This window comes from Teichococcus aestuarii (assembly GCF_003116135.1).
Taxonomy (GTDB): domain Bacteria; phylum Pseudomonadota; class Alphaproteobacteria; order Acetobacterales; family Acetobacteraceae; genus Pseudoroseomonas; species Pseudoroseomonas aestuarii.
Window position 1 is genome coordinate 277,414 of record NZ_PDOA01000001.1, and the last position, 53,961, is coordinate 331,374.

Annotated in this window: 55 protein-coding genes and 1 tRNA gene (1 of these 56 only partly in view); 30 read left to right on the plus strand and 26 right to left on the minus strand. The window is 72.9% G+C overall.

Going from position 1 to position 53,961, the window contains the following annotated elements; all coding sequences use genetic code 11:
- Positions 1 to 259: the 5' portion of a M20 metallopeptidase family protein gene (locus tag CR165_RS01345; protein ID WP_109515150.1), read on the minus strand. Its footprint begins 941 nt before the window's first position; 259 of the gene's 1,200 nt are visible here — the first part of the coding sequence; the start codon lies at positions 257 to 259; its stop codon lies beyond the left edge, outside the window.
- A gap of 414 nt (positions 260 to 673) precedes the next feature.
- Here CR165_RS01345 and CR165_RS01350 point away from each other — a divergent pair, with 414 nt between their 5' ends.
- The 3 genes from CR165_RS01350 to CR165_RS01360 all read left to right on the plus strand — a co-directional run bounded on the left by CR165_RS01350 (position 674) and on the right by CR165_RS01360 (position 4,332).
- Positions 674 to 1,267 carry a hypothetical protein gene (locus tag CR165_RS01350; protein ID WP_109515151.1) on the plus strand — a complete coding sequence of 198 codons (594 nt, stop codon included), beginning with the start codon at positions 674 to 676 and terminating at the stop codon, positions 1,265 to 1,267.
- A gap of 15 nt (positions 1,268 to 1,282) precedes the next feature.
- A complete protein-coding gene (locus CR165_RS01355) occupies positions 1,283 to 2,785 on the plus strand; it encodes a tripartite tricarboxylate transporter permease (RefSeq protein ID WP_109515152.1) in 1,503 nt (500 codons plus the stop codon).
- A gap of 113 nt (positions 2,786 to 2,898) precedes the next feature.
- A complete protein-coding gene (locus CR165_RS01360; RefSeq protein WP_109515153.1) occupies positions 2,899 to 4,332 on the plus strand; it encodes a mannose-1-phosphate guanylyltransferase/mannose-6-phosphate isomerase in 1,434 nt (477 codons plus the stop codon).
- 28 nt (positions 4,333 to 4,360) lie between these two features.
- Here CR165_RS01360 and gluQRS read toward each other — a convergent pair whose 3' ends face one another.
- The gene (gluQRS, locus tag CR165_RS01365; RefSeq protein ID WP_109515463.1) at positions 4,361 to 5,230 is read right to left on the minus strand and encodes a tRNA glutamyl-Q(34) synthetase GluQRS; all 870 of its coding nucleotides are present in this window, start codon (positions 5,228 to 5,230) and stop codon (positions 4,361 to 4,363) included.
- Between the two features lie 50 nt (positions 5,231 to 5,280).
- Between gluQRS and CR165_RS01370 the strand changes: the two genes are divergently transcribed.
- Positions 5,281 to 5,949, plus strand: coding sequence for an alpha/beta hydrolase (locus CR165_RS01370; RefSeq protein ID WP_109515154.1), 669 nt, complete (start codon positions 5,281 to 5,283; stop codon positions 5,947 to 5,949).
- A gap of 162 nt (positions 5,950 to 6,111) precedes the next feature.
- Entirely contained in the window at positions 6,112 to 6,687 is a 576-nt protein-coding gene (locus tag CR165_RS01375) for an HNH endonuclease (protein ID WP_109515155.1), read from the plus strand.
- A gap of 10 nt (positions 6,688 to 6,697) precedes the next feature.
- Here the strand turns inward: CR165_RS01375 and CR165_RS01380 are convergent, their stop codons facing one another.
- The 3 genes from CR165_RS01380 to cysE are packed head-to-tail and all read right to left on the minus strand — an operon-like array spanning position 6,698 to position 8,741.
- Positions 6,698 to 7,378, minus strand: coding sequence for a hypothetical protein (locus tag CR165_RS01380; RefSeq protein WP_109515156.1), 681 nt, complete (start codon positions 7,376 to 7,378; stop codon positions 6,698 to 6,700).
- Between the two features lie 53 nt (positions 7,379 to 7,431).
- Positions 7,432 to 7,908 carry a disulfide bond formation protein B gene (locus CR165_RS01385; RefSeq protein WP_109515157.1) on the minus strand — a complete coding sequence of 159 codons (477 nt, stop codon included), beginning with the start codon at positions 7,906 to 7,908 and terminating at the stop codon, positions 7,432 to 7,434.
- Positions 7,908 to 8,741 carry a serine O-acetyltransferase gene (cysE, locus tag CR165_RS01390; protein ID WP_109515158.1) on the minus strand — a complete coding sequence of 278 codons (834 nt, stop codon included), beginning with the start codon at positions 8,739 to 8,741 and terminating at the stop codon, positions 7,908 to 7,910. Before cysE ends, CR165_RS01385 begins: the two co-directional genes overlap by 1 nt.
- Before the next feature lie 182 nt (positions 8,742 to 8,923).
- On the opposite strand from cysE, the gene CR165_RS01395 reads away from it, so the two are divergent.
- Positions 8,924 to 9,550: a glutathione S-transferase family protein gene (locus CR165_RS01395; protein ID WP_109515159.1), complete on the plus strand. Its 627-nt coding sequence runs from the start codon at positions 8,924 to 8,926 to the stop codon at positions 9,548 to 9,550.
- 83 nt (positions 9,551 to 9,633) lie between these two features.
- A tRNA-Leu gene (locus CR165_RS01400) sits at positions 9,634 to 9,715 on the plus strand.
- Positions 9,716 to 9,747: 32 nt separating this feature from the next.
- Here CR165_RS01400 and CR165_RS01405 read toward each other — a convergent pair.
- From CR165_RS01405 to CR165_RS01430, 6 genes are all read right to left on the minus strand, one after another.
- Positions 9,748 to 11,592: a peptidoglycan -binding protein gene (locus tag CR165_RS01405; protein ID WP_245906042.1), complete on the minus strand. Its 1,845-nt coding sequence runs from the start codon at positions 11,590 to 11,592 to the stop codon at positions 9,748 to 9,750.
- Between the two features lie 33 nt (positions 11,593 to 11,625).
- Positions 11,626 to 12,789, minus strand: a complete 1,164-nt coding sequence (locus CR165_RS01410; protein WP_109515160.1) for a MotA/TolQ/ExbB proton channel family protein — start codon at positions 12,787 to 12,789, stop codon at positions 11,626 to 11,628.
- Complete coding sequence (locus CR165_RS01415; RefSeq protein ID WP_146201807.1) at positions 12,786 to 13,367, minus strand: hypothetical protein; 582 nt, start codon at positions 13,365 to 13,367, stop codon at positions 12,786 to 12,788. The genes CR165_RS01410 and CR165_RS01415 overlap by 4 nt, the downstream gene beginning before the upstream one ends.
- A 163-nt stretch (positions 13,368 to 13,530) precedes the next feature.
- Complete coding sequence (locus tag CR165_RS01420) at positions 13,531 to 14,376, minus strand: inositol monophosphatase family protein (protein WP_109515162.1); 846 nt, start codon at positions 14,374 to 14,376, stop codon at positions 13,531 to 13,533.
- A 139-nt stretch (positions 14,377 to 14,515) separates the two neighbouring features.
- The gene (gene efp, locus CR165_RS01425; protein WP_109515163.1) at positions 14,516 to 15,082 is read right to left on the minus strand and encodes an elongation factor P; all 567 of its coding nucleotides are present in this window, start codon (positions 15,080 to 15,082) and stop codon (positions 14,516 to 14,518) included.
- A 139-nt stretch (positions 15,083 to 15,221) separates the two neighbouring features.
- Entirely contained in the window at positions 15,222 to 15,461 is a 240-nt protein-coding gene (locus CR165_RS01430; protein WP_109515164.1) for a hypothetical protein, read from the minus strand.
- Positions 15,462 to 15,904: 443 nt separating this feature from the next.
- Between CR165_RS01430 and CR165_RS24810 the strand changes: the two genes are divergently transcribed.
- A complete protein-coding gene (locus CR165_RS24810) occupies positions 15,905 to 16,081 on the plus strand; it encodes a hypothetical protein (protein ID WP_181377958.1) in 177 nt (58 codons plus the stop codon).
- Between the two features lie 11 nt (positions 16,082 to 16,092).
- Here CR165_RS24810 and CR165_RS01435 read toward each other — a convergent pair whose 3' ends face one another.
- Entirely contained in the window at positions 16,093 to 17,406 is a 1,314-nt protein-coding gene (locus CR165_RS01435; RefSeq protein WP_109515165.1) for a DUF445 domain-containing protein, read from the minus strand.
- Between the two features lie 130 nt (positions 17,407 to 17,536).
- Between CR165_RS01435 and CR165_RS25920 the strand changes: the two genes are divergently transcribed.
- From CR165_RS25920 to CR165_RS01445, 3 genes are read left to right on the plus strand one after another with little or no spacing between them, the layout of a single operon-like run.
- Positions 17,537 to 17,662: a hypothetical protein gene (locus tag CR165_RS25920; protein ID WP_281262088.1), complete on the plus strand. Its 126-nt coding sequence runs from the start codon at positions 17,537 to 17,539 to the stop codon at positions 17,660 to 17,662.
- Entirely contained in the window at positions 17,659 to 18,420 is a 762-nt protein-coding gene (locus CR165_RS01440) for a metal ABC transporter ATP-binding protein (protein WP_109515166.1), read from the plus strand. The genes CR165_RS25920 and CR165_RS01440 overlap by 4 nt, the downstream gene beginning before the upstream one ends.
- The gene (locus CR165_RS01445; RefSeq protein ID WP_109515167.1) at positions 18,420 to 19,316 is read left to right on the plus strand and encodes a metal ABC transporter permease; all 897 of its coding nucleotides are present in this window, start codon (positions 18,420 to 18,422) and stop codon (positions 19,314 to 19,316) included. The genes CR165_RS01440 and CR165_RS01445 overlap by 1 nt, the downstream gene beginning before the upstream one ends.
- Before the next feature lie 9 nt (positions 19,317 to 19,325).
- On the opposite strand, the gene CR165_RS01450 is transcribed toward CR165_RS01445, so the two are convergent.
- Positions 19,326 to 20,042 (minus strand): exopolysaccharide biosynthesis protein, encoded by a 717-nt coding sequence (locus CR165_RS01450; RefSeq protein ID WP_109515168.1) that lies wholly within the window; start codon positions 20,040 to 20,042, stop codon positions 19,326 to 19,328.
- Between the two features lie 39 nt (positions 20,043 to 20,081).
- Between CR165_RS01450 and CR165_RS01455 the strand changes: the two genes are divergently transcribed.
- The 5 genes from CR165_RS01455 to CR165_RS01475 all read left to right on the plus strand — a co-directional run bounded on the left by CR165_RS01455 (position 20,082) and on the right by CR165_RS01475 (position 26,278).
- Positions 20,082 to 20,450 carry a RidA family protein gene (locus tag CR165_RS01455; protein WP_109515169.1) on the plus strand — a complete coding sequence of 123 codons (369 nt, stop codon included), beginning with the start codon at positions 20,082 to 20,084 and terminating at the stop codon, positions 20,448 to 20,450.
- A gap of 258 nt (positions 20,451 to 20,708) precedes the next feature.
- A complete protein-coding gene (locus tag CR165_RS01460) occupies positions 20,709 to 21,659 on the plus strand; it encodes an NAD-dependent epimerase/dehydratase family protein (RefSeq protein WP_456316308.1) in 951 nt (316 codons plus the stop codon).
- Between the two features lie 30 nt (positions 21,660 to 21,689).
- A complete protein-coding gene (locus CR165_RS01465) occupies positions 21,690 to 22,826 on the plus strand; it encodes a DegT/DnrJ/EryC1/StrS family aminotransferase (RefSeq protein WP_109515171.1) in 1,137 nt (378 codons plus the stop codon).
- Between the two features lie 109 nt (positions 22,827 to 22,935).
- Complete coding sequence (locus CR165_RS01470; protein WP_109515172.1) at positions 22,936 to 24,573, plus strand: NAD(P)/FAD-dependent oxidoreductase; 1,638 nt, start codon at positions 22,936 to 22,938, stop codon at positions 24,571 to 24,573.
- Positions 24,574 to 24,703: 130 nt separating this feature from the next.
- Entirely contained in the window at positions 24,704 to 26,278 is a 1,575-nt protein-coding gene (locus tag CR165_RS01475) for a hypothetical protein (protein ID WP_109515173.1), read from the plus strand.
- A gap of 45 nt (positions 26,279 to 26,323) precedes the next feature.
- On the opposite strand, the gene CR165_RS01480 is transcribed toward CR165_RS01475, so the two are convergent.
- The gene (locus tag CR165_RS01480) at positions 26,324 to 27,508 is read right to left on the minus strand and encodes a M20 family metallopeptidase (RefSeq protein ID WP_109515174.1); all 1,185 of its coding nucleotides are present in this window, start codon (positions 27,506 to 27,508) and stop codon (positions 26,324 to 26,326) included.
- A gap of 377 nt (positions 27,509 to 27,885) precedes the next feature.
- Here CR165_RS01480 and CR165_RS01485 point away from each other — a divergent pair, with 377 nt between their 5' ends.
- The gene (locus CR165_RS01485; RefSeq protein ID WP_181377959.1) at positions 27,886 to 28,356 is read left to right on the plus strand and encodes a response regulator; all 471 of its coding nucleotides are present in this window, start codon (positions 27,886 to 27,888) and stop codon (positions 28,354 to 28,356) included.
- 13 nt (positions 28,357 to 28,369) lie between these two features.
- Here the strand turns inward: CR165_RS01485 and CR165_RS01490 are convergent, their stop codons facing one another.
- Positions 28,370 to 29,533 (minus strand): diaminopropionate ammonia-lyase, encoded by a 1,164-nt coding sequence (locus tag CR165_RS01490; protein ID WP_109515176.1) that lies wholly within the window; start codon positions 29,531 to 29,533, stop codon positions 28,370 to 28,372.
- A gap of 82 nt (positions 29,534 to 29,615) precedes the next feature.
- Positions 29,616 to 30,521, minus strand: a complete 906-nt coding sequence (locus CR165_RS01495; protein ID WP_109515177.1) for a polysaccharide deacetylase family protein — start codon at positions 30,519 to 30,521, stop codon at positions 29,616 to 29,618.
- Between the two features lie 181 nt (positions 30,522 to 30,702).
- Between CR165_RS01495 and CR165_RS01500 the strand changes: the two genes are divergently transcribed.
- From CR165_RS01500 to CR165_RS01510, 3 genes are all read left to right on the plus strand, one after another.
- Positions 30,703 to 32,139 (plus strand): amidase, encoded by a 1,437-nt coding sequence (locus tag CR165_RS01500; RefSeq protein ID WP_109515178.1) that lies wholly within the window; start codon positions 30,703 to 30,705, stop codon positions 32,137 to 32,139.
- Positions 32,136 to 33,014: an alpha/beta hydrolase gene (locus CR165_RS01505; protein ID WP_219929657.1), complete on the plus strand. Its 879-nt coding sequence runs from the start codon at positions 32,136 to 32,138 to the stop codon at positions 33,012 to 33,014. Before CR165_RS01500 ends, CR165_RS01505 begins: the two co-directional genes overlap by 4 nt.
- A 68-nt stretch (positions 33,015 to 33,082) precedes the next feature.
- Positions 33,083 to 34,072 carry a Bug family tripartite tricarboxylate transporter substrate binding protein gene (locus tag CR165_RS01510; RefSeq protein ID WP_109515179.1) on the plus strand — a complete coding sequence of 330 codons (990 nt, stop codon included), beginning with the start codon at positions 33,083 to 33,085 and terminating at the stop codon, positions 34,070 to 34,072.
- Positions 34,073 to 34,111: 39 nt separating this feature from the next.
- Here CR165_RS01510 and CR165_RS01515 read toward each other — a convergent pair whose 3' ends face one another.
- A complete protein-coding gene (locus CR165_RS01515) occupies positions 34,112 to 35,371 on the minus strand; it encodes an ABC transporter substrate-binding protein (protein ID WP_181377960.1) in 1,260 nt (419 codons plus the stop codon).
- A gap of 89 nt (positions 35,372 to 35,460) precedes the next feature.
- Here CR165_RS01515 and CR165_RS01520 point away from each other — a divergent pair, with 89 nt between their 5' ends.
- The 7 genes from CR165_RS01520 (at position 35,461) to CR165_RS01550 (ending at position 41,509) form a co-directional block, all read left to right on the plus strand.
- Positions 35,461 to 36,468 (plus strand): NAD(P)H-quinone oxidoreductase, encoded by a 1,008-nt coding sequence (locus CR165_RS01520; protein ID WP_109515181.1) that lies wholly within the window; start codon positions 35,461 to 35,463, stop codon positions 36,466 to 36,468.
- 9 nt (positions 36,469 to 36,477) lie between these two features.
- Positions 36,478 to 37,341, plus strand: a complete 864-nt coding sequence (locus tag CR165_RS01525; RefSeq protein WP_109515182.1) for a DMT family transporter — start codon at positions 36,478 to 36,480, stop codon at positions 37,339 to 37,341.
- Positions 37,342 to 37,353: 12 nt separating this feature from the next.
- The gene (locus CR165_RS01530; RefSeq protein WP_109515183.1) at positions 37,354 to 38,118 is read left to right on the plus strand and encodes an alpha/beta fold hydrolase; all 765 of its coding nucleotides are present in this window, start codon (positions 37,354 to 37,356) and stop codon (positions 38,116 to 38,118) included.
- A gap of 162 nt (positions 38,119 to 38,280) precedes the next feature.
- Entirely contained in the window at positions 38,281 to 38,820 is a 540-nt protein-coding gene (locus tag CR165_RS01535) for a carboxymuconolactone decarboxylase family protein (RefSeq protein WP_109515184.1), read from the plus strand.
- Entirely contained in the window at positions 38,817 to 39,626 is an 810-nt protein-coding gene (locus CR165_RS01540) for an SDR family NAD(P)-dependent oxidoreductase (RefSeq protein ID WP_109515185.1), read from the plus strand. Before CR165_RS01535 ends, CR165_RS01540 begins: the two co-directional genes overlap by 4 nt.
- Before the next feature lie 37 nt (positions 39,627 to 39,663).
- A complete protein-coding gene (locus CR165_RS01545; RefSeq protein WP_245906044.1) occupies positions 39,664 to 40,443 on the plus strand; it encodes an SDR family NAD(P)-dependent oxidoreductase in 780 nt (259 codons plus the stop codon).
- Positions 40,444 to 40,498: 55 nt separating this feature from the next.
- Positions 40,499 to 41,509, plus strand: a complete 1,011-nt coding sequence (locus CR165_RS01550) for a Bug family tripartite tricarboxylate transporter substrate binding protein (RefSeq protein WP_109515186.1) — start codon at positions 40,499 to 40,501, stop codon at positions 41,507 to 41,509.
- Between the two features lie 127 nt (positions 41,510 to 41,636).
- On the opposite strand, the gene CR165_RS01560 is transcribed toward CR165_RS01550, so the two are convergent.
- The 4 genes from CR165_RS01560 to CR165_RS01575 all read right to left on the minus strand — a co-directional run bounded on the left by CR165_RS01560 (position 41,637) and on the right by CR165_RS01575 (position 45,322).
- Positions 41,637 to 42,311, minus strand: a complete 675-nt coding sequence (locus CR165_RS01560) for a DNA-3-methyladenine glycosylase family protein (RefSeq protein WP_109515188.1) — start codon at positions 42,309 to 42,311, stop codon at positions 41,637 to 41,639.
- Entirely contained in the window at positions 42,311 to 43,588 is a 1,278-nt protein-coding gene (locus CR165_RS01565) for a TRAP transporter large permease (protein WP_109515189.1), read from the minus strand. Before CR165_RS01565 ends, CR165_RS01560 begins: the two co-directional genes overlap by 1 nt.
- The gene (locus CR165_RS01570; RefSeq protein WP_109515190.1) at positions 43,585 to 44,163 is read right to left on the minus strand and encodes a TRAP transporter small permease; all 579 of its coding nucleotides are present in this window, start codon (positions 44,161 to 44,163) and stop codon (positions 43,585 to 43,587) included. The genes CR165_RS01565 and CR165_RS01570 overlap by 4 nt, the downstream gene beginning before the upstream one ends.
- 166 nt (positions 44,164 to 44,329) lie before the next feature.
- Positions 44,330 to 45,322, minus strand: coding sequence for a TRAP transporter substrate-binding protein (locus tag CR165_RS01575; protein ID WP_109515191.1), 993 nt, complete (start codon positions 45,320 to 45,322; stop codon positions 44,330 to 44,332).
- A gap of 176 nt (positions 45,323 to 45,498) precedes the next feature.
- Here CR165_RS01575 and CR165_RS01580 point away from each other — a divergent pair, with 176 nt between their 5' ends.
- Positions 45,499 to 46,710, plus strand: a complete 1,212-nt coding sequence (locus CR165_RS01580; protein ID WP_109515192.1) for an MFS transporter — start codon at positions 45,499 to 45,501, stop codon at positions 46,708 to 46,710.
- 22 nt (positions 46,711 to 46,732) lie between these two features.
- On the opposite strand, the gene CR165_RS25925 is transcribed toward CR165_RS01580, so the two are convergent.
- From CR165_RS25925 to CR165_RS01590, 3 genes are read right to left on the minus strand one after another with little or no spacing between them, the layout of a single operon-like run.
- Positions 46,733 to 46,858 carry a hypothetical protein gene (locus CR165_RS25925; protein ID WP_281262089.1) on the minus strand — a complete coding sequence of 42 codons (126 nt, stop codon included), beginning with the start codon at positions 46,856 to 46,858 and terminating at the stop codon, positions 46,733 to 46,735.
- Positions 46,859 to 46,918: 60 nt separating this feature from the next.
- Positions 46,919 to 47,248: a YnfA family protein gene (locus CR165_RS01585; protein ID WP_109515193.1), complete on the minus strand. Its 330-nt coding sequence runs from the start codon at positions 47,246 to 47,248 to the stop codon at positions 46,919 to 46,921.
- Positions 47,249 to 47,258: 10 nt separating this feature from the next.
- Complete coding sequence (locus CR165_RS01590) at positions 47,259 to 48,692, minus strand: aldehyde dehydrogenase family protein (protein ID WP_109515194.1); 1,434 nt, start codon at positions 48,690 to 48,692, stop codon at positions 47,259 to 47,261.
- Positions 48,693 to 48,813: 121 nt separating this feature from the next.
- On the opposite strand from CR165_RS01590, the gene CR165_RS01595 reads away from it, so the two are divergent.
- Positions 48,814 to 49,599 (plus strand): enoyl-CoA hydratase-related protein, encoded by a 786-nt coding sequence (locus CR165_RS01595; RefSeq protein WP_109515195.1) that lies wholly within the window; start codon positions 48,814 to 48,816, stop codon positions 49,597 to 49,599.
- A gap of 18 nt (positions 49,600 to 49,617) precedes the next feature.
- Here CR165_RS01595 and CR165_RS01600 read toward each other — a convergent pair whose 3' ends face one another.
- Positions 49,618 to 51,051, minus strand: a complete 1,434-nt coding sequence (locus CR165_RS01600) for a hypothetical protein (protein ID WP_146201808.1) — start codon at positions 51,049 to 51,051, stop codon at positions 49,618 to 49,620.
- A 161-nt stretch (positions 51,052 to 51,212) separates the two neighbouring features.
- Here CR165_RS01600 and CR165_RS01605 point away from each other — a divergent pair, with 161 nt between their 5' ends.
- Positions 51,213 to 52,379, plus strand: coding sequence for an iron-containing alcohol dehydrogenase (locus tag CR165_RS01605; protein WP_109515197.1), 1,167 nt, complete (start codon positions 51,213 to 51,215; stop codon positions 52,377 to 52,379).
- Positions 52,380 to 52,382: 3 nt separating this feature from the next.
- Here the strand turns inward: CR165_RS01605 and CR165_RS01610 are convergent, their stop codons facing one another.
- On the minus strand, positions 52,383 to 53,588 hold the full coding sequence (locus CR165_RS01610) for an EAL domain-containing protein (protein ID WP_109515198.1): 1,206 nt from the start codon (positions 53,586 to 53,588) through the stop codon (positions 52,383 to 52,385).
- Between the last annotated feature and the right edge of the window lie 373 nt (positions 53,589 to 53,961).

Consider the following 53,961-nt stretch of genomic DNA (forward strand, 5'->3'; position numbering starts at 1 on the left):
CGGCGCGGATGGCCAGCGTCGGGCCGGGCCGCTCACCCTCGATCACGCCCAGCACGCCGGTGCGGCCCACGCCGGTGCGGTGGGTGATGCCGAGGCGGCTCAACTCCGCCGCGACAAGGCCTGCCGTGCGTGTCTCTTCAAAGGCGAGTTCGGGGTGGGCGTGAATATCGCGCCGCAAAGCGATGAGGCGGCCGCTCTGCTCCAGGGCCCGCTCATGTAGCCACTGCCCCGGGTCATTGAACAGAAATTCGTTTGTCATGCTCTGGATTGTCCCATTTTGCCAGCGGGCCGGCACTCTTCCGGAAGTATATTGCGCTGCAACATTCATGAACTTTTATTAATGAATATCTGGTGCCTTGCCCCGATGTGTTCCGGTGCCATAGGTTGCCGCTCCATTCAGCGCCTGGGGGGAGGATGCGAGGGGCAGGCCATAACCGCAATGCGGACTGAGGAGGCCGCTGGCTGGAAATGCCGACGGCCTTGCTCGCAAAGATGCTGCAAGCCGGCTGGCATGATGGCCTGACCATCGTCCCGCCCGCGTGCGGCCCTGTCCCGGCTCCGGCGGAGGCAGGGCACCCGCGTATCCAGCGGCAGCCCTCGCGGCTCGCTTATTCCGCTCTCCGAAGAAACAAGGGCGCGTGCCTGCGGCGCGTGGGTTCAAGAAGGAATCGGCATGAGGATCAATGCGAAAGACCTCGCCTCCGGTCTGTTACTGGTGGCGCTGGCAGTTATTGGCTTATGGCTGAACACCGAGCACACGCTTGGCTCGGCGCGGCGCATGGGCCCCGGCTACATGCCGATGCTGGTGTTCTGGCTGGAACTGGGCCTCGGCGCGATCGTGCTGGCGATCTCGCTGCGCGGCGGCTCGGATCCGCTGGAGAAGTGGACCAAGCTTGATTTCGTCACCCTGGCCATCGCCATCGGCGTCGTGCTGGTGGCCTACCCCTTCCTGGCGGCGATGCCGGCCCTCTCGGCCAACTGGTACGCGCTGGGTATCTCGCTGCTCATCGGCTTCGCGGTCGCGGCCGTCAGCCCGGGCTGGCGCAAGCTGGCGCTGGTGCTGGCGGGCATGACGGTCTTCGGCGTGCTGCTGGAGCAGGGCGGCCTGTTCCTGGCCATCACCGCGATGGTGGTGGTGGCGGCCCTGGCCGAGCCCAAGCACCGTCCGCTCGGCGTGCTGGGCTGTGTCGTCTTCCTGCTCGCGCTCTGCTGGTGGGTGTTCATCTACGAGCTGGACATCCGCGTCAGCGTTTGGCCGACCTTCTGAGGCGCCCGGAAACCCATGGAACTGCTTTTCGCCAATCTGGCCCACGGCTTCAGCGTCGCGCTCAGCATCGACAACGTGCTGTTCGCGCTGCTCGGCGCCCTGATCGGCACGGCCATCGGCGTGCTGCCGGGCATCGGCCCGGTGGCCACCATCTCGCTGCTGCTGCCGATCACCTTCGGCCAGCCGGCCACCACCGCCATGATCATGCTCGCCGGCATCTACTACGGCGCGCAGTATGGCGGCTCGACCACGGCCATCCTGCTGAACCTGCCGGGCGAGGTCTCCTCGGTGGTGACAACGCTGGAAGGCTACAAGATGGCGCGCAACGGCCGCGCCGGCGCGGCGCTGGCCATCTCGGCGCTGGGTTCCTTCTTCGCCGGTTCCATCGCCACCATTCTGGTCGCCGCCTCCGGCCCGCTGCTGACGAGCATCGCGCTTTCCTTCGGCCCGGCGGACTACTTCTCGCTGATGCTGCTCGGCCTCGTCATCTCCTCGGTGCTGGCACAAGGGTCGGTCATCAAGTCGATCGGCATGGTGGTGCTGGGCGTGGCGCTCGGCCTGGTCGGCACCGACGTGCAGACCGGCCAGCAGCGCTTCACCTTCGGCATTCCTGAGCTGTCGGACGGGCTGGACTTCGCCGCCATGGCGATGGGCGTCTTCGGCATCGCCGAGATCATCCTGAACCTGGAGCGTCCCGAGGTCCGCAGCGTGCTCTCCACCAAGGTGGGCAGCCTGTTCCTCACCAAGGAGGAGTGGAAGCGCGCCACCCCGTCGGTGCTGCGCGGCACGGTGCTGGGCTCGGCGCTGGGCATCCTGCCCGGTGGCGGCGCCTCGCTGGCCTCCTTCGGCTCCTACATGATGGAGCGGAAGATGTCGCGCGGTAAGGCCGACTTCGGCAACGGCGCCATCGAGGGCGTGGCCGGGCCGGAAGCCGCCAACAACGCCGCGGCGCAGACCTCCTTCATCCCGCTGCTGACGCTCGGCATCCCCTCCAACGCCGTCATGGCGCTGATGGTGGGCGCGCTGATCATCCAGGGCATCCAGCCGGGCCCCCGCATGGTGGAGAGCCAGCCGGACCTGTTCTGGGGCCTGATCTGCTCCATGTGGATCGGCAACCTGATGCTGCTGGTCATCAACCTGCCGCTGATCGGCATGTGGGTGAAGCTGCTGCAGGTGCCCTACAAGTACATGTACCCGGCGATCCTGACTTTCTGCGCGATCGGCGTGTATTCGATCAACAACAGCGTCTTCGGCGTCTATCAGACGGTGTTCTTCGCGATCCTTGGCTACATCTTTGCCAAGATCAAGATGGAGCCGGCGCCGCTGCTGGTGGGCTTCGTGCTCGGCCCGATGATGGAGGAGCACCTGCGCCGCGCCATGCTGCTCTCCCGCGGCGACCCGATGGTCTTCGTCGAGCGCCCGATCAGCGGCGTGCTGCTGGCGATCTGCGCCCTGGCCCTCGGCCTGATGCTGCTGCCCGGCCTGCGCAAGAAGAAAGAAGAGGCGATGGCCGGCTGATCCTGTAAACAGTTACAGCTTTTATGGCCGTTCTGGGTCAATTGCTCAGGACGGCTTTTCTTTTCTAGGCCGTTCCTTATGCTGGCCTCACATTGACGAACGGAGCGGCGCAAATGGCGGAAACGGGGCAGCATCGGATCGTGCCGGTGGTGTTGTGCGGCGGGACGGGCAGCCGTCTCTGGCCGCTGTCCCGCGAAGGGTTTCCCAAGCAGTTCTGGCCCCTGCTGTCACAGCAGACGATGCTGCAGGAGACGGCGAGGCGTGCCGTCGGCCCGGCCTTTGCCGATCCGCTGATCATCTCCAACCAGGAGCATCGCTTCCTGGTGGCCGAGCAGCTGCGCGAGGCGCGGATCGAGAATCCGCGCATCGTGCTCGAGCCGATGGCCCGCAACAGCGCCCCCGCCATCGCCGCCGCGGCGCTGCTGGCGCATGAGGACGACACGCGCAGCGTGCTGTGGCTGATGCCGGCTGATGCCGCCATCGGCGACACCCCCGCCATGCACGCCGCCCTCGCCAGGGCCGCCGAGGCCGCGCGGGCCGGCCGTATCGTCACCTTCGGCATGAAGCCGACCACGCCCGAGACCGGCTACGGCTACATCGAGAGCGGCGCCCCGCTGGAGGGGCTCGACGGCGTCTCCGCCGTGAGCCGCTTCGTCGAGAAGCCCGACGCCGAGACCGCCGCCCGCTTCCTGGCCGGCGGCAGCCATCTCTGGAACTCGGGCATGTTCGTGGCCACCGCGGCCACCCTGCTGGCCGAGCTGGAGCGCTTGGCGCCCGAGCTGCTGGCGGCGGTGCGCGGCGCGGTCGAAGGCGCCACGCGCGATCTCGACTTCATCCGCCTCGACCCCGCGGCCTTCGCCCGCGCGCCGGACATCTCCATCGACTACGCGGTGATGGAGAAGACCAGCCACGCCGCCGTGGTGCCCGCCGATCTCGGCTGGTCCGATGTCGGCTCCTGGGCGGCGCTGTGGGAGGTCTCGCCCAAGGATGCCCAGGGCAACGCCACCCATGGCCCGGTGGAGCTGTACCAGGCCCGCAACTGCTACGTCCGCACCGAGGGCATCCTGACCGGCGTCGTCGGGCTGGAGGATGCGGTGGTGGTGGTGACGGACGACGCCGTGCTGGCCATGCACCGCGACCGCGCCCAGGACGTGAAGAAGCTGCTGGAGCAGCTCAAGGCGGCCAACCGCAAGGAGGCCACCGAGCACCGCCGCATGTACCGCCCCTGGGGCCACTATGAGGGGCTGATCCAGGGCGACCGCTTCCAGGTGAAGAAGATCTCGGTCAAGCCCGGCGCCAAGCTTTCCCTGCAGAAGCACTTCCACCGCGCCGAGCACTGGGTGGTGGTGGCCGGCACCGCCATCGTCGAGCGCGACGCGGAGCGGATCATGCTGCGCGAGAACGAATCCATCTACCTGCCGCTCGGCTGCGTGCACCGCATGGAGAACCCGGGCATGATCCCGCTCACCCTGATCGAGGTGCAGTCGGGCTCCTATCTCGGCGAGGACGACATCGTCCGCTTCGAGGACACCTACGGCCGCACCTGAGGGCCGGCTTCCGGCGGCGCGGGGCGGATCAGCCCGGCGCCGCCCCTTCGGCCATCGCCCGCACCGCCGCCGGGCTGTGGCCCGCCTCGCGCAGCGCCGCCAGGGTGGGGGCGTTGTCGCGTTTCGAGAGGCGCTTTCCGTCCGGCCCCGTGAGCAGCGGGTGGTGGCGGTAGCGCGGCGCCGGCCAGCCCAGCAGCGCCTGCAGCAGCCGGTGCAGGTCGGTCGCCGGCCGCAGGTCTTCCGCCCGTGTCACCAGCGTCACGCCCTGCAGCGCGTCGTCCTGCGTCACGCAGAGATGGTAGGAGGCGGGGATGTCCTTGCGCGCCAGCACCACGTCGCCGAAGCGCGCCGGGTCGCAGCGCAGCCGGCGCGGGCCGCCCTCCAGGCCCAGCTCCAGGAAGGCGAGGGGGCGCGCCACCCGCCGCAGCGCCGCCGCCATGTGCAGCCGCAGCGCATAGGGCTCGCCGGCGGCGATTCGCGCCGCCCGCTCGGCCGCGCCCAGGCGGCGGCAGGTGCCGGGGTAGAGCAGCCCGTCCGGCCCGTGCGGCGCGTGGCCGATCGCCGCCACCTCGCGGGCGATGTCGGCGCGGGTGCAGAAGCAGGGGTAGAGCAGGCCCATCCCCGAGAGCCGCGCCAGCGTGGCGCCATATTCCGGCAGGTGGGCGGATTGCACCCGCACCGGCCCGTCCCAGTCCAGCCCCAGCCAAGCCAGATCCTCCAGGATGCCGGCGGTGAAGTCCGGGCGGCAGCGCACGGGGTCGATATCCTCGATGCGCAGCAGGAAGCGCCCGCCCGATTCGCGGGCGATGCGCCAGCCCAGCAGGGCGCTGTGCGCGTGGCCGAGATGCAGGCGCCCCGTGGGGCTGGGCGCGAAGCGGGTGACGGTGGTTGCGGCCATGGCCGATCGCGCGTAGCGGATGCGGCCGGATCGCAGCAAGGGGATGCCGCATGGCCGCACTCGATGGACCGCGTTGGGGACCGAAGGCAGGGGGCGCGCCGAAGCTGCTCGTGCTGCTGCTGCACGGCTACGGCGCCGATGGCAACGACCTGATCGACCTGGCGCCGCACTGGGCGCAGGCGGTGCCGGAGGCGCTGTTCGTCTCGCCGCACGCGCCGCAGCCCTGCGAGGGCGGGCCCTATGGCCGCCAGTGGTTCAGCCTGGCCGACCGCCGCCCGGCGCCGCTGCTGGCCGGCGCCCAGGCCGCCCGCCCGCTGCTCGACGAGCTGATCGCCCGCGAGGCCGCCGCCGCCGGCCTGCCGGAGAGCGCCGTGGTGCTGATGGGCTTCAGCCAGGGCGCGATGATGGCGCTGTTCACCGGGCTGCGCCGCAAGGCCGCGCCGGCCGGCATCATGGCCTATTCCGGCCGGCTGATCGGCGAGGAGCTGTTGCCGGACGAGATCGCCGGCCGGCCCGAGGTGCTGCTGGTGCATGGCGAGGTGGACGAGGTGGTGCCCGCCGCCAGCAGCCGCGCCGCCGAATCCGCCCTCAAGGCCGCCGGCGTGCCGGTGGAGGCGCTCTATTGCCCGCGCCTGGCGCATGGCATCGACGATGCGGGGCTCTCCGCCGGCGCCCTGTTTTTGCAGCGCGCCGCGGCCCGGCTCGGCCCCGGCGCATGACAGCGTGGTGAAACCCGCGCGGCCGGAGGTTGCACCGGCCGCGCGGGGCTGGCATGAATCCCGTGCACACCGGCGGCGCCACGATATCTGGGGCCTGCCCGCCCGGTCCGGCCCCAGCGGTTGATGCGCGCAGCTTGAAAGGAGCGGCGCTTGCCTGACGGGATGTCTGCGGGAAGCCTGGGAGGATCTCCCGGCGGCTTCCCGGCCTTGGTGCTGAACGCGGATTTTCGTCCGCTGTCCTATTTTCCGCTCTCGCTGTGGTCCTGGCAGGACGCGGTGAAGGCGGTCTATCTCGACCGCGTCTCGGTGCTGTCGGAATACGAGACCTCGGTGCGCTCGCCGCGCCACACCATCCGCCTGCCCAGCGTCATCGCCCTGAAGGATTACATCCCCTCGGCGCGGCGCCCGGCCTTCACGCGGTTCAACGTCTTCCTGCGCGACGGTTTCTCCTGCGTCTACTGCGGCGAGGAGCGGCCGACCCAGGAGCTGACCTTCGACCATGTGATCCCGCGCAGCCGGGGCGGCCGCACCAGCTGGGAGAACGTCGTCACCGCCTGCGGCCCGTGCAACCTGCGCAAGGGCTCGAAGCTGCCGCAGGAGATCCGCATGTTCCCCCGCTGCACGCCGCGCCAGCCGACAGGGTGGGAATTGCAGGACAACGGGCGGATGTTCCCGCCCAACTACCTGCATGAGAGCTGGCGCGACTACCTCTACTGGGACACCGAGTTGGAGAGCTGAGCGGCGCGCCTCAAAGCCGCTGCAGCGGGCCGGACAACGGCGCCTCGGGCGTGCCTGTGGCCGGCCGCGCGGGCGGGCCGCTCTCCGCCGCCGTGGGCTGCGCCGCCCCGCGCATAAGCTCCGTCACCCGGCCGGAGAAGCCGCTGAGGTAGAGATGCGCCGGGTCCATATCCTTCGGATTGTGCCGGACAGTGGCACGGACGCGCACCAGCATCCCCTCGACGCCGCTGCTGCACACCATCTCGCGCTTCAGCACGGGGATCTGCGGGGTTCCCATCCGGAACTCGGCGCAACGCAGGCTGGGCACCGCCTTGCCCTGCGCGGTCATGCTGAAATCCGGGCCGCGCTCGATCCGGGTGCCAGGCTGGGCGGCGGCGTAGAGGCTGATGACAAGGGCGGCCTCCGCGACATCCCGCCGCACCGCCTCCGAGCCGGCACCGTCGGGCAGCGGCGCGCCGGGCGGCCTCAGCACGAACACCGAGGCCCAGGCCCCCTGCGCCTGCTCGGCGTAGCGGATGCGCAGATTGCCGGAATTGCCGTCGATCGCCGCCACCTCCTGCCGCGCGAAGTCGCCGATGCGCGGCGGCAGCCGGTCCGCGAGGCGCTGCTGCGGCAGGGTGCCCTGCGTCCCCGCCACGGCGCAGCCCTGCAACAGCATCACCAGGGCGGGGAGGAAAAGGTAGCGCAACATGGAACGCCCCGGTGGTATGGAGGAAATCTTTCTCGCACTTCGCGGGAGACGTGTCAGCCCCGCTGCCGCGCCCCGGCGAAGGCCAGCCCCGCCAGCCCCAGCGCGTAGATCAGGTTCATCCCGGCCATCGAGACCGGCAGGCCGGGGATGAGATAGGTCGGCTCGTCGCAGGGCTTGGCGGGCGCGGCGGCGAGGCTGTTCATCAGCTCCTCCACGCTGCGGGCGCCGCCGGCGGTGGGCGCGGCGCAGCCGGGCAGGGGGGAGGGCCACCACTTCGCCTCCACCCCCACATGCACGGCCGCCGCGGCGGCGGAGCCGAGGATGGCCAGCCCCGCCAGCGCCAGCATCAGCCGGCGCGGCAGCAGCAGGCCGAGCAGCGCCAGCGCGGCGCCCAGCCAGTAGGGCCAGCGCTGCCACAGGCAGAGCAGGCAGGGGTTCAGCCCGCCCCAGCGCTCGGTGGCCATGGCGAGGAGCGGCGCAGCGGCGGACAGCGCCGCCACGGCCAGCGGGGTCGGCAGGAGGCGGCGCATCAATCCTCGGCGGGGTCCAGCATCTGGTCCATGGCGCGGGCCGGCTCGGCGCAGCCCGCCTGGCCCACCACGCGGGCCGGCACCCCCGCCACGGTGGTGCAGGAGGGCACCGGCTTCAGCACCACCGAGCCGGCGGCGATGCGGGCGCAGGCGCCCACCTCGATATTGCCCAGCACCTTGGCGCCGGCGCCGATCATCACGCCGCGGCGAATCTTGGGGTGGCGGTCGCCCCCCTCCTTGCCGGTGCCGCCGAGCGTCACGCCTTGCAGCAGCGAGACATCGTCCTCGATCAGCGCCGTCTCGCCCACCACGAGGCCCGTGGCGTGGTCGAGGAAGATGCCGCGGCCGATCCGCACCGCCGGGTGGATGTCCGTCTGGAACACCACGGAGGCGCGCGATTGCAGCCACAGCGCCATGTCCCGCCGCCCCTGCCGCCACAGGATATGCGCCATGCGGTGCGTGGTGAGGGCGTGGAAGCCCTTGTAGTAGAGCAGCGGCTCCAGCGCGCGGGAGGTGGCCGGGTCGCGGTCCACCACCGCCATGATGTCGCTGCGCACCGCCTCGCGCAGCGCCGGGTCCTCTTCCAGGAAGCGCTCCAGGCTGCGGCGCAGCAGGGCGGTGGGCAGGTCGGCATGGTCGAGCCGGGCGGCGACGCGGCTGGCCAGGGCGGATTCCAGGCTCTCGTGCTGCAGCACGGCGGCGTGCAGGAAGCCGGCCAGCTCCGGCTCCTGCGCCGCGGCCGCCTCCGCCTCCTGCCGGATTCGGCTCCAGACAGGGTCCAGCAGGCCGGCCGCGTCACGGAGGGGGAAGGGCTGGGGGACGGACTGGTTCATGCGGGCTCCTGGGCGGGCGGGCCGCCGCCTGGGCACCGCCGGAAGGGCGCCGGGACGGAGGGGGGCCTGGAGCCGGAACGTCGCGCCGCCGACGCCCGGGGTCAAGCGCCGTGCGGGCTGGACCGGCTGGCGTGCCACGCATACCGTGCCGCCCCGCATCATCCGGGGAGGGGAAGCACCGCATGCCGATCATCTGGGGCCGCGCCAACAGCAGCAACGTCATGAAGCTGCTCTGGTTCTGCGCGGAGACGGGGCTGGATTACGAGCGGCGGGACGCCGGCGGCGCCTTCGGCGTGACGCGGGAGGCCGGCTACACCGCGAAGAACCCCATGTCCCTGGTGCCGACGCTGGAGGAGCCGGATGGCTGGGCGGTGTGGGAGAGCAACACCATCCTGCGCTACCTGGCCAGCACCACGCCGGCCGCGGCCGCCCTCTACCCGGACGCGCCACGCGCCCGCGCTGGCATCGAGCGCTGGATGGACTGGCAGCTCGCGCATCTCTCGAAGCCGATGACCACGCTGTTCTTCACCCATGTCCGCATCCCCGAGCCGGAGCGGGACTGGTCCGCCGCCGAGGCGGCGCGGCGGCAGGCGGCGGAGCTGTGGGCCCTGCTGGACCGCCAGCTGGAGGGCCGCGCCTTCATCGAGGGCGACACCTTCACCCTGGCCGACATCGTGCTCGGCATCTTCGCGCATCGCTGGCACGCCCTGCCGATCGAGCGGCCGGAGCTGCCGGAGCTGCGCCGCTGGTACGGCACCCTGGCCGGGCGCCCCGGCTTCGCGCGGCACGTGATGGTGCCGATGACCTGAGGCGCGCCGCCTGAAGCGTGACGGCAGCGCGCAACCGCGTGACGCCGCCGCCGGCTTGCGCTACAGGAGGGGCCGCACCGCGCGCGAGAGTGGCGGAACGGTAGACGCAGACGACTCAAAATCGTCCGACCTCAGGTCATGCGGGTTCGAGTCCCGCCTCTCGCAATCAGGTTCTTCCCAGTCTCGGCGGCCGGGCCTCAGCGGTCTGTCAGGCGCAGCTCGATGCGGCGGTTGCGGGCCATCGCCTCGGCCGAATCGCCCTCGTCGATCGGCTGGTGCTCGCCGAAGGCGGTCGCCGCCACCCGGTTGGCCGGCAGGCCCTCGGCGATCAGCAGCTGCGCCACGGCGATGGCGCGCGCCGCCGACAGCTCCCAGTTGCTGGCGAAGCGCCCGCCGCGGATCGGGTTGCGGTCGGCATGGCCATCGACGCGCAGCACCCAGGGCAGGTCGGGCGGGAAGCGGCGGCTGACGTCGAGCAGCACCTGCGCCAGGGCGCGGAGCTGCTGCTGCCCGGCGCCGGAAAGCTCGGCGCTGCCCACGGGGAAGAGCACCTCGCTCTGGAACACGAAGCGGTCGCCGACGGTGCGGATCTCCGGGCGGTCGCCCAGGACCTCGCGCAGGCGGCCGAAGAAGTCGCTGCGGTAGCGCTGCAATTCCTCCACCCGCGCGGCGAGGGCGGCGTTCAGCCGCTGGCCGAGCTGGCTGATCTGCGCGTCCTTGTCGCGCCCCGACTGCTCCTCGGCATCCAGCAGCGCGGCGATGCGGGACAGTTCCGCGCGCAGCGTGGCGAGCTGCTGGGTCAGCAGCGCCACCTGGGCGCGCGCGCTCTCGGCCAGCCGGACATGCTCGCCGCTGGCGGCCTCGGCCTGCTGGCGGGCCTGGGCGGCCTGGGCGGCGGCGGCCTCGGCCTGCTGGCGGGCCTGGTTAGCCTGGGCGGCGGTGGCCTCGGCCTGCTGGCGTGCCTGGACGGCCTGGGCGGCGGTGGCCTCCGCCTGCTGGCGTGCCTGGTTGGCCTGGGCTGCGGTGGCCTCGGCCTGTTGGCGGGCCTGGTTGGCCTGGGCGGCGGTGGCTTCGGCCTGCTGGCGGGCCGCCTCGGCGGCGCGGGTGGCCGCCTCGGCGCGCTGGCGCTGCTCGGCCTCGCCGCGCGCAAGCTGTTCGGCGGCGCTGCGCGCGCGCTCCTCGGCGCCCGCCCGTGCCAGGGCCTCGGCGGCACGGCGTTCCAGCTCGTCGCGCAGCGCCGTCAGCTGCTGGATCTGCTGTGTCAGGCGGGCAAGATCGGCCAGCCTTGCCTCGATGGTGGCGCGGTCGGCCGCCACGGTGCGGTTGAGCGCCTCCATCTCCTGGCGCAGCGTGGCCACGGCCTGCTGCGTTTCCGCAAGCTGGCGGCGCGCCTCGGCCAGCTCGGCGGCGTTGCGGTCGCGTGCCTGCTCGGCGCCGCCGGCACGCGCCTGGGCCTCGGCCAGCTGGGCGCGGGTGGCCTCCAGCATGCCACGCTCGGTGGCCAGGGCACGGCGGGCCGCGGTCAGGTCGCGCAGTGTCTGCGCGGTGTTGCCGCCCATCGCCTCGGCGCGGGACAGCGCCTCGGCCAGCCGCTCCTCCAGGCTGGCGATGCGGCTGGCGGCGCCGCCGGCGGAAAGCTCCAGGTCGGCCAGCCGGGCGGCGAGGCGGTCGCGCTCGGCACGCAGCGCCTCGCGGTCGGCCGTGCCGCGCTCGCGCTCGTCGCGCAGGCCGGAGAGCTGCGAGAGGGCGGCGTCGCGCGCCGTGGCGGCGAGGCGGAGCTCCTCGGTCAGCCGGCCGAGATTGGCGCGCAGCTCCTCGCCCTGGCCGCGCTCCAGCGCCAGCATCTCGGCCAGCTCGGCCACCTGCCGGTTCAGGCGGTCCAGCGCCTGGTCGCGCGAGGAGAGGGCGACGGAGAGGAAGCCCTGCGCCAGCACGAAGACCAGCAGCACGAAGATGATGACCATCAGCAGGGTGGAGAGCGCGTCCACATAGCCGGGCCAGGCGTTCATGCCCTCGCGCGGGCCGCGCCGTCCGAGCGCCATGGCCTCAGCGCCCGCCGCGCGGGAGGGTCGGGGTCATCGCGGGCCTTCCTCGGCCAGGGCGGCGATGGTGCGGGCGAGGATCTTGATCTCGCCGCGGATCTCGGCGGTGGACTGGGCGCGGCCCTGGGCCAGGTCCTCCACCAGCCGGGCCATGTAGACCTCCAGGTTGCGCAGATGCGCGCGCGAGGCATCGTCCAGCGCCCCGTGCGTCTGCGCATGAGTCTGCGCCTCGGCCAGGCGCGCCAGGGTGGGGGCGAGGCCGGACTGCGCCTCGGCCATGCGCTGCATCAGCACCTGGTTGGCACGCATCTGCTCGGCCATGATCGAGAGCCGCTCGGTCAGCGTGTGCAGCGCCTGGGAGGAGGCGGCCCGGCTTTCCTCGCCGCGCGCCATGATGCGCTGCAGGTTCTCGAGGTTCTCGGCATTCTGCTCCAGCAGCGCCTGCACATAGGCGGGCACGGCGCCGCCCGCCTCGCCATCGCCGCCCAGCACGCCGGAGGAGAGGCGGGTGACGCCGGCCAGCCATTCCTCCAGCTCGGAGTAGAAGCGGCTCTGCGCCTGCCCGGCGGTGAGGTCGAGGAAGCCCAGCACCAGCGCGCCGGCAAGGCCCAGCATGGAGGAGGAGAACGCCACCCCCATGCCGGTGAGCGGCTGCGCCAGCCCCGATTTGAGCTGGTTGAACAGCTGGTTCAGGTCGCCCGAGCCCACCGACATCGAGTTGATGACATCGGCCACCGCGCCGATCGTCAGGATCAGGCCCCAGAAGGTGCCGAGCAGGCCGAGGAAGATCGACAGCCCCGTCATGTAGCGCGACAGCTCGCGGCTTTCGTCGAGGCGGGAGGCGATGCCGTCCAGCACGCTGCGCATGGCCGTGGCGGAGAGCGAGAGGCGCTCCCCGCGCCGCGCCGCGAACATCGAGGCCATCGGCGCCAGCAGGCGCGGCGCGGGGCGGTTGGCGCCGCCGGCGCCGGGGCGCGGGGCACGGAAGCCCTCCAGCCACTCCACCTCCGGCTTCAGCGCCAGCACCTGCCGAATGTTCCAGGCCACGCCGATCAGCAGCACCGCCAGGATGACGCCGTTCAGCAGCGGGTTGGCGGCGAAGGCGCGCGCCAGCTCGGCCGAGAGCAGCGCCGCCAGCGCCACGACCGCCGCCAGGAAGGCGAGCATTCGCAGCAGGTAGTGGGTTGGGCGGGTCATGGGCGGGCCTGGCTCTGGGTCTGTCGGTTGGCGCTGGGCGGCAGCAGCACGATGCTGTCGCGCGCCTCCTCGGTGCGGCCGAGGGGCCGGATGTCGATGCGGGTGCCGTCCAGCCCCGCGGCTTCCAGGATCTGGCGCAGCGCCAGGCCGTTGGCCAGCGAATCGCGCCGCGCGGCCGAGGCATCCTCGGCCGGGCCGGCCACCTGCGCCAGCAGGGTCACGCGCCCCTCGGTGCGCCCGGCCAGCCAGCGGCCGATCTCGGTGAGGGCGGCGCGGCTGGCGGCCTCGGGCCGGCCGCGCGCGGCCTCGCCATTCAGGCGCCATCCGCCGCCGGCCAGGGCTTCCATGCCGCGCGGCAGGGCGATGGCCGGCTGCGGCAGGGCCTCGGCCGGCTGGGGCGGGCGGCTGAGGTCCGGCGGCTGGGGCGCGCTGGGGGGCGGATCGGCGGGCAGGGGCTGGGTGGCAGGCTGCTGGGTGGCAGACTGCTGGGTGGCAGGCTGCTGAGCCTGGGCCGGGCCCAACAGGGCAGGCTGCGCCAGGGCCAGCGGCACGGCCAGCAGCAGGAGGGGGCGGAGCAAGCGGAAGCGGGGGCGCATTGTATCGCGCAGCCTAGCCGACATCCTCGTGCAGGGGAAACGCGGCCGCGGGAGAAAGGGCATGGCCGCCCGGCCCGGCGCGCGCCCGGCCGGTGCCGGAGAGAGGCCGCGGCCCATGGCGCCGCCCGCCCCCCTGATCCGGGCTTCAGCCCTCGCCGCGGGCGCGGCCGACCAGGGCGATGCCTTCCTGCACCACCTCGCGCAGCTTCGGCTGCAGGTGCGGGTTGCCGGCCACCACATGGCCGTTGGCGTAGCAGTCGCCGCCCTCGGGATCGGTGGCGTAGCCGCCGGCTTCCTTCAGGATGACCAGCCCGGCGGCGATATCCCACTTCGCCATGCCCAGCTCCCAGTAGCCCTCGTAGCGGCCGGCGGCGGTCCAGCAGAGGTCGAGCGCGGCGGCGCCCATGCGGCGGACGCCCGCCACCTGCGGCATCAGCCGGGCCAGGGTGGCGCTGAACTCCGCCTTGCGCTGCACCTTGGCGAAGGGGATGCCGGTGGCGAACACCGCGTGCAGCATGTCGCGCCGGCCGGAGACGCGCAGGCGGCGGTCGTTGAGGAAGGCGCCGTTGCCCTTCTCGGCCCAGAACAGCTCGTCGGCGGCGGGGTTGTAGACGACGCCGGCGACGACCTCGCTCGTGGTCTCGGTCAGCCGCTTCTCGATGCCGATGGACACCGCCCAGTGCGGGATGCCGTGCAGGAAGTTGGTGGTGCCGTCCAGCGGGTCGATCACCCAGCGCCATTCCCAGTCATTGCCGCCGCTCTCGCCCTGCTCCTCGCCGAGGAAGGCGAAGTTGGGGCGGGCGCGGCCGAGCTCGGCGCGCAGCGTCTCCTCGGCGCGGAGATCGGCCTGGGAGACGAAGTCCCCGGGGCCCTTCATGCTGACCTGCAGCTGCTCCACCTCGCCGAAATCGCGCAGCAGGCGGCGGCCCGCCTTCTGGGCGGCGGCCACGACGACGTTGAGGGCGGGGGAGAGGCGGGCGGATGCGGCCACGGCGGGGGGAACTCCGGCAAAACGGAAGGCGCTGCTCCGCGGAAGGGAGAGCCCTTCCGCGCCTCATCTGCCAGGGCAGGAGGCCCTGGCCCCGCCGACGGCCCCGGGCAGCAGGGGGCCGGCGGCGGGTGGCGGGCGATCAGCCCTTGGCGCGCTCGACGTAGGAGGCGTCCTCGGTCTTCACCACGATCTTCTCGCCGGCGGTGACGAAGGGCGGCACCATGGTCTTCACGCCGTTGGAGAGCACGGCCGGCTTGTAGGAGGAGGAGGCGGTCTGCCCCTTCACCACCGGGTCGGCCTCGGCCACCTCCAGCGTCACGGTCTGCGGCAGCTCCATGGCCACCGGGTCGCCCTCGATCAGCTTGACCGAGACCGTCATGTTCTCGGCCAGGAAGGGCAGGCGGTCGCCCAGGATCGCGCCGGGGACGATCGTCTGCTCGAAGGTCTCGGGGTCCATCAGCACGAGGTTCTCGCCATCGGCGTAGGAGTAGGTGAACTCCTTGTCCTCGGTCATCAGGCGCTCGACCGTGTCGGCGGTGCGCCAGCGGTCGTCCTTCTTGGTGCCGGTCTTGATGTCGCGCATCTCGACCTGGATGAAGGCGCCGCCCTTGCCCGGGGTGATGATCTGGATCTTCAGGACCGTCCAGCGCCGGCCCTCATACTCGATGACCTGACCGGGCCGCATCTGGTTGGCCTGCTGCTTCATGGGCTTGGCACCTGCTTCATCGGGCTGAAGGAACGAATGGGCAGGCGGCATGACCGCCACGGCCCGGGCGGCGGGCGTTTAACGCTCCGCGCGGCGGGAAGCAACCTTGGCGGCACGGCCCGCATGGCGCGGGCGGCCCTCATGCGGCGCCCGGGCCGCTCCTGCCCGGCGCGGCGGGGCGGGATGCCTCGGCCCGCAAGCAACGCAGCACCGCCTCGAACTCGGCCAGCAGCAGCGCCTGGCTTTCCTGCTCCGCGCCGGCCAGGACCGAAGCCAGTTCCCCCTGCACGTCGGCCAGGAAGGCGGCGGGGTCCTGCGCGTCGCCCATCATGTGCCGCAGGGCGCGCCGGATGGCGGAATGCAGCAGCTCGCGCTCCATCGCGGCGAGGGCGCGAAGATCCGCCGGTGCAGCCGGGGCGCAGGAAGGGCCGCCTGCCTGGCCGGGCGGTGGGCAGCTCCGGTCCGGGCAAGGCGGAGGCGAATCAGCGTCGTGCAAATCTCGACCCGTTCTTGCGCGGGGCACAGGAGCGATGCCGCCATGGCTGGCGCATAATTGTCATGCTGCAGATGCAGGTCTTTCCCGGAGCTCGCAAGAAGAATTTTCCGGCAGCCGACAGGGCGAAACAATTGGTCCCGCGACAGCACGGGCGACACCTGGAAAAACCGGCGCTAACAGAAAATGATAATATTCTTATTTTTCGTATTCATGGCGAAATAATAATCTCTCGTCGCCGGCAGGATAGATGGGCAAGAGGCGCCTGCACCTGCGGAAAACCCATGCCTCTGCCTTCCAGAACCACCCGGGAGACTGCGCCCCAGCGCATGGACACCGTCATCCGCTCCGTGGCGGAGGCGCAGGATGCCGCCTGGGCGACGGGCCAGATGCTGGCCGCCATGGTACTGTCCATGGTGGAGGCCGATCTGCGGGTGCTGGTCGAGCACAACCCCTGGCTGCGTGCGCAGGGCGCGGAGCCGCGGCCGGCTCCCGAGCGGCGCTGAGCCGCGCCGGGTCAATGCGCCACGCGGCCGAACACCGCCGTGAGCAGCATGAACAGCGCGCCCCCCGCCAGGAAGCCCACCAGCGTCCCGTTCACCCGCACGAACTGCAGGTCGCGCCCGACGCGGAGCTCGATCTTCTCCACCACCGTCGCCGTGTCCCAGCGCGCCACCACGCCGGCGATGAAGTCGGCCAGCTGGCCCTGGGCGGCGCCCAGCGTGCCGCGCACCGCCTGCTGCGCCAGCGTGTTCACCCGCTCCCGCGCTGCCGGGTCCTCCTCCAGCAGGGTGCCGAGATTGGCGAACAGCCCTTCCATCATCGCCGCGGCGCGGCTGTCCGGGGCGGCGGCGTCGGCGGCCAGGCTGCGCTTGAGGCGGCCCCACACATCCATCAGCCAGGCCGCCACGGTGGGGTGGGAGGCCGCCTCGCGCAGCGCGCGGCCGATGGCGGCGGCGCGCTCCGGGTCGGTCTCCAGCTTCTCGATCTCGGTGTTCAGCCAGGCCTCGAAGGCGATCCGCAGCGTGCTGTCGCCCGGCTCCGTGCGGTCCAGCTCCTGGTTGATGGTGCCGAGGATGCGGCGGGCCACGGCGGCGCCGGCCAGCCAGCCCACCAGCGCGCCGCCCTCGGCCCGCACCCGCGCCTGGATGGCGGCGCGCAAATCGTCCTCCTTCGCCGCCAGCAGGGCCTTGAGCTGCTCCAGCGCCAGGCCGAACACCGCCTGGTGCTGGCCGCCCGCCATCAGTGCCCGCAGCATGCGGGCCAGCAGCCGCGCCGCGCCGGGGCCGGAGACCATGCGTGGCAGCAGCCGCTGGATCAGGCGGCGGGCGCGGCCATCCTCCACCGCGTTCAGCAGGGCGGGCAGGCTGGCGGCCAGCGCCTCGGCGGCGGGGCGGGCGGTGGCCGGGTCGGCCAGCACGCGGCGCAGCAGCCCGGCCACGTCCACCCGCGCCATCACCCGCTGCAACTCCGCCTCGGTGAAGACGTGGTTGGCCACGAAGCGCCCGAGGCCGCGCCCCAGCCGCGCCTTCTGGTTGGGGATGATGGCGGTGTGCGGGATGGGCAGGCCGAGCGGCCGGCGGAACAGCGCGGTGACGGCGAACCAGTCCGCCAGCCCGCCCACCAGCCCCGCCTTGGCCGAGGCCTGCAGCAGCTCCGCCCAGTAGCCGGGCGGCAGCTGGTAGGCGCCCAGCATCAGCGCCGCCATCAGCACCAGCAGGCCGGTGGCGAAGCGCCGGTGGCGGACGAGGTTGCGGCGCAGCTCGGCGTCGGGGTCCGGGAGGAGGGAGTCCGGGGGAAGGGAAGCCGGGGGAGGGGGCGTGGCAGGCATCCCGCCGAAGGTAGTGCGCCACACCCCCTGGCGGGAGGCGGCACGCCCGACAATACGCCGTGCCTGGCCACGATCCCCCGGTGTGCGGCTTGTCTGCGCCGGAGAAGATGTTATTTCATAACATATGGCGATGCTCCCCACCCTTCCACTGGCCGACCCCCTGGCCCTTTCCTCCGGCGCCCTGGCGCGCCTCGTGCTGGCGGCGCTGCTGCTGGCGCTGCTGTGGGGCGGCGTGTTCTGGGCCCTGGCGGCATGAGCGGCGTGGACGCGGCGGGCATCACCCTCACCGACCTGACGCTGACGCATGGGCGCCGGCCGGCGGTGCACCACATCTCCGGCCGCTTCGCGCCCGGCAGCCTGACCGCCATCGTCGGCCCCAACGGCGCCGGCAAGTCCACCCTGCTGCGCGCCATCGCCGGGCTGCACCCGGCGCGGGAGGGCGGGCTGCGCGCGCCGCGCCACGCCATCGCGCTGCTGCCGCAGGCCGCGGCGCTGGACCGCGCCTTTCCCATCTCCTGCCTCGACGTGGTGATGTTCGGCCACTGGTCGCGCGCCGGCGCCTTCCGCGCCCTGCGCCCGGCCGAGAAGCGCGCGGCGCGCGAGGCCCTCTCGGCGGTGGGTCTGGAGGGGTTCGAGGGGCGCCCGGTGGGCAGCCTCTCCACCGGCCAGTTCCAGCGCGTTCTGTTCGCCCGCCTGCTGGTGCAGGACGCGCCGGTGATCCTGCTGGACGAGCCGTTCAACGCCGTCGATTCCCGCACCGCAGCCGACCTGCTGGCGCTGGTGCACCGCTGGCATGGCGAGGGCCGCACCATCCTGGCCGTGCTGCACGACCTCGAGCTGGTGCGGCAGCAATTCCCGCGCACGCTGCTGCTGGCGCGCGAGCCCATCGCCTGGGGCCCGACCGCCGAGGTGCTGACCGCCGCCAACCGGCTGAAGGCCCGCATGATGTCCGAGGGCTGGGATGCCGACGCCGAGGCCTGCGGCCTGCCGCCGGACGCGCGCAGCGCCGCCTGATGAGCGGGCTTTCCCTCTACGGCCTGCCCCTCTACGACCTGCTGTGGGCGCCCTTCGCCGAGTTCGGCTTCCTGCGCCGGGCGCTGGTGGGCTGCCTCGCCCTCTCGCTGGCGGCGCCGCCGCTCGGCGTGTTCCTGGTGCTGCGGCGGATGAGCCTGACGGCCGACGTGCTGGCGCATGGCATCCTGCCCGGCATCGCCGCCGGCTTCCTGGTGGCGGGGCTCTCCGTCACCGCCATGTCGGTGGGCGGGCTGGTGGCTGGGCTGGTGGTGGCGGTGGGGGCGGGGGCCATCTCCCGCGCCACCGGCGGGCGGGAGGATGCGGCGCTGGCCGCGCTCTACCTGCTGGCGCTGGCGCTCGGCGTCACGCTCATCTCCACCCGCGCCGGCTCGGTGGAGCTGTCCCACCTGCTGTTCGGCAGCGTGCTGGGGGTGGACGACCCGGCGCTGTTCATGATGGCCGGCATCTCCAGCCTGACGCTGCTGGCGCTGGCCTTCGCCTGGCGGCCGCTGGTGCTGGAGTGCTTCGACCCCGGCTTCGCCGCCGCCGCGAGGGCGCGGGGCGGGCTGTGGCACCTGCTGTTCCTGGTGCTGGTGGTGCTGAACGTGCTGGCCGCCTTCCAGGCGCTGGGCACGCTGATGGCGGTCGGGCTGATGATGCTGCCCGCCGTGGCCTCCCGCCACTGGGGCCGCAGCGTCGGCGGCATGGCGTATGCGGCGGTGGGCATCGCGCTCGCCGCCAGCCTCAGCGGGTTGCTGCTCTCCTACCACCTCGACCTGCCGACGGGGCCGTCCATCGTGCTGGTGGCAGGCGGCGTCTGGGTGCTGTCCGCCCTGGCCGGGCCGGTGGACGGCATCCTGCCCCGGCTGCTGCGCCGGCCGCACCTGACGGGCTGAGCCGCCCCCTCAGAACAGGAACAGGCTGCCCAGCGTGCCCACCAGCGCCAGGCTCAGCCCGTAGCCGAGCAGCGCCATCAGCCCGTCATTGGAGACCAGCGCCAGGGCGAAGACGCTGATCACGCCCGCCACGATGCTGGTGGTGAAGGGCACCATCTCCATGGGCGGCATCAGCAGCGCCAGCAGCAGGCAGGCAAGCGCGATGATGTGGGTGCCCACCCCCTGCGTCAGCGCCACGAGGCGCGGCTTCAGCACGCGGTCGATGATCCGCGCCGGCGGCCGCAGGAAGCCCAGCGCCTGGTGCACGCGGCGGCAGGGCACGCTGCGTCCGGTCACGGCGCGCGGCACCCAGAATTCGCGCCGGCCCAGCAGCATCTGCCCGCAGATCGCCACGATGATCACCGTCATCACCGTGGGCAGGAAGATGATGCCGGAGAGCGGCGAGACCACGATGATCGCCGGCAGCAGCAGCAGCGCACCGAAGGAGCGCTGGCCGATCTGGTTCAGGATCGCCTGGCCGGAGACGGTCTCGGCATTGGCGCAGGCCTCCTCGATGCAGTCGAGCAGCCCGCCGAGGTTGCAGGGGGGCGGCTGCGGCACGGTGGGGCGCCGCCGCATCGTGCCCTGGAAGGCGCGGGCGATCAGGTCGCGGCTGAGGCCACGCCGGGCCTGGGACGGGCCGTCGCCATCCCCGGCCGCCACCTCTCGCCGCATCCACACACCCATGCCACGCTTTCTCCCATCCGATTCGAGAAGGACCTGCCCATGAACGAGACGAACACGCCCATCCGCCGGCTGGCGGAGGAGGAACGCCTCTGCGGTGCCACCGTTGCCAATGGCTTCGTCTTCCTGGCCGGCCAGGTGGCCGACGACGCCTCGCTCGACGCCGAGGGGCAGACGGCCGACATCCTGGCGCAGATCGACGCGCTGCTGGCCGAGGCGGGCACCGACAAGCGCGCCCTGCTGCAGGTGAACATCGTGCTGGCCGACATCGCCGACGCCCCCGCCATGAACCGCGCCTGGGACCGTTGGCTGGACCGCGGGCACAAGCCGGCGCGCATGACCATCCAGGGCGCGCTGGTGGATCCGCGCTGGAAGGTGGAGATCACCGGCGTGGCCCTGGCGCCACGCTGACGGCCAACCCGCGCCCGGCGGCAGCTGGCGCTTGCGCGTCAATCGCGGAAATGTGAACGTCCGCGCCGTCCTGGTGGCCGGGGAGCGGCTGGGGCGGAAACCGGGGCCATGCTGCCATGGCGCGGCCCCGCTTCCGCCGCAATCCCCGGCCAGCCTTGGCTTCCGCTGACAGAGAATCACCCCATGCCTGTTCCGGCCGGCCCCGTTTCCGCCTCTGCCCCCTCCGGGGGACGCGCCGATTTCTGGCGGGGCCGGCGCGTGCTGGTCACCGGGGGCGCGGGCTTCCTCGGCAGCGGGCTGTGCCACGCCCTGTGCCGCCTCGGCGCCGAGGTGACGGCGCTGGACGCGCTGCTGCCCGAGGGTGGCGCCAACCGCGCCAACCTGGCGGAGAGCGGCGTCCGGCTGGTCGAGGCCGACCTGCGCGACGCCGACCTCGCCCCGCATGTCGCGGGCATCGACGTGCTGTTCAACATGGCGGCCCAGACCAGCCATGCCGGCAGCATGGCCGACCCCTTCACCGACCTCGCCATCAACGCCACGGCGCAGCTGCGCCTGATCGCGGCGCTGCGCGCGGGGGCGCCCAAGGCCACCGTGGTGCATGCCTCCACCCGCCAGTTCTACGGCCGCCCGCACTACCTGCCGGTGGACGAGAAGCACCCCATCAACCCGCCCGACGCCAATGGCGTCTCGAAGCTGGCGGGCGAGCAGTACTGGCTGATGGAGGGCCGCGTGCAGGGCCGCCCCGTCGTCTCGCTGCGGCTGACCAATTGCTACGGCCCGCGGCTGCGGGTGAAGGATGCGCGGCAGACCTTCCTCGGCATCTGGTTCCGCCGCCTGCTGGAGGGCGAGCCCTTCGAGGTGTGGGGCGGCGCCCAGCTGCGCGACCTCGCCTATCTGGACGACGTGGTGGCGGCCTTCCTGGCGGCGGCCGAGACCCCCGCCTGCGCCGGCCGCGCCTTCAACCTCGGCGGCGCCAGCCCGGTCTCCCTCACCGAGCTGGCCGAGGCCGCCATCGCCGCCAATGGCGGCGAGGGCCGCTACGTGACGCGGGAATTCCCCGCCGAGCGCGCCTCCATCGACATCGGCAGCTTCCACGCCGACGACACGAGCTTCCGCAGCGCGACCGGATGGGCCCCGGCCGTGACCCTGCCGGAGGGGCTGCGCCGCAGCCTCGAATGGTTCCGCCCGCGTCTCACCGATTACCTCTGACTGGCGATACCGCTCCAAGGAGAAGGGCAGATGGACATGCCCGTGATCACCGTTCCGCAGGCCGACCCGGGCGCCGCCTACCGCGCCCACCAGCCGGCGATCGACGCGGCGCTCTCGCGCGCGCTCAGCTCCGGCTGGTACATCCTGGGCGCCGAATGCGCCGCCTTCGAGCGTGAGTTCGCCGAATGGGCGGGGCTCTCCCGCGCCGTGGGCTGCGCCAACGGCACCGATGCGCTGATGCTGATCCTGCGCGGCCTCGGCATCGGGCCCGGCATGACGGTGGCGACCGTCTCGCACACCGCCGTCGCCACCGTGGCGGCGATCGAGATGGTCGGCGCCACGCCGCTGCTGCTCGATATCGACCCCGACACCTTCACCATGGACCCGGACGAGCTGGCCGCCGTGCTGGAGGACCCGCCGCCGGGCCTGCCGCCGATCCGCGCCGTCATCCCGGTGCATCTCTACGGCCAGGGCTGCGACATGGCCCGTATCATGACCGCCTGCCGCGCGGCGGGCGTGCATGTCATCGAGGATTGCGCCCAGGCGCATGGCGCGATGCAGGCGGGCCGCATGCTCGGCACCTTCGGCGACGCCGCGGCCTACAGCCTCTACCCGACCAAGAACCTGGCCGCGCTGGGCGATGCCGGCATTCTCGCCACGCCGGACGAGGCGCTGGCCGAGCGCATCGCCGCCATCCGGCAATATGGCTGGAAGCACCGCTACCTCTCGGACAGCGTCGGCGTGAACAGCCGGCTGGACGAGATCCAGGCCGCCGTGCTGCGGGTGCGGCTGCCGCTGCTGGCGGCCAGCAATGCCCGCCGGCAGAGCATCGCCGCCGCCTATGACGCGGCGCTGGCCGGCACCGCGCTGGCGCCGCCCTTCCGCCGGGCGGGGGATATCCATGTGTTCCACCAGTATGTGGTGCGCAGCCCGGAGCGCGACGAGCTGGCGGCGCGGCTGCGTGCCCAGGGCGTGGCCACCGGCATCCACTACCCGGTGCCGGTGCACCAGCAGGAGGCCTACCGCGGCCGCACCCCCACCGGCCCGGCCGGCTGCGCCGAGACGGAGGTGGCCAGCCGCGAGGTGCTCAGCCTGCCGATCTACCCCGAGCTGACCGACGCGCAGGTGGAGACGGTCTGCGCCGCGCTGCGCGTCGCCGCCGGCTGAAGCCCGGCGGCCCGGGAAGGGGAGGGGTGCGGGGGAGGCCATTCCTCCGCGCCGGGCGGGCGCGCTATACAGCGCGCCTTCGCTCACCCTGGTGGATAACAACCTCCCGATGCTGCGACTGACCGAACTGAAGCTGCCGCTCGACCATGCGCCGGAGGCGCTGCGCGAGGCCGCGCTGGCGCGCCTCGGCATTCCCGATTCCGACCTGCTGCACCTGCACGTCTTCCGCCGCGGCTACGACGCGCGCCGGAAGAGCGCCATCCACCTCATCTACACGCTGGACCTGCTGCTGCGGGACGAGGCCGCGCTGCTGCGCCGCTTCGCCGCCGACCCGCATGTGAACCCGACGCCCGACATGCGCTACCGCTTCGTCGGCCACGCGCCGGCGGGGTTCACGCGCCGGCCGGTGGTGGTCGGCGCCGGGCCCTGCGGGCTGCTGGCCGGGCTGGTGCTGGCGCAGATGGGCTTCCGCCCCATCATCCTGGAGCGCGGCAAGGTGGTGCGGGAGCGCACCAAGGACACCTGGGGCCTGTGGCGGCGCGGCGTGCTGCACCCGGAATCCAACGTGCAGTTCGGCGAGGGCGGCGCCGGCACCTTCTCCGACGGCAAGCTCTACAGCCAGATCAAGGACCCGCTGCACCATGGCCGCAAGGTGCTGGAGGAGTTCGTCAAGGCCGGCGCGCCGGAGGAGATCCTGCACGTCTCCAAGCCGCATATCGGCACCTTCCGCCTGGTGACGATGGTGGAGAGCATGCGCCGGACCATCGAGGAGCTTGGCGGCGAGTACCGCTTCGAGAGCCGCGTCACCGACCTGCTGATCGACACCGCGCCGGACGGCAGCCGCGCCATGCGCGGCGTGGCGCTGGCCGATGGCAGCGTCATCGAGGCGGACCACGTGGTGCTGGCGGTGGGCCACAGCGCGCGCGACACCTTCGACCTGCTGGCCGCGCGCGGCGTCTATATCGAGGCCAAGCCCTTCTCCATCGGCTTCCGCATCGAGCACCCGCAGGGGATGATCGACCGCTGCCGCTTCGGCGAGCACGCCGGCAACAAGACGCTGGGCGCGGCCGACTACAAGCTGGTGCACCATTGCGCCAATGGCCGCTCGGTCTACAGCTTCTGCATGTGCCCAGGGGGCACGGTGGTGGCGGCGGCCTCCGAGCCGGGCCGCGTCGTCACCAACGGCATGAGCCAGTATTCGCGGGCCGAGCGCAACGCCAACGCCGCCATCGTCGTCGGCATCACGCCGGAGGACTACCCGGGTGGGCCGCTGGCCGGCATCGATCTGCAGCGCCGGCTGGAGGAGGCCGCCTTCCACGCCGGCGGCGCCGACTACCGGGCGCCGGCCCAGACGGTGGGCGACTTCCTGGCCGGCCGCCCCTCCACCACGCTGGGCGAGGTCATCCCCTCCTACAAGCCGGGCGTGACGCCGACCGACCTCGCCGCCTGCCTGCCCGACTATGCCATCGCCGCCATCCGCGAGGCGCTGCCCGCCTTCGACCGGCAGATCCGCGGCTATGCCCGGCCGGACGCGGTGATGACGGGGGTGGAGACGCGCACCTCCTCGCCCGTGCGGGTGAAGCGCGGCGCCGACGGCCACAGCCTGAACACGCGCGGCCTGTTCCCGGCCGGCGAGGGGGCGGGCTATGCCGGCGGCATCCTCTCGGCGGGCGTGGACGGCATCAAGACCGCCGAGGCGGTGGCGCGCAGCCTCCTGGGGGTGGAACCCGCCGCGCGCGCAGCCTGAGGTTGCGGCCTGAAAATCAACATGAATTTTTGGTCACGCTGTCGCTTTGTGGCAGGCCTTGCCGCAATCTCACCGGAATGCGAGCCCATCCTGAGAAATGGGCCGCTGGGCTGGTTCGAGGGGGATTCGCGTGAGTCACAGCCTTCCGGGAGCGCCGCATAACCTCGCTCCCGTCCGCCGCCGGCTGCGTCCCGAGACGCGGCTGACGGTGCTGAGCCTGGGTGTCGTCGGCGTCACGCTGGCGGTGGTGCTGTTCACCCTGCTGCGCGCGCCGATGAAGGACGATGTCGCCTGGCTGCTCTGGGTGGCGCGGCAATGGCTGCGCGGGCAGGAGCTGTATGTCGACCTCGTCGAGGTCAACCCGCCGCTGATCATCTGGCTCAGTGCCGTGCCGGTCATGATCGCCGACGCGCTGGGGCTGACGGCCAAGCAGGTGGCGCTGCCGATGGTGGCGGCGGGCGCGCTGCTCTCCGCCTGGGCCAGCGCGCGCTGGCTGCGCGGCACATCGCCGGTGTTCGAGCGGCCGCCCGCCACCTTCGCGGCCATCTCCTGCGTGCTGCTGGCCATGCCGGGGGTGGAGTTCGCGCAGCGCGAGCACCTGCTGGTCATCGCCGTGCTGCCGCACCTGGCGCTGCTGATCCGCGCGCTGGAGGGGCTGCCCGTCTCGCCCCGCGCCCTCATCGGCAGCGGCGTGCTGGCCGGGCTTGGCTGCGCGCTGAAGCCGCGCTACCTGCTCGGCCTCGCCGCCATCGAGTTGGCCGGCTGGCTGCACCGTGGCTTCCGCATCCGCATCGCGCCGGTCATCGCCTTCCTGGCGGCGGTGCTCTATGTCATCAGCATCCTGGTGCTGGAGCCGGCCTTCATCCAGCGCGCCGTGCCGCTGGCTGTCACCCTCTATGGCGGCACCGATACCGGGCTGTGGCAGCTCGTGCAGGAATCCTGGCTGCTGCTGCTGGGCCTCGGCACCGCCGCGCTGCTGACGCTGTGCACGCCGCGCGGCACGCCCGCCTCCGGCATCATGCTGGTGCTGACGGCCTTCGCCGCCGCCGCCACCATCGCCATGTTCCTCGATGGCAAGAACTGGTTCTACCACCGCATCCCGGCGATGATGACGGTGGTCTTCGCCCTGCTGTTCTGGTGCGCCGAGGCCGCCCGCCAGCAGGCCCGGCCGATCCGCTGGCGCGCCGCGCTGATGGGGCTGGCGATGGTGCCGCTGGCCCTCTACGTGCAGAAGACCTCCCACCGCCTCTACGAGCGCGTGGTGCTGGCCGTCGAGCCCGACCTCTCCACCGAGGTGCGGCTGGAGAAGCTGATCAAGCGCGAGAAGGTGCGCAGCTACGTGGCCTTCTCGGAGTGGATCGGCCTCGGCTTCCCGGTGCTGAACGACACCAACGTCACCTGGGCCTCGCGCTTCGACTCGATGTGGGCGCTGCGCGGCGAGCTGTGGCGCGCCCGGCAGGACGGGCAGGCGCCGGCCGAATGGCCGATCCGCCACTGGGTGGTGCAGGACTTCATGGAAGGCTGCCCCGACCTCGTGGTGGTGGACCGCCGCGGCGAGGCGATGAACTACCCCGCCATCCTCTCCCAGGCCAATCCGGGCTTCGCCGCCGTCTGGGCGCGCTACCGGCAGATCGGCGTGGTGGACGGGCTGCAGGTCTATCGCCGGCAGGGCGAGGGCTGCGGCCAGCAGGCGGGGCTGGGCTGAGAAGGCGCCGGGGAGGGAGCCACTCCCCCCCCGGCGTGGACCCGCTCAGAGCCCGGCGGCGTCCAGCTTCAGGATGGCGCGGGCAAGCGCCTGGGCGCGCGGCACCAGCGAGGCCACCTCCAGATATTCCTCCGGGCTGTGCGCCTTGCCGCCCACCGGGCCCACGGCGCAGAGCGTCGGCGCGCCCATGGCGGCGGTGAAGCCGCTGTCGGCGCAGCCGCCGGCGAACTCGCCCTCGGTGGCGAAGCCGCTCTCCGCCGCCGCCGCCTGGTAGGCCGCCAGAACCGCCTCGGTGCCGGGGTTCTTCGCCAGCGGCAGGAACTCGCCCTTGATCGTCAGCCGCGCCTTCGTGCCGGGCAGGAAGCTCCGCTCCACGATGGCGTGGATGCGGCCCATCACCTCGTCGCGGTCCTCGGGGTGGACGTAGCGCAGATCGATCTGCCCCTGCGCCCAGGGCGCCACGGTGTTCACGCTCTGCCCGCCGGAGACGAGGCCGACATTCAGCGTGATGCCGCGCGGCAGGTCGGTCAGCGCGTGCAGCGCCTGCACCTTGCGCGCCAGCTCCTCGATGGCGCTGATACCCGCCTCGAAATTGGCGCCCGAATGCGCCGCCTTGCCCTCGATGTCCATCACCATGAACACGCCGCCCTTGCGGCCCATCACCACATTGCCGGTGGGCCGCCCCGGCTCGCTGTTGAACACCACGCGCGCCGCCCGCGCCTCGCGCTCGATCACCGGCCGGCCCTCGGGCGAGCCGATCTCCTCATCTCCCGTGAACAGCCCGACCAGCGGCCCCGGCGCGCCGCCGCAGGCCTGGAAGGCGGCGAGGACGAACATGTTCTGCACCAGCCCCGCCTTCATGTCGGCGACACCCGGCCCGGTGGCGATGCCGCCCTCCACCCGGAAGGGCCGGCGCTGCGGCTCGCCCTTGGGGAAGACGGTGTCGCGGTGGCCCATCAGCACGATGTTGCGGCGCGCATTGCCGCTGCCGGCCGTGGCCTCGCCGCCCTCGACCAGGGCGCGCAGGCAGTCGCCATGCTGCGCGCCCGGCACCGTCTCCACGCGGATGCCGTGGCGGGCGCAGAAATCGGCGATGCGCGCGCCCACCGCATCGACGCCGGCCTTGTCGTAGCTGCCGCCATCCGTGTTCACCATCGCCTCCAGCTCGGCCAGCATCTCGGGCTGCCGCGTGGCGAGCCAGGCGGCGATCTTTTCCTCGGTGGCGCTCATGTGCCTCTCCATTCTCCTGTCCGGGGGAGCAGGGTGGCGAAATTGACGCCGCGCGTGAAGCCCGCCCCTGGACGAGCCCCCGTGGGCCGGCGCATGGCCGACCTTCCCGAGGCTTCCCTGGACGGGACCCGCTCCGGCTGTCATGTGGGGCGAAGCCAGGCACGGATCCGGCCGGCTGTTCGCAGGACAGGGTTGGGCATGGTCCCGGGCACGCCAAGGAGCGGCCCCGGACCGTTACCCGCCGCGCCCGGCTTGTCGCGGGGTTATTGAAGCATGAAGCAATCGGGGGCGATGTGAGGATTTACAGCGAGCCTGGGCAGGACATGACGGCGGGGCTCCAGCGGCCGCGCTCCCCGCAGCCAGAGGCGGTGCCTGGCGTGGTGCGTCCCGCGCTCCAGGCGGCGCCCTCCTCCCCGCCGCCCGCCACGCCCGGCAAACCGGCCGGCGAGGCGGGGGAGGAAGGCTGGCCGGAAGGCAGCACCGTGCTGGTGGTCGAGGACGACCTGCTGATCCGCATGAACCTGGCGCAGATGATCGAGATCCTCGGCTTCAGCCCGGCCGAGGCGGGGCGGGCGGAGGAGGCGCTGGATTGGCTGCGGTCCAACCCGGCCCCGGCGCTGATGCTCACCGATCTCAGCCTGCCGGGGATGGATGGCATGGCGCTGGCGGTGGAGGCGCGCAACATCCATCCGCGCCTGCCGGTGCTGCTGGTGACCGGCCACAACGAGGCCTCGGTGAAGGTGCCGCCCGAGCTGCGGCCGGGCCTGGGCTTCCTCGGCAAGCCCTTCGCCATGCGGCAGCTGGAAGAGGCGGTGCGCGCCCTCTGGCGCCAGAGGGTGGCGCAGTAAGGGAGGGGAAGGCTCAGCCTTCTCCCACCAGCCGGGCGTAGAGGGTCGGGTCGGTCGCGCCCTCGGTGCCGAACAGCAGCACGCGGCTGCCGCCATCCAGCCCCAGCGCGGCCCGCGCGGCGGGGTCGGCGGACGCCAGCAGCAGCCCGGCCAGCCCCGCCACGGCGCTCTCGCCCGCGGTGATGGGCGAGTCGCGGCGGGCCAGCAGGCGCATCACGTCCACCGCGCTGTCGTCCGAGACGGCCATGAAGGCGAAGGCGGCGCGCTCCAGCTCCTGCCAGGCCAGCAGGCTCGGCTCGCCACAGGCCAGGCCGGCCATCAGCGTGTCCAGCTCGCCGGGCACGGCCACGGCGTGCCCGGCCTCGGCGCTGGCCAGCAGGCAGGCGGCGCGCTCCGGCTCCACCACGACGAGGCGCGGCGCCTCCCCGAAGCGGGCGCGAAGCTGCACCGAGACAGCGGCCGCCACGCCGCCGACGCCGCCCTGGATGAACACATGGCTGGGCGGCGCGGGCAGGGCGGCGAGGGCCTCCTCGGCCATCAGCCGGTAGCCCTGCATCACGTCGCGCGGCACCTCGGTGTAGCCGGGCCAGGAGGTGTCGGAGACGACGAACCAGCCCTCCCGCTCCGCCACGGAAGCGGCCTCGCGCACGGCGTCGTCGTAATGGCCCGGCACCACGCGGATCTCGGCGCCATAGGCGGCGATGGCATCCCGCCGCCCCTGGCTGACATGCTCGTGCACGAAGATGACGCAGCGCGCGCCGAAGCGCCGCGCGCCCCAGGCGACCGAGCGGCCATGGTTGCCATCCGTCGCGCAGGTGACGGTGATGGCGGCGGTGGCCTCGGCGTGGCGCCCGCCGATCAGATCGGCCACGCTCGCGGCCTGTGCCACGCCGCGCCGCGCCAGCTCGGCCACCAGCAGCCGGGCCACGGCATAGGCCCCGCCCAGCGCCTTGAAGCTGCCCAGGCCGAAGCGGCCGCCCTCGTCCTTGTAGTGCAGCGCCGCCACGCCGGCCGAGGCGGCCAGTTCCGGCAGGGCGTGCAGCGGCGTCTCGGCATGGCCGGGCCAGGAGCGGATCTCGGCGGCGGCGCGGCGGAAGCCGCTCTCGGGCAGGATCACCACGCCGGGCGTGCCGTGGCGCGGATTGGGGAGGAGGCGGAAGGGGCGGGCGGGGATCATGCCCCCAGAGTGCGGAAACGCCGCCGCCGAAGGAAGGGCGGGGGAAGGAATTCCCCCGCACCCCCATCTTTTTTCTGTCGGTTCAGAGGGCCGACTGGTCCTTGCACCACTGCGCCAGCTCGGCATGGGTGGCGAACCACACGCCCTCATGGCCCTTGATGTGCTCGATCACCCGCTCCAGCAGCGTGATGCGGCTGCGGTGGCCGATGACATGCGGGTGCATGGTCAGCAGGAAGGTGCCGCCCTCGGCATAGGCGCCGTCGAACTCCGCCTTGAAGATCTCCTCCACCGCCGAGGGCGGCGTGTAGGGGCGCAGGCCGGAGAAGCGGACCATGTTGAAATAGACCGCGTCGTCGCGGATCCACTCGGGCGGCAGCTCGACGATGCCGGTGGGCTCGCCATCCGCCATCAGCTCGTAGGGCTCGTCATCGGCCATCAGCGAGGAATCGTAGAGCAGCCCCATCTCGCGGATGATCGACATGGTGTCGACCGAGAAGTCCCAGCTCGCGGTGCGGATGCCGACGGGGCGGGTGCCGGAGACCTTCTCCAGCGTCTCGGCGGCGCGCAGCGTCAGCTCGCGCTCCATGCCGGGGGGCAGGGTGGTGTTGGCCTCGTGGATCCAGGAATGGATGCCGATCTCATGCCCGGCCTCGGCCACGCCGCGCACCTCCTCCGGGTGCAGCAGGGCGGAGACGGCGGGGTAGAAGAAGCTGGCCTTGATACCCTGCCGCTCCAGCAGGCGCCGGATGCGCGGCACGCCCTGGCGCGCGCCGTACTGGCCCTGGCTGATGCGCATCGGGCTTTCGTCGGAGTCGCGCAGCGGGATGGTCTCGTGGTCGGCGTCGAAGGAGAGCGCCACGGCGCAGCGCGCGCCATTCGGCCAGGATCTCGGCGCCAGGCTGCGGCCGCCATAGGCGCGGCCGACGATCCTGCGCCAATGCTCCTCGGGCCATTCCCAGGGTTTCTGCGGGTTTTCGGATGCGCTCATGGCGGGGCTCCTGCGCGTGTGGCCGGCCGATCCTGCGCCGCCCCGCGCCCGCCGCAAACCCCCCTCCCGGATGCCTGCCACCCCGGCCGCTGGCGCGCGGCGCCCGGCCGGGGCAATCTGCGCCATCCTGCCGGCGCGCCCCGTGCCCGGTCCTGCCTTACCGACCACAGCGGAATCCAGCATGTCCGATACCGATCCGGCCCTGATGTCGGCCGAGCAGCTCCTCGCCCTCTATGCCCGCCGCCGCCTCTCGCCGGTGGAGGCGTTGCAGGCGGTGATGGAGCGGGTGGCGCGCTACAACCCCTGGGTCAACGCCTTCGCCATGCTGAACCCGCGCGCCCTGGCCCAGGCCGGCGAGTCGGAGGCGCGCTGGTCCGCCGGCCGCCCGATGGGGCCGCTGGACGGCGTGCCGGTGACGGTGAAGGACCTGCTGAACGTGCAGGGCATGCCGACCCGCCGCGGCAGCAAGACCACCGACGCCACCCCCGCCACGGAGGACGCGCCGGCCGTCATCGGCCTGAAGGCGGCGGGCGCCGTCATTTTCGGCAAGACCACCACCACCGAGTTCGGCTGGAAGACGCCGGGCGACTGCCCGCTGCACGGCATCAGCCGCAACGCCTGGAACCCGCAGCGCACAGTGGGCGGCTCCTCCTCCGGCGCGGGCGCGGCGGGGGCGGCGGGCTTCGGCCCGATGCATATCGGCACCGATGCCGGCGGCTCCATCCGCATCCCCGCCGCCTATTGCGGGCTGGTGGGGATGAAGCCGAGCTATGGCCGCATCCCGCAATGGCCGCACAGCGCCTTCGGCCAGGTCTCCTGCGCCGGGCCGATGACGCGCAGCGTGCGCGACGCGGCGCTGATGATGTCCGCCATGGCCATCCCCGACCTGCGCGACCCGTTCTGCGTGCAGGAGGAGCCGCGCGACTGGCGCGCCGGCATCGAGGACGGCGTGGCCGGGCTGCGCGTGGCCGTGGTGCGCCGCCTGGGCTACGCGCCGCCGATCGATGCCGAGGGCGAGGCGGCGGTGCTGGCCGCCGCCCGCGTGCTGTCCGAGCACGGCGCCATCGTCGAGGATGCCGACCCCGAGCTGCCGGATACGCGCCACATCTTCGGCCGCGTCTGGGGCGTGGCGCTGGCGCGGCTGGTCAACACCATGGCCCCCGAGAAGCGCGCCCTGCTGGACAAGGGCCTCGAGGAAGTGGCGGAGCGCGAGGGCGGCATGTCTGCCATCGACTTCCTCGGCGCCGAGGCGATGCGCACCGAGGCGGCGCACGCCACGGCGCGCTTCCACCTGAAATACGACCTGGTGCTCTGCCCCACCACGCCGACCGCCGCCTTCGACGCCGACGCGCCCACCATCAAGCCCACCGAGGCGCTGTGGCGCGACTGGGCGCCCTGGACCTTCGCCTTCAACCTGACCCGCCAGCCCGCCATCACCGTGCCCTTCGGCCTGGACGAGGAGGGGATGCCGCGCGGCGTGCAGCTCGCCGCCGCGCAGCTGCGCGACGATCTCTGCTTCCGTGCCGCCCGGGTGCTCGAGCGCGCCGTGGCGGTGCCGGTGGCGCGGCCGGAGGCGCAGGGGAGCGGGGCTTCCTGCGCGAACCACCACCACCATTGAGCGGATCTCGGCCTACCCGCCGCGCCCTGGCGCCGCTGCTGGCGCTGCCGGGGGCGGCGGCCCTGGCGGGGTGCAGCCCGGCGGCGCTGGTCAACGCGCTGGTGCCCTCGGGCGGCTTCACGCGGCGGCGGGACATCGCCTCCGGTAGCCTGCCGCGCCAGCGCCTCGACCTCTACGAGCCCGCCGAGCCGGCGCCGGGCGCGCCGCTGGTGGTGTTCTTCTATGGCGGCGGCTTCCGCAGCGGCGCGAAGGCCGATTACGTCTTCGTCGCCGAGGCGCTGGCCGGGCTTGGCTGCCCCGTCGCCATTCCCGACTACCGGCTGATGCCGGAGGGGCCGTGGCCGCTCTTCCTGGAGGATGGCGCGGCGGCGGTCGCCTGGCTGCGGCAGGCGCCGGCGGCGGCGGGTCGGCGTCTGGTGCTGATGGGGCATTCGGCCGGCGCCTTCATCGCCATCGCCCTGGCCACCGATCCGCGCTGGCTGGGGCCGGACGGGCGGGAGGCCCTGGCCGGCGCCATCGGCCTCGCCGGGCCTTACGACTTCCAGCCGGACTCGCCGCTGCTGCGCGCCGCCTTCGCCGCCGCGCCGGGGGGGCGCGCCACGGCGGCCCCGGCCGCGGAGGCGGCGCTGCGCGGCGCCCCGCCGCTGCTGCTGCTGCACGGGCTGGCGGACGACACGGTGAGCCCCGACCGCTCGCGCGAGCTGGCGGCGCGGCCGGGCGCGCGGGCGCGGCTGGTGCTCTATCCGGGGCTCGGCCATGTCGGCATCGTCGGCGCGCTGGCGCGGCCGGTGCGCGGCCTGGGGCTGGCCGGCGCGCCGGTGCTCGAGGACGTGGCGGGCTTCCTGGCGCCGCTCGGCGCCCGCCCGGCGGGCTGATCGGGGCTGGACGAGAGCCCCCCCGCGCCACGATATAGGCCGCACTTCTAGGAACCGGGAAACGAGACATGCATCTGAACCGTCGGAACCTGATGGGTCTGGGCGCCGCCCTGGCCGCGCCCGCCCTGGTCCCCGGCCTGGCGCGTGCCCAGGGCAACTGGCCGAACCAGCCCATCCGCCTCGTGGTGCCGTTCTCCGCCGGCGGTCCGACCGACATCCCCGCCCGCCTCATTGCCGATGAGCTGTCCAAGCTGTTGCCGCAGCGCGTCATCGTCGAGAACCGCACCGGCGCCGGCACGGTGGTGGGCGCCGACGCGGTGGCCAAGGCGCCGAAGGACGGCCACACCTTCCTCTACACCACCATCGCCCAGGCGGCGATCCGCGCCATCTACCCGACGCTGCCCTTCGACCCGGTGAAGGATTTCACCCCCGTCGCGCTGGCCGGCACCATCCCGATGCTGATGATGGTGAACAAGGACGTGCCGGTGAACTCGCTGCAGGAGCTGATCGCGCTCCTCAAGAAGGACCCGGGCAAGTACGACTATGCCAGCACCGGCAACGGCGCGGCGCTGCACCTGGCCAGCGAGCTGTTCCTGAAGCAGGCGGGCGGGCTGAAGGTGAACCATGTGCCCTACCGCGGCTCGGCGGCGGCGATGCCGGACCTGCTGAACGGCACCGTGACGATGATGCTCGACGTCGCCAACAGCGCGCTGCCCTTCGTGCAGCGCGGCGAGGTGAAGGGGCTGGCCATCTCCTCGGCGCAGCGCATCCCGCAGCTGCCCGACATGCCGACCTTCCAGGAAGCGGGCGTGCCCGGTTACGAGGCCTATACCTGGCACATGGTGCTGGCGCCCGCCGGCACGCCGGAGCCGGTCGTCACCCGCATGAACGCCCTCATCAACCAGGTGATGGCAATGGACACGGTGAAGGCGCGCCTGGCCGACCTGACCATGCAGACCCGCAGCGACACCACGCCGGAGACGACCCGGAAGTGGCTGACCGACGAGATCGCCAAGTGGGAGCCGATCATCAAGGAAGCCGGCATCAAGGCCGACTGACGAGAGGCTGCGCCGGGGCGGCAGGCCTCCCCGGCGCCCTCATCCCATCTCGCCGCGCGGCAGCGCCGCCGCGGCGCTGTCGGGGAACACGGCCTGCGCCTGCCCGGCCTGCCATTGCGCCAGCACGGGCTGGGCGCGCAGGTTCTGCCCCGTCTCGTCGAAGGCCGCGCCCCAGCCGAAGGGCGCGTCGCGCTCCTCGATCGTGGTGGCGAGCACGGCGGCGCGGATCCTCTCCTTGTCGGCCGAGCCGGCGCGGTGCAGCGCGTCGAGGAAGATGCGCGCCCCCGCATGGTTGGCGAGGCTGTGGCAGGAACGCGGGTCGTGCCCGTACTTGGCGCGGTAGGCCTCAGCGAGCTGCCGCGCATCGGCTCCCATGCGCCCGGTGGTGGCGTAGGGCGGGAAATCCACCACCATCACCCCCTCGAAGCCCGAGCCCAGGCTGCGCGCCGTGTCCACCATGCTGTAGGCGCCGCCGCCGCCGATCACCATGCGCGGCCGCCAGCCGGCCTCCTTCATGGCGCGGAACAGCAGCATGACATCGGCCTCGTGCCCGGTGTGCAGCAGGAGCTGCGCATCGGCGGCGCGCAGGCGCTGCACCAGCCCCGGCAGGTCCTGCCCGCCCGGCCCATAGGCGAAGCGCCCGAGCAGCGTGGCCTCGGCCGGCAGCCCGGCCTCCTGCGCGGCGGCGACGCTCTGCCCGTGCAGCGCGTCCTCGTGCAGGATGGCCAGGCGCAGGCCGGAGAGCGGCATCCGCCACAGCAGCGGCAGCAGCCAGCGCGTGGCGCGCAGCGACAGGGCGGCGAAATCCTGCCCGCGTGGGCAGCTGCGGAACAGGTAGCGGAAGCCGCGCGCGGTGATCGAATCGGCCACCGCGCCCAGCTCGAAGTAGGGAATGCCGGCCAGCTCCGCCACCTGCGAGGCGGCGAAGGAGAGCGGCGAGACGCCGCTGCCGAACACCGCCGCCACGCGCTCCGTGCCGGTCAGGCGGCGCACGGCCTCGGCGGCCTGGGGGGCGTCGCTGGCCTCCGCCTTCACCAGCCGCAGCGGCCGGCCGAACACGCCGCCCGCCTCGTTGCGCGCCTCCACCGCCAGCTCCAGCCCGCGGAAGCTCTCATCGCCCAGCAGCGCCAGCGGGCCGGAGGCGGGGTAGAGCGCGCCGATGCGCAACTCCGGGCCGGCGGGGAGGGGGCCACGCGTCTGCGCCGCGGCACGGCCGATCACGGCAGGAGCGGCCAGCAACGCCAGCAGGGCACGGCGCGGGGCCGGCGCGGCCGGGGCGGGGCCGCCATGATGCATCATGTGACATGCTCGTGCTTGGCTTGACGGAACGCGGCGGTGCGTCGACCCTCCGGAGCCTGCCATACCGAAACGCGTAAGGAAACGACACCATGGCGACTCTGCCCGCGGAGATGACCTATATCGACCATGGCGAGGGCGGCGGTCCCGAGGTGCTGGTGCCGGCGCGCGGCCCCGTGCCGCAGCCGAAGCCGGACGAGGTGCTGGTGCGCGTGATGGCGGTGGGCGTGAACCGGCCCGACGTGCAGCAGCGCAAGGGGCTGTATCCGCCGCCGCCCGGTGCCAGCCCCATCGCCGGGCTGGAGCTGGCCGGCGAGGTGGTGGCCGTGGGCGCCGAGGTGCGCCGCTACAAGGTGGGCGACCGGGTCTGCGCGCTGGCCAATGGCGGCGCCTATGCCGAGTACTGCACCGCGCCCGAGGCGCAGACGCTGCCCTGGCCGGCGGGCTTCGACGCGCTGCGCGCCGCCGCCCTGCCGGAGACCTATTTCACCGTCTGGGCCAACCTGTTCGGCCATGGCCGGCTGGCGGCGGGCGAGACGGTGCTGATCCATGGCGGCACCTCGGGCATCGGCGTCACCGCCATCCAGCTTGCCAAGGCGTTCGGCGCCCGGGTGCTGGCCACCGCCGGCAGCGCGGAGAAGTGCGCGGCGATGCTGAAGCTCGGCGCGGACGCCGCCATCAACTACAAGGAGCAGGATTTCACCGCCGAGGTGAAGCGGCTGACCGACGGGCGCGGCGTCGACGTGCTGCTCGACATGGTCGGCGCCGACTACTTCCAGCGCAACCTGCGCTGCATGGCCAAGGACGGGCGGCTGGTGATCATCGCCTTCCTCAGCGGGCACGAGGCGGAGAAGGTCGATCTGCGCCCGATCATGGTGAAGCGCCTGACCGTGACGGGCAGCACCATGCGCCCGCGCACCACCGCCGAGAAGGGCGAGATCGCCCGCGCGCTCGAGGAGAAGGTGTGGCCGCTGCTGGCCCGCGGCGAATGCGCGCCGGTGATCCATGCCACCTTCCCGCTGGCCAAGGCCGGCGAGGCCCACGCGCTGATGGAGAGCAGCGCGCATATCGGCAAGATCATGCTGACTGTCGCAGAGTAGCCCGCGCGTATGCTCCGCCTCGCCGATCTGCGCCTACTCCTCATCGCGGTCACGCTGTTCGGCGGGGCCTGGCCCGTCACCAAGGCGGCTCTGGCGGACGCGACGCCGCTCTGGTTCGCCGTCTCGCGCACCCTGCTGGGGGCGCTGGTGGCGTTCCTGCTGCTGGCCGCCACGCGGCGTCTGCGCTGGCCCGCGCGGCAGGACTGGCCGGCGGTGCTGGCGGTGGGCTTCCTGCAGCTTGGCGGCTTCTTCGCGCTGTCGCACATGGCGGTGGCGCTGGTGCCGGCGGGGCGCACCGCGGTGCTGGCCAACGTCACCATCTACTGGCTGGTGCCGATGTCGGTGCTGCTGCTGGGCGAGGCCGTCTCGGCGCAGCGCTGGGTGGCGGCGGGGCTGGGGCTCGCCGGGGTGGCGGCGCTGGCCGGCCCCTGGGCGGTGGACTGGAGCGACCCCGACATGCTGCTGGGCCACGGCATGCTGGTGCTGGCGGCGCTGCTCTGGTCCTGCGCCATCATCGCCACGCGCCGCTTCCCGCCGCGCCAGACCATGCTGGAGAACCTGCCCTGGTGCTTCCTGCTGGGCGGCATGGTGCTGCTGCCGATGGCGCTGCTGCGCGAGCCGCAGGGCGGCATCGGCCCCGGCGCCTACTGGCACGCGGCGCTGATCGGCGGGATCGTGGCGCCGCTCGGCACCTGGGCGGTGATCGAGGCGGGCCGCCGGCTGCCGGGGGCGGTGGCGGCGGTGGGCTTCCTGCTGGCGCCGGCCATCGGCGTCGTCATCTCCACCCTCTGGCTGGGCGAGCCGGTGGGGTGGGACGTCATCATCGGCGGCGGTCTGATCGCCGCCAGCGTCATCGTCGCCACGCGCGGCTGAGGGGGAGAGGCCATGCGGCTGCGCGCGGTCGAGCTGGGCGAGGGTGCGCCGCTGGTGCTGCTGCACGGGCTGTTCGGCCAGGCGCAGAACTTCGCCAGCGTGCAGAAGATGCTGGCGGCGGACCGCCGCGTCGTCGCCCTCGACCTGCGCAACCACGGCCAGTCGCCGCACGATGCGGCGATGGACTACCCGGCGCTGGCGGAGGATGTGGCCGAGACCCTGGCGGCGCTCGGCACCGGCCCGGTGGACCTGCTCGGCCACTCGATGGGCGGCAAGGTGGCGATGACCCTCGCCCTGACCCGGCCGGAGGCGGTGGCGCGGCTGGTGGTGGCGGACATCGCGCCGGTGGCCTACCCGCCCGCCTTCCGCCCCTATGCCGAGGCGATGCTGGCGCTGGAACTGGCGCCCGGCCTGACGCGGCGGGCGGCGGATGCGGCGCTGGCTGATGCGGTGCCCTCGGCCGGGGTGCGCGGCTTCCTGCTGCAGAACCTCGACCTCGGCGCGAAGCCGCCGCAATGGCGCATCGGGCTCGATGCCATCGCTGCCGCACTGCCCGCCATCGAGGCGGCGCCGCCGCTGCCGGAAGGTGCCCGCTTCGGGGGGCCGACGCTGGTGCTGGGCGGCGAGAACTCCGACTACATCCGCCCCGAGCACCGGCCGCTGTTCCGCGCGCTGTTCCCCGCCGCGCGCTTCGGCACGGTGAAGGGGGCGGGGCATTGGCTGCACGCCGAGAAGCCGGAAGGCTTCGTCGCGGCGCTGGGCGCCTTCCTGGGCTGAAGGCAGGGCCGGGGGCTGAAGGGCGGGGCCGGTTGACCCCGGCGGCCCGCTGGTGTTCCGTGGACGGAGACCAACAAGAACCGTTCCAGGAAACGCGCAGGCCGCCCCCGCCAGCAGAGCGCCGATGACGCCAGGGCCGGCCCGCAGGATGAGGAAACGCCCTTGGCCCGCATTCCCTATGCCGACCCGAACGCGCCCGCCACGCGCCCGCTGGTGGAGCGCATCGTGCGCGAGCGGGGCAGCCTGCTGCACCTCTACGCCATGCTGCTGCACAGCGGCCCGGTGGCCGAGGGATGGCTGCGCTACCTCACCGCCATCCGCCATGAATGCACGCTGCCGGGCGCGCTGCGGGAGCTGGTGATCATGCGCATCGCCCATCTCAACGGCGCGCCCTACGAGGCGGAGCAGCACGCGCCCATCGCCCTGAAGGAAGGCATGACCCAGGCGCAGCTCGACGCGCTGGCCGACTGGCAGGGCAGCGGGGCCTTCGACGACACGCAGCGCGCCGTGCTGGCCTACTGCGATTCGATGACCCGCGAGGTCCATGTGCCGGACGCGGTCTTCGCCGCGGTGCGCCAGCGGCTCGACGCGCGCGACCTGGTGGAGCTGACGGCCACGATCGGCGCCTACAACATGGTCTCGCGCTTCCTCGAGGCGATGGGCGTCGATGCGCGCGACCCGCTGCCGGACATCACCGCGTGAGGGCGCTGGAGGGGCGCGTCGCCTTCGTCACCGGCTGCGGCTCGCAGGGGCCGGGCTGGGGCAATGGCAAGGCCATCGCCGTCACCTTCGCCCGCGCCGGCGCCCGCGTCTATGGCGTGGACCGCGACCCCGCGGCGGCGGCGGAGACGCAGCGCCTCGTCGGGGCCGAGGGCGGCGAGATGCTGGTGGGCACCGGCGACGTGACGGACCGCGCCACGGTGGAGGCTCTGGTCGCCGATTGCGTCGCCCGTCTCGGCCGGGTGGAGATCCTGGTGAACAATGTCGGCCTCTCCCTGCCGGGCGACCCGGCGACCATGGAGGAGGCGGTCTGGGACAGCCAGATCGACGTCAACCTCAAGAGCGCCTTCCTCTGCGTCAAGGCGGTGCTGCCGCTGATGGAGGCGCAGGGCAGGGGCGCGGTGGTCTCGATCGCCTCCACGGCGGCCATCCGCTACACGGGCAAGCCGCAGGCGGGCTACGCGGCGGCCAAGGCGGGGCTGGTGCAGTTCAGCCGCGTGGTGGCGGTGGACTATGCGCGGCGCGGCGTGCGGCTCAACTGCGTGCTGCCGGGGCTGATGAACACGCCGCTCGTCGAGAAGCTCGCCGGCCAGTTCGCCAGCGGCGAGACGGGGCTGGACCGCGACGCCTTCTACGCCCGCCGCCACGCCCAGGTGCCGATGGGCCATATGGGCGAGGCCTGGGACGTGGCGGAGGCCGCGCTGTTCCTGGCCTCGGACGCGGCGAAATACATCACGGGGACGGAAATCCTGGTCGATGGCGGCCTCTGCGCCGCCGTGCGCGCGTGAGCGGGGGGCTTTGAGCATGTTGCGGCTGGATGGAAAGGTGGCCTTCGTGACCGGCGCCGGCTCGGCAGGGCCGGGCTGGGGCAATGGCAAGGCCACGGCGGTGCTGATGGCGCGCCAGGGCGCCTGGGTCTTCGCGCTCGACAACCGTGCCGAGGCGGCGGAGGAGACGGTGGCCATCATCCGCGCCGAGGGCGGCGAGGCCACCGCGCATGTGGCCGACGTCACCGCCGCCGCACAGGTGGCCGAGGCGGTGGAGGCCTGCGTCACCGCCTATGGCGGCATCGACATCCTGGTGAACAATGTCGGCGGCTCCTTCCCCGGCGGTGCCGAGAGTCTTTCCGAAGAGGACTGGGAGCGGCAGATCGACTTCAACCTGCGCAGCGCCTTCCTCTGCTGCAAGCACGCGCTGCCGCATCTGCGCGCCCGGGGGAAGGGGGCCATCGTCAACCTCTCCTCCATCGCCGCGCTGCGGATGAGCGCGGACCGGCCGCACATCGCCTACAGCGCCTCGAAATACGGCATCGTGGCGCTGACCAAGTCGGTCGCCATGGAGCAGGCGCGGCAGGGGGTGCGCTGCAACACGGTGGTGCCGGGGCTGATGCACACGCCGCTCGTCGAGCACCGGCTGGTGCGCCAGCTCGGCGCCAACGACGCGGCCCAGCTCATCGCGAAGCGCAACGCCCAGGTGCCGATGGGCCAGATGGGCGACGCCTGGGACATCGCCCATGCCGTGCTGTTCCTGGCCTCCGACGAGGCCAGGCACATCACCGGCACGGAGCTCATCGTCGATGGGGGCATCTCCGCGGCGATGCCTTAGCCACCATAACAGCGCGACCGGCGGATAAGCCGGCGCACAGGGGGAGGAAAATGCGATGACGGGATTCAACGGAAACGGTGCCGGCCGGCGCGGCGTGCTGGCGGGTGCAGCGGGCTTGGCGGCGGTGGCCTGGAGCGGCGCGCGGCCGGCCATCGCCCAGGGGAAGTTCCCCAGCCGGCCGATCAGCATCGTGGTGCCGATCCCGGCCGGGGGCGGCACCGATTACGCGGCGCGGCTGATCGCCGAGCCGATGGCGCAGATCCTCGGCCAGCCCGTGGTGGTGGAGAACCGCCCCGGCGGCAACGACGTGATCGGGCTGATGCATGTGGCCCGCTCGCAGCCGGACGGGCACACGCTGCTGATGGGTTATTGCGGCACCATGGCCGGGCGCGCCGCCATCGGCGGCACGGGCAGCGTCAGCACCACCGAGGATTTCGTGCCGATCGGGCAGGTCTCGGACACGCCGCAGCTCTTCGTGGTGCACCCTTCGGTGCCGGCGAAGACGCTGCCGGAGTTCATCGCCCACGCCAAGGCCAACCCGGGCAAGCTCAGCTATGCCTCGGCCGGCAACGGCTCCATGCACCACCTGGGCACCGAGCTGCTGAAGTCCCGCGCCGGAATCGACATGCTGCACGTGCCCTACCGCGGCACGGGGGAGACGATCAGCGACCTGATCGCCGGCCGCATCCAGTTCTACATGAACTCGCCGCCGCCCCTGGTGGCGCTGGTGCGAGACGGGCGGGTGCGGCCGCTCTGCGTCAGTTCCAACGGGCGGCATCCGGGCCTGCCGGAGATCCCCTCGCTGACCGAGGCGGGCGGCTTGCGCGATTTGCCGCTGAATGTCTGGTTCGCACTCTACGCGCCGAAGGCGGTGCCGGCCGAGGTGCGGGTGCAACTCTCAAAAGCCATGGAAACGGCGCTGGCCGAGGAGGGGCTGCGCCGCCGCGCCTTCGAGGCCGGCTCGCTGGTGCGCTTCGAGGGGCCGGAGGCGGTCTCGGCGCGGCTTGCGCGCGAGATCAGCGGGTGGAAGGAAATCGCCCGGGCGGCGAATATCCGGGCAGATTGAGGAAGACGTTCTTTTTTGGAAAAAAGAACCAAAAAAACTTTTGTCAGTTTGCGGTGCGCCGACCGATAGCGCGGCATCAGACTGACAAAGTCTTTTTGCTTCTTTTTCTTCAGAAAAAGAAGATTCTTCAAATCGCCTGGGGCGCCTTGAACTTCCCTTCCTTGTGGAGATCCGCCGCGCGCCAGAGATACCAGGCGGCGGCGGAGCGGTAGGGTGCCCAGGCCAGCCCGATCTCGGCCAGGGCCTTCGGCTTCGGCTGGGCATCGAGGCCGGCGGCGAGGCGGTAGCCCTCGCGCACGCCGAAATCGTCCACCGGCAGGATGTCCGGCCGGCCGAGGGTGAAGATCAGCAGCATCTCCACCGTCCAGCGGCCGACGCCGCGCAGCGCCACCAGCCGCTCGACCAGCTCCTCGTCGGGCAGGCGGGCGGCGGCGCGGCGGGTCGGCACCAGACCGCCCACGCTCTTCAGCGCGATATCGCGGATGGCGGCGCACTTCGCGCCGGAGAAGCCGCAGCCGCGCAAGCCCTCCTCCGGCAGGGCCAGCACCCCCTCGGGGTGCGGGAAGTCCTGGCCGGGGAAGAGGGCGATCAGCCGGTTCAGCATCGCCTCGGCGGCGCGGCCATGCACCTGCTGGTGGGCGATGGCGCGCACCAGCGCCTCGTAGGGCTCGCGCTGGATGGGCTTCAGGGTCATGGCGCCCACCTGCCGCACCACCGGCCCCAGCACGGGGTCGGCGGCGAGGTGGGCGCGGGCGGCGCGGGGGCTGAGGCCCCGCGCGACGGGCCGCGCGGGCGCGCGCATCAGCGGAAGATCAGGTGCGGCAGCACCAGGGTCAGCGCCGGGACATAGGTGATCAGCATCAGGCAGGCGATGATGACGGCGATGAAGACGAAGAGATAGCGCATCATCGTCTCGATGCCGCAGCCGGCCACCTGCGCCGCGGCGAAGAGGTTCACGCCGAAGGGCGGCGTGATCATGCCGAGCGCCAGGTTCACCACCATGATGGTGCCGAAATGCACCCCGTCGATGCCGAAGCGCTGCGCCGCGTCGGCCAGGATCGGCGCGAGCACGATGATGCTGGCGCTGGTCTCGACGAACATGCCGACGACGAACAGGAAGATGTTGGCGCCGAACAGGAAGCTTCCGGCGCCGTCGAAGGTCTCCACCAGCCAGGCGGCGGCGGCGTCCGGCACGCCCTGGCGGTTCAGCAGGTAGGAGAACAACGCGGCGCAGGCGATGATGAACATGATCACCGCCGAGGAGATCACCGACTTGCGGAAGATCGGGTAGAGGTCCCGCCAGGACAGCTCGCGGTGGAGGAACATGCCGACGAGGATGGCGTAGAACACGGCGATGACGCTGGCCTCGGTCGGCGTCGCCACGCCGCCATAGATGCCGCCCAGCACCACCACCGGCATCAGCAGCGCGAAGCCCGCCTGGCGCAGCGCGGCCAGGAAGGGCAGGCGCCCGTCGCCATCCTGCTTGCCCCAGCCCTTGATGCGGCACCACACCAGCACGGTGGCGATCAGCGCGCCGGCGACCAGCGCCCCCGGCACGAAGCCGGCGATGAACAGCTCGGGGATCGAGACCTGGGTGGTCACGCCGTAGAGGATCATCGGGATGGAGGGGGGGATGATGACGCCGAGCTCGGCCGCCGTGGCCTGCAGCGCCGCCGCGAAGCCCACCGGGTAGCCGTGCTTGACCAGCGCCGGGATCATGATGGTGCCGATGGCGAAGGTGGTGGCCACCGAGGAGCCGCTGATGGCGGCGAAGATCATGCAGGTGATGACGCAGGTTGCCGGCAGCCCGCCCTGCACCCCGCCCACCATGGATTTGGCGAACTCGACGAGGCGGCGGCTGATGCCGCCCACATCCATCAAATTGCCCGCCAGGATGAAGAAGGGGATGGCGGCGAGCGGGAACTTGTCCAGCGCCACGAAGATCTGCTGCGCCGCGACGATCATCGGGAAGCGCGTCCAGCCCTCGATGCCGAGGATAGCGGCCAGCCCGATGGCGACGGCGACGGGGATGCCGGCGGCGAAGCCCACCAGCATCACGGTGATCATGGCGCCGGTCATACCGCGGCCTCCAGCTCGGCCGAGCGGCGGTCGAGGAAATTGCCGAGCGCGCCCAGCATGGCGAAGAGCGCGCCGAGCGGGATGGCGGCGTAGCCCCAGGACATCGAGACCTCGAGCCCCGCCATTTCCTGGAACTTCACGCGCTGCGCCATGCTCCAGCCGAACCAGAACAGCACGCCCATCAGCGAGAGGCTGGAGGCCAGCGAGGCGGCCTCCAGGCCGCGCCGCAGGCCGCCACGGCTGTAGCGGTGCGCCATGTCGATGGAGACCAGCGCCCCCGCGCGCAGCGCCACGGCCAGGCCGAGCATGGCCATCCAGATCAGCGCGGTGCGCACCAGCGCCTCGCTCCAGACCGAGGGCGTCTCGGTGGCGAAGCGGGCGATCACCTGCCAGAGCCCGGCGAAGCAGGCCACGGCCAGGGCGAGGCAGGCCGCCACGGCGGCGAGCTCCGTTGCCACCCGGTCGAGCCCGAGGATGGCGCGGCGCGCCGGCTCGGCGCGGGCGCCGATCCAGAGCGCCAGCAGCGTGCCGAGCAGGCTGGCCACGCCGATGACGAGCAGCGGCACGGTGTTCATGGGCGGTTGCGCCGCGCGGCGGCCCGGTGCGTGGTCGGCATGGGTCGGAGATCCTGAGAGGCTTGCCGGGAGAAGCGGGACGCCGCCCGCATGGAGCGGGCGGCGCGGCGGGCCTGGCCGGGGGGGTGGCCGGGGTGCTTGGCCGGGGGTGCTTGGCCGGGGGGGCTTACTGGGCCGGCTTCCAGTCGCGCAGGCGGGCCAGCAGCTTGCCGTCCAGCTCCTTCTCGTACTGCGCGAAGGCGGCCGCCAGCGCCGTCTGGAACTGCGCGGTATCGACGCTGGTGACGACGGTCATGCCGCGGCGGCGCAGCTCGTCCACGCCGCTCTGCTCGTCGGCCGTCACCTTGGCGCGGTTGGCGTCGCGCCCGGCCTTGGCGGCCTCCATGAACATCGTCTTCTCCGCCGCGCTCAGCCGGCCCCACAGGGCGGGGGAGCCGATCAGCAGCGCCGGCGAGTAGACGTGGCCGGTCAGCGTCAGGTACTTCTGCACCTGGTTGATGTTGTTGGCGACGATGACGGGGATGGGGTTCTCCTGGCCATCGACCGTGCCCTGCTGCAGCGCCGGGATCAGCTCGGAGAAGGCCATCGGCGTGGGCAGCGCGCCGAGGGTGGAGAAGGCGCGCATATGCACCTGGTTCTCCATGGTGCGCACCTTCAGGCCGCGGATGTCGGCAGGCGTGCTCACCTCGCGGCGGCTGTTGGTCAGGTGGCGGAAGCCGTTCTCCATCCACATCACGCCGACCAGCCCGCGCGCCTGGAACTTCGCCAGGATCTCCTGCCCGATGGCGGAATCCAGCGCGCCGCGCGCATGGGCGTAGTCGCGGAACAGGAAGGGCACGTCCACCGTCCGCACCTCCGGCACGAAATTGCCGACCGGGCCGGTGGAGGTGATGGTGAAGTCCAGCGTGCCGATCTGCACGCTCTCGATCATCTCGCGCTCATTGTCGTTGCGCTGGATGGTGACGCGGTACTTGCCGTTGGAGAGCTTCTCCAGCGTCTCCTTGAAGGCCGTCGCGCCCGCGCCGTAGTGGCTGTTGGCGGTGGGCAGCGGGTGCTGGACGGTAATCTCGGTCTGGGCGCGGGCGGGGCCGGCGGCCAGGATGGCGGTGAAGCCGGCGGCCATCCCGAAGGCCAGCGCGTGGCGGCGCAGCATGCTCATGGCGTCATGTCCTCCCACGGCGCGGTTCGGCCCGCGCCGCCTGTGGCGTCACTTCTAGGGGAGGCACAGGCCGGTTTCAATGTGTTGCGACGCAACCGTTCTCACGGTGCGGGGACAGGCGGTGACCGGGCCCCCGGCATGCCGCATGTTGCGCGGTCCATCGCCCGGACCGCTTCATGACCCAGCCCGCCGCCGACGAGGCGCCCTATATCGAGCGCGGCACGCCGGCCTTCCGCCGTACCAACCTGGCCTTCATCTGCGCCGGCTTCGCCACCTTCGCGCTGCTCTACTGCGCCCAGCCACTGCTGCCGGCCTTCGCGGAAGCCTTCTCCATCAGCCCGGCGGCGAGCAGCCTGGCGCTCTCCCTGCCCACGGCGGTGATGGCGGTGTGCATGCTGCTGGCCAGCGCCGCCTCCGAGGCGCTGGGCCGCAAGCCGGTGATGCTGGTCTCGGTGCTGGCCTCAGCGCTGCTGACCATCGCCGCCGCCTTCGCGCCGGGCTGGGAGAGCTTCCTGCTGCTGCGCGCCCTGCTCGGCATCGCGCTCAGCGGCCTGCCGGCGGTGGCCATGGCCTACATCACCGAGGAGCTGCACCCGCGCTCCAGCGGCTATGCCATGGGCCTCTACATCAGCGGCACGGCGATGGGCGGCATGGCCGGGCGCGTCGTCTCCGGGCTGCTGCTGGAGGCGGGGGGCTGGCGCGGCTCGGTGGGCGTCATCGGGCTGCTGGGGCTGGCCTCGGCCCTGGTGTTCTGGCGCAGCCTGCCGCCCTCGCGGCACTTCCACCCGCGGCCGCTGGCCTGGGGCGGGCTGGCGGCCAATTTCGCCACGCATCTGCGCGACCCGGGGCTGCGCTGGCTGTTCGCGCTGGGCTTCCTGTTCATGGGCAGCTTCGTCACCGTCTACAACTATGTCGGCTTCCGGCTGCTGGCGCCGCCCTTCGGCCTGCCGCACGGCCTCGTGGCGCTGGTGTTCAGCGTCTACCTGGTGGGCATCGGCAGCTCGGCCTTCGTCGGCGGGCTGTCGGACCGGTTCGGGCGGCGGCGGGTGCTGTGGCTGACGGTGCTGGCCATGCTGGCCGGGCTGGCGCTCACCCTGGCGGCGAGCCTGCCGCTGCTGGTGCTGGGGCTGGCGCTGCTCACCTTCGGCTTCTTTGGCTCGCACGCGCTGGCCAGCGCGTGGGTGGGGCAGCGCGCCGGTGCGGCGAAGGCACAGGCTTCCTCCCTCTACCTCTTCGCCTACTACATGGGGGCCAGCATCATGGGCGCCTCGGGCGGCCTCGCCTGGGCGGCGGCGGGCTGGGCCGGGGTGGCTGCGCTGGTGGGGGTGGCGCTGCTGGCGGCGCTGCTGATCGCGCTGCGGCTGGCGCGGCTGGGCGGCGCGGGCTGAAGGCCGCGCCGCCCGGGCGGGGCTACTGGTAGCCGCCCGTCTTCTCGCGCTCCTTGGCGGCGTCTTCCTGGGTCTTCTCGTCCACCGGCTGCTGGCCGGGCTTGGGGTCCTGGCTCTTCTCGTCGGCGGGCTTGTTCGGCTCGGCCATATCCGGTCCTCCTGGGTTGACCTCAGGGAGAACGGCGCAGGGGGCCGCGGGTTCCGCGCCTCAGGCGCCGCGTGGCGCGAGCAGGATGACCGCCGCGCCGGCCAGGCAGAGCGCCGCGCCCGCCATGTCCCACCGGTCCGGCCGCGCCCCCTCCACCGCCCACATCCAGCCCAGCGAGGCGGCGATGTAGACGCCCCCATAGGCGGCGAAGGCGCGGCCGGCGGCGCTGCTCTCCACCAGGGTGAGCAGCGCGCCGAACAGCGCCAGGCTGGCCAGCCCCGGCAGCAGCCACCAGCCGGAGCGCCCCAGCCGCAGCACCATCCACAGCGCGTAGCACCCCCCGATCTCCGCCAGCGCGGCGCCGAGATAGACCAGGGCGGTGCGCGCCATGCCCGCCGCCTCAGCCGTGCCGGATGGCGATGGTCTTGAGCGCGGCGAAGCCGGCCAGCGCCGCGAAGCCCTTCTCGCGGCCATGCCCGCTGCGCTTCACGCCGCCGAAGGGCAACTCCACGCCGCCGCCCGCGCCGTAGTTGTTGACGAAGACCTGCCCGGCCTTGATGCCGCGCGAGAGCCGCATGGCGCGGCCGATATCGGCCGTCCACACCCCCGCCACCAGCCCAAACTGGGTGCCGTTGGCGATGGCCAGCGCCTCCGCCTCGTCGGTGAAGCGGATGGCGGTCAGCACCGGGCCGAACACCTCCTCCTGCGCCAGCCGGTGGGTGGGGGCCACGTCGGCCAGCAGGGTCGGCTGCACGTAGTAGCCGCCCTCCGGCGCGTTGGAGGCGATGCGGCCCCGGCCGGCGAGGTTCAGGCCATCATTGCGCGCGAAGTCGAGGAAGCCGTTGACGCGCTTCTGCTGGTCGGCGTTCACCACCGGGCCGAGGTCGAGGTCGCGCTCAGCGGGGCCGGCCTCCAGGCGGCCGAAGCGCCCGGCGAGGTCGGCCACGAAGCGGTCGAAGATGCCGGCCTGCACCAGCACGCGGGAGCCGGCCGAGCAGGTCTGGCCGGCATTCTGGATGATGCCGTTCATCACCGTCGCCGCCGCCGTGTCGAGGTCGGCGTCCTGGAACACCAGCTGCGGGCTCTTGCCGCCCAGCTCCAGCGTGACGGGGATGGTGTTCCGCGCCGCCGCCGCCTGCACCAGCGTGCCCACCTCCGGGCTGCCGGTGAAGGAGACGTGGGAAATGCCGGGATGCGCCGTCAGTGCCGCGCCGGCTTCCTCGCCGAGGCCGGTGACGACGTTCCACACCCCCTCGGGGAAACCTGCCTCCGCCGCCAGCTCCGCCAGCATCAGCGAGGAGAGGGAGGCGTCCTCGGCCGGCTTCAGCACGCAGGCATTGCCCATGGCCAGCGCCGCGCCCACCGAGCGGCCGACGATCTGCATCGGGTAGTTCCACGGCACGATGTGGCCGGTCACGCCATGCGGCTCCCACACCGTCAGCACCGTCATGCCGTCGGCGTAGGGGATGGTGTCGCCATGCATCTTGTCGGCGCTGGAGCCGTAGAACTCGAAGTAGCGGGCGCAGGCGGTGGCGTCGGCGCGGGCCTGGCGGATCGGCTTGCCGACATCGCGGCTCTCGGCCTGGGCCAGCGCCTCGGCGTCGCGCTCGATCAGCGTGGCGAGCCGCGTCAGCAGGCGGCCGCGCTCGGTGGCGGAGAGGCGGCCCCAGGGGCCATCCAGCGCCGCCTGCGCCGCGCGCACCGCGGCGTCGATCTCGGCCTGCCCGCCGCGCGCGATCCGGGCGAAGGCGTGCCCGTCGGAGGGGTTGATGACGGGGATGTGCCGCTCCGCGGCGATGCTCCTGCCGCCGATCCAGTGGCCGTGGGTCTGCATGGGCTTCCTCGATTCCGTGCCTGAGGGCGTGGTCTAGAGCAGATCGGGCGCCGGCGGAATTCGCCCCCGCCGGCGCGGCGTGGCAGGATCGGCCGAACACATCCAGGGAAGGAGACAGGGCATGTCCGAGGAACCGGTGCTGCTGGAGGTCGATGCGCGCGGCGTCGCCACCGTCACGCTCAACCGCCCGCAGCGGGGCAACGCCTACAATGGCGCGCTGCTGGCGGCGCTGACCGACGGGCTGGAGCAGCTCGGCCGGGATGCCGCGCTGCGGGCGCTGGTGATCCGCGGCGCGGGGCGCCACTTCCAGGCCGGCGCCGATATCGACTGGCTGAGCGAGGCCGCCGGCGCCACGCCGGAGCAGGCCTTCGCCGCCTCCATGGCCACCACCGAGGCGATGGCGCGGCTCAACGAGTTCCCGCGCCCCACCTTCGCCGTGGTGCAGGGGGCGTGCTTCGGCGGCGGCTGCGGCGTGGTGTGCTGCGTCGACGTGGCGCTGGCGACACCGGCCGCCCTGTTCGGGCTGAGCGAGGTGCGCGTCGGCGTGGCGCCGACGCCGATCTCGACGCACATGGTGCACGCCATGGGGCTGCGCCAGGCGCGGCGCTACGCCATCACCGGCGAGCGGTTCGACGCGGCCGAGGCGCTGCGCATCGGGCTGGTGCACGAGGTGCACGAGGCGGAGGTGATCGAGGCGCGGCTGGAGGAGATCCTGGCCGAGACGATGCTCTCCGCCCCCGGCGCCATCGCCGTGACCAAGCGCTCGCTGCTGGAGGCGAACGGGCTGGCCCTCTCGCCGCGCGAGATGGCGCAGCTGGCCACCGAATCCTGGATGCAGCGCGCCTCGGCCGAGGGGCGGGAGGGCCTCGCCGCCTTCCGCGAGAAGCGCCGCCCCGGCTGGGCGTGAGGCAGGGCGGGGAGGGGCCTACCCTCTCCCCGCGCCGGCCTCCAGCCACAGCATCCCCCAGCCGATCAGCAGCACCGCCACCAAGGCCGGCGACAGCAGCCGCCAGAAGCGCGCCGGCCGCGTGCCATCGGCCAGCAGGGCCGCGATCATGGCGGTGACGGCGAAGCTCATCCCGGCGCCGGCCGCGCCGGCGAAGTTGTGCAGCCCGGCGGCCTGCACGGGGGTGAGCCCGGCGGCCTGCCCCAGCGCCACCTGCACCGGCATCAGCGCGGCGTTGGAGCCGACATTGCTGCCGGTGACCAGCCCCGAGACCAGCCCGAGCGGCGGCAGCGCATAGGCCGCGAAAGGCCCGAGCGCCCCGGCCGCCGCCTGCGCCAGCGCCGCCGCCACCCCCGCCCCCGCCAGCAGCCGGCCGAGCAGCACGTAGAGCAGCATGGCCAGCGCCGGGCGCCGCGCCCGCAGCAGCGCGCCCCAGGCCGCCGGCAGCGCCCCCGGCGCGCGCAGCGCCAGCAGCAGGGCCGAGACGCACCACAGCACCACCGCCACATGCGTCAGCGTCAACGCCGGCAGGTCGGGGAAGGGGCGGATGGATGGCGCCCCCTGCCAGGAGCGCGCCAGCAGCAGCGCCAGCGTCAGCCCCGCCCAGGGTGCCAGCGCCCGCGCCGCGCGCCGCCAGCCCGCGACGCCCTGCGGCGGCTCCAGCCGCCACAGCACCCAGAGCAGCGGCAGGCCGGTGGCGATGATGCCCGCCGCCTCGAAGGGCAGGGCGAGGTTGGCGGCCAGCAGCAGCGCCGCCACCACCGCCATCAGCCCCATCTGCCGCAGCCGCTCCGGCCCCGGCACCGGCACGCCGGCGGCGGCCGAGACGCGCCACAGCACCGGCGCTAGGCAGAGCATCCACAGCGCGCTGGGCCAGGCAGTGGCCAGCGCCACCGCCTGCGCCGGCTGGCCGATCAGCGCCGCGCCCAGCGCCGTGCCGGGGCCGAGGCCGCCCCAGGGCACCAGCACCAGCGCCAGCAGCGCCAGCGCGCCCGCCGGCGCGCCGGAAAGCCCCATGCGCCGCAGCGTGGCGAGGGCGAAGACGCCGCCCACCGCGAAGCCCGTGACGCTCTCGACGAAGGCGCCGCCCAGCAGGGTGGCGGCGAAGACGCGGCGCGGCGTGGCGGGGTGGGGCGTGGCCTCGGCGGGGGCGAGTCGCGTCACCGCCGTGTGGAACAGCAGGCCACCCAGCAGCACCGCCGCCGGCTGCGCCGCCAGCCAGGCGCCGCGCAGCGCCTCGCGCGCCAGGAAGCCGGGCAGGCCGCCCGCCTCCGCCGCCGGCGGCAGGGTGAGGGCGATGGCCGGCAGCGCGGCGGCCAGGGCGGCGAGGCAGGCGCCCACCGGCCCGGCCCGGCCGGAGAGAAGCAGCGCCAGGAGCAGCAGCAGCGGCGTGGATTGCAACAGCAGGAGCATGATGGCCAGCATCCTCCCCGAGCCCAGGCGCTTCCGCCAGGGGGCATGGGAATGGGCAAAGGCAGGAAAGCCTGGGGGGCTGACGGGCCTTGCGGGCGGGGCTAAGCCATTTCCACCACGCCGGCGCCCGACCGGCGGCCACCGAGCAGGAGGACACATCCATGAGCGTATCCCTCGTCGCCCCCCGCAAGCTGCTGATCGGCGGCGGCGCGCTGGCGGAGCTGCCGGCCCTGCTGCGCGAGTTCGGCCTCTCCCAGCCCCTGGTGGTGACGGACCCGTGGATGGTCTCCTCCGGCATGATCGACCGCGTGCTGGCGCCGCTGGCCGCCGCCGGAATCGCGCCCCGCGTCTTCTCCGACACCGTGGCCGACCCGACCGACACCACCGTGGCCGCGGGCGTCGCCGTGCTGCGCGAGGTGCCGCATGACTGCCTGATCGGCTTCGGCGGCGGCAGCCCGATGGACACGGCCAAGGCCATGGCGATCCTGACCGCCGCCGCCCCCGGCCAGCACATGCGGGACTTCAAGGTGCCCGCCAGCGCCGACCGCGCCGCGCTGCCCGTGATCTGCGTGCCCACCACCGCCGGCACCGGCAGCGAGGCCACGCGCTTCACCATCGTCACCGACACGGAGCGGGACGAGAAGATGCTGATCGCCGGCCTCGGTGCGCTGCCGCTGGCGGCGGTGGTGGATTACGAGCTGACCTTCAGCGTGCCGCCGCGCATCACGGCGGATACCGGCATCGACAGCCTGACCCACGCGCTGGAGGCCTTCGTCTCCAAGCGCGCCAGCCCGCTCTCCGACCTCTATGCCCGCGCCGCGATGCCGCTGATCGCGCGCAACCTGCGCACCGCCTATGCCAGCCCGCAGGACCGCGCGGCGCGCGCGGCGATGATGGAGGGGGCGACTCTGGCGGGCCTCGCCTTCTCCAACAGCTCGGTGGCGCTGGTGCATGGCATGAGCCGGCCGATCGGCGCGCATTTCCACGTGCCGCACGGCCTCTCCAACGCCATGCTGCTGCCGGCGGTGACGCGCTTCGGGCTGAAGGCGGGGCAGGCGCGCTATGCCGAGGCGGCGCGCCTCATGGGCCTGGCCGACGCCGCCACGCCGGATGCCGCCGCTGCCGAGGCGCTGCTGGCCGAGCTGCGCGCGCTGAACCAGGAACTCGGCGTGCCGAGCCCGCGCCAGTTCGGCATCGACCCGGCGGCCTGGGATTCGCGGCTCGGCACCATGGCGGCGCAGGCCCTGGCCTCGGGCAGCCCGGGCAACAATCCGCGCGTGCCGGAGGCGGAGGAGATCGTCGCGCTCTACCGCGAATGCTACGGCTGAAGCCTAGGCGCGGCGCCGCTGCCGGGCGCCGGCGCCGCCGGGCGCCAGCCGCGGCGGCAGGCTGTGCGCCGCGGCCCAGGCGGGCAGGGCGGGGCCGGGCAACGGGCGGCTGATGGCATAGCCCTGCACCCGGTCGACCCCGGCCATGGCGGCGGCGCGCCAGAGCGCCGCGCTGGACACGCCCTCGGCTGTCACGCTCATGCGCCGCGCATGCGCCCGCGCCACCAGCCGCTGCACCAGGGCGCGGGCGCGGCGGCTGCGCGGCATGGCCGAGACCAGGTGCCGGTCCAGCTTGATGCCGGCGAAGGGCAGTTCCAGCAGCGCGGCGCGGTCGTCGTCGAGGCCCATGTCGTCGATCAGCACGGCATGGCCGGCGGCGCCGAAATGGCGCAGCGCCCGGCGCAGCGCGGCGCGGTCGCGCACCGGCGTCGTCTCGGTCAGCTCCAGCACCAGCGCGCCGGGGGGGAAGCGGGTGCTGGCCAGCAGGCGGCGCAGCCAGCCCAGCGTTTCCGGCTCCAGCATCAGTTCCAGCGGCAGGTTCAGGCTGATCTGGCTGCCGAGCCGCGCCGCCCGTGGCGCCATCTCGGTGAAGGCCACCAGCGCCACCGCCTGGGCCAGGGCGCGGGAGAGCCCGTGCCGCTCCGCCAGGGGCACGAAGAGGTCCGGGCTCAGCGGCGTGTCGTCCCGCCGCTGCCAGCGGGCCAGCCCCTCCAGCAGCACCGGCCGGCGGTCGCCCAGGTTCAGCACCGGCTGGTAGCGTACCGCGATCTCGCCGCGCGCCAGTCCGAGCGCCAGCTCGTGCGGGTCGTCGGTGGGGATCTGCGGCGGCCAGGCGGAGAGGGTGCGCAGCGCCCGGGTCAGCGCCTTCACCTCGGGCGGCACGCTGACGAGGCCCGCCGTCTCGGCCGGGGGCCGCTGCTGCTCCCGCACCAGCACCAGCCCGGTGGGGGCGAAGGGGTCGCGGGCGGTGGCCATCAGGGCCGGCCAGCTCTCGCCGGCGGTGGAGGGCTGGCAGATCAGCCGCGCCGGGCGGTCATCGGCGCGGAACAGCTGGCGCAGCGCCTCGCGCCCTGAGGCGACGAACAGCGGCGCCATGTCGCCCGCGGCGTTCGAGGCCATTCGGGCGGCGGTCAGGATGGCAGGGTCATCGGCCAGCACGAGCGTGCGGAATGGCACGGCCGGCTGGCGCAGAACGGATGGGTGCGGCATGGGGTCCTTCGAGCCGCATATTAATAATTTGTTTCCGGTCTGTCTCCATGACAATTATGAGCATATTCTCATTATTGAGAGCAGGCAGCGCTACCGTCTCAGGCTGTGGTCTTCCACCTCTGCTGCCAGGAGGTGATCTCCTGCGCCATCCGGGCCTGCCGGCTGCGGCGGCGATGGCGCCGGCCTTGGCGGGCAGCGCCTCGGCCTCCGCCGGGGAGCCATGGGCCGGGCCGCAGCAGGGCACGGTGCTGCGCTGCCGCCAGCGGCAGGCCCTGCTCGGCCGGGGGTTGGCAGGTCCGGCAGCAGCTCCAGCCGCGCCGCCTCGGTGATGCCAAGCCCGGTCAGCCAGGCGGCGCGCAGACCAGGCAGGGCA

Excerpts from the sequence above, each read along its gene's own strand:
- cysE (WP_109515158.1), bottom strand. The coding sequence starts at position 8,741 with ATGAACCAGTCCGTCCCCCAGCCCTTCCCCCTCCGTGACGCGGCCGGC.
- CR165_RS01380 (WP_109515156.1), bottom strand. The coding sequence starts at position 7,378 with ATGTTGCGCTACCTTTTCCTCCCCGCCCTGGTGATGCTGTTGCAGGGC.
- CR165_RS01385 (WP_109515157.1), bottom strand. The coding sequence starts at position 7,908 with ATGCGCCGCCTCCTGCCGACCCCGCTGGCCGTGGCGGCGCTGTCCGCC.
- CR165_RS01370 (WP_109515154.1), top strand. The coding sequence starts at position 5,281 with ATGGCCGCACTCGATGGACCGCGTTGGGGACCGAAGGCAGGGGGCGCG.
- CR165_RS01595 (WP_109515195.1), top strand. The coding sequence starts at position 48,814 with ATGTCCGAGGAACCGGTGCTGCTGGAGGTCGATGCGCGCGGCGTCGCC.
- CR165_RS01405 (WP_245906042.1), bottom strand. The coding sequence starts at position 11,592 with ATGGCGCTCGGACGGCGCGGCCCGCGCGAGGGCATGAACGCCTGGCCC.
- CR165_RS01435 (WP_109515165.1), bottom strand. The coding sequence starts at position 17,406 with ATGCCTGCCACGCCCCCTCCCCCGGCTTCCCTTCCCCCGGACTCCCTC.
- CR165_RS01360 (WP_109515153.1), top strand. The coding sequence starts at position 2,899 with ATGGCGGAAACGGGGCAGCATCGGATCGTGCCGGTGGTGTTGTGCGGC.
- CR165_RS01455 (WP_109515169.1), top strand. The coding sequence starts at position 20,082 with ATGAACGAGACGAACACGCCCATCCGCCGGCTGGCGGAGGAGGAACGC.
- CR165_RS24810 (WP_181377958.1), top strand. The coding sequence starts at position 15,905 with ATGGACACCGTCATCCGCTCCGTGGCGGAGGCGCAGGATGCCGCCTGG.
- CR165_RS01565 (WP_109515189.1), bottom strand. The coding sequence starts at position 43,588 with ATGACCGGCGCCATGATCACCGTGATGCTGGTGGGCTTCGCCGCCGGC.
- CR165_RS01550 (WP_109515186.1), top strand. The coding sequence starts at position 40,499 with ATGACGGGATTCAACGGAAACGGTGCCGGCCGGCGCGGCGTGCTGGCG.
- CR165_RS01570 (WP_109515190.1), bottom strand. The coding sequence starts at position 44,163 with ATGAACACCGTGCCGCTGCTCGTCATCGGCGTGGCCAGCCTGCTCGGC.
- CR165_RS01355 (WP_109515152.1), top strand. The coding sequence starts at position 1,283 with ATGGAACTGCTTTTCGCCAATCTGGCCCACGGCTTCAGCGTCGCGCTC.
- CR165_RS01490 (WP_109515176.1), bottom strand. The coding sequence starts at position 29,533 with ATGATCCCCGCCCGCCCCTTCCGCCTCCTCCCCAATCCGCGCCACGGC.
- CR165_RS01350 (WP_109515151.1), top strand. The coding sequence starts at position 674 with ATGAGGATCAATGCGAAAGACCTCGCCTCCGGTCTGTTACTGGTGGCG.
- CR165_RS01600 (WP_146201808.1), bottom strand. The coding sequence starts at position 51,051 with ATGCTCCTGCTGTTGCAATCCACGCCGCTGCTGCTGCTCCTGGCGCTG.
- CR165_RS25925 (WP_281262089.1), bottom strand. The coding sequence starts at position 46,858 with ATGGCCGAGCCGAACAAGCCCGCCGACGAGAAGAGCCAGGACCCCAAG.
- CR165_RS01575 (WP_109515191.1), bottom strand. The coding sequence starts at position 45,322 with ATGAGCATGCTGCGCCGCCACGCGCTGGCCTTCGGGATGGCCGCCGGC.
- CR165_RS01440 (WP_109515166.1), top strand. The coding sequence starts at position 17,659 with ATGAGCGGCGTGGACGCGGCGGGCATCACCCTCACCGACCTGACGCTG.
- CR165_RS01580 (WP_109515192.1), top strand. The coding sequence starts at position 45,499 with ATGACCCAGCCCGCCGCCGACGAGGCGCCCTATATCGAGCGCGGCACG.
- CR165_RS01410 (WP_109515160.1), bottom strand. The coding sequence starts at position 12,789 with ATGACCCGCCCAACCCACTACCTGCTGCGAATGCTCGCCTTCCTGGCG.
- CR165_RS01520 (WP_109515181.1), top strand. The coding sequence starts at position 35,461 with ATGGCGACTCTGCCCGCGGAGATGACCTATATCGACCATGGCGAGGGC.
- CR165_RS01465 (WP_109515171.1), top strand. The coding sequence starts at position 21,690 with ATGGACATGCCCGTGATCACCGTTCCGCAGGCCGACCCGGGCGCCGCC.
- CR165_RS01495 (WP_109515177.1), bottom strand. The coding sequence starts at position 30,521 with ATGAGCGCATCCGAAAACCCGCAGAAACCCTGGGAATGGCCCGAGGAG.
- CR165_RS01530 (WP_109515183.1), top strand. The coding sequence starts at position 37,354 with ATGCGGCTGCGCGCGGTCGAGCTGGGCGAGGGTGCGCCGCTGGTGCTG.
- CR165_RS01585 (WP_109515193.1), bottom strand. The coding sequence starts at position 47,248 with ATGGCGCGCACCGCCCTGGTCTATCTCGGCGCCGCGCTGGCGGAGATC.
- CR165_RS01560 (WP_109515188.1), bottom strand. The coding sequence starts at position 42,311 with ATGCGCGCGCCCGCGCGGCCCGTCGCGCGGGGCCTCAGCCCCCGCGCC.
- CR165_RS01480 (WP_109515174.1), bottom strand. The coding sequence starts at position 27,508 with ATGAGCGCCACCGAGGAAAAGATCGCCGCCTGGCTCGCCACGCGGCAG.
- CR165_RS01605 (WP_109515197.1), top strand. The coding sequence starts at position 51,213 with ATGAGCGTATCCCTCGTCGCCCCCCGCAAGCTGCTGATCGGCGGCGGC.
- efp (WP_109515163.1), bottom strand. The coding sequence starts at position 15,082 with ATGAAGCAGCAGGCCAACCAGATGCGGCCCGGTCAGGTCATCGAGTAT.
- CR165_RS01470 (WP_109515172.1), top strand. The coding sequence starts at position 22,936 with ATGCTGCGACTGACCGAACTGAAGCTGCCGCTCGACCATGCGCCGGAG.
- CR165_RS25920 (WP_281262088.1), top strand. The coding sequence starts at position 17,537 with ATGCTCCCCACCCTTCCACTGGCCGACCCCCTGGCCCTTTCCTCCGGC.
- CR165_RS01525 (WP_109515182.1), top strand. The coding sequence starts at position 36,478 with ATGCTCCGCCTCGCCGATCTGCGCCTACTCCTCATCGCGGTCACGCTG.
- CR165_RS01450 (WP_109515168.1), bottom strand. The coding sequence starts at position 20,042 with ATGGGTGTGTGGATGCGGCGAGAGGTGGCGGCCGGGGATGGCGACGGC.
- CR165_RS01500 (WP_109515178.1), top strand. The coding sequence starts at position 30,703 with ATGTCCGATACCGATCCGGCCCTGATGTCGGCCGAGCAGCTCCTCGCC.
- CR165_RS01610 (WP_109515198.1), bottom strand. The coding sequence starts at position 53,588 with ATGCCGCACCCATCCGTTCTGCGCCAGCCGGCCGTGCCATTCCGCACG.
- CR165_RS01510 (WP_109515179.1), top strand. The coding sequence starts at position 33,083 with ATGCATCTGAACCGTCGGAACCTGATGGGTCTGGGCGCCGCCCTGGCC.
- CR165_RS01515 (WP_181377960.1), bottom strand. The coding sequence starts at position 35,371 with ATGATGCATCATGGCGGCCCCGCCCCGGCCGCGCCGGCCCCGCGCCGT.
- CR165_RS01445 (WP_109515167.1), top strand. The coding sequence starts at position 18,420 with ATGAGCGGGCTTTCCCTCTACGGCCTGCCCCTCTACGACCTGCTGTGG.
- CR165_RS01395 (WP_109515159.1), top strand. The coding sequence starts at position 8,924 with ATGCCGATCATCTGGGGCCGCGCCAACAGCAGCAACGTCATGAAGCTG.
- CR165_RS01430 (WP_109515164.1), bottom strand. The coding sequence starts at position 15,461 with ATGGAGCGCGAGCTGCTGCATTCCGCCATCCGGCGCGCCCTGCGGCAC.
- CR165_RS01590 (WP_109515194.1), bottom strand. The coding sequence starts at position 48,692 with ATGCAGACCCACGGCCACTGGATCGGCGGCAGGAGCATCGCCGCGGAG.
- CR165_RS01375 (WP_109515155.1), top strand. The coding sequence starts at position 6,112 with ATGTCTGCGGGAAGCCTGGGAGGATCTCCCGGCGGCTTCCCGGCCTTG.
- gluQRS (WP_109515463.1), bottom strand. The coding sequence starts at position 5,230 with ATGGCCGCAACCACCGTCACCCGCTTCGCGCCCAGCCCCACGGGGCGC.